Annotated in this window: 54 protein-coding genes and 2 pseudogenes (1 of these 56 running past the window's edge); 30 read left to right on the top strand and 26 right to left on the bottom strand. The window is 67.3% G+C overall.

Translation table 11 applies throughout. From position 1 onward, the window contains the following. Window positions 1–350 precede the first annotated feature (350 nt). Both NBW77_RS06135 and zapE read left to right on the top strand, forming a co-directional pair. Entirely contained in the window at window positions 351–542 is a 192-nt protein-coding gene (locus NBW77_RS06135; RefSeq protein WP_207386869.1) for a hypothetical protein, read from the top strand. Between the two features lie 12 nt (window positions 543–554). After that, a pseudogene (zapE, locus tag NBW77_RS06140) lies at window positions 555–1448 on the top strand (cell division protein ZapE); the annotation flags it as partial. A 133-nt stretch (window positions 1449–1581) separates the two neighbouring features. On the opposite strand, the gene NBW77_RS06145 reads toward zapE, so the two are convergent. Next, on the bottom strand, window positions 1582–2712 hold the full coding sequence (locus NBW77_RS06145) for an HsdM family class I SAM-dependent methyltransferase (RefSeq protein WP_207386870.1): 1131 nt from the start codon (window positions 2710–2712) through the stop codon (window positions 1582–1584). A gap of 72 nt (window positions 2713–2784) precedes the next feature. After that, a complete protein-coding gene (locus NBW77_RS22725; RefSeq protein ID WP_207386871.1) occupies window positions 2785–2976 on the bottom strand; it encodes a hypothetical protein in 192 nt (63 codons plus the stop codon). Between the two features lie 492 nt (window positions 2977–3468). On the opposite strand from NBW77_RS22725, the gene NBW77_RS06155 reads away from it, so the two are divergent. The 6 genes from NBW77_RS06155 to NBW77_RS06180 all read left to right on the top strand — a co-directional run bounded on the left by NBW77_RS06155 (window position 3469) and on the right by NBW77_RS06180 (window position 9697). Continuing rightward, window positions 3469–4617 carry a hypothetical protein gene (locus NBW77_RS06155; protein WP_165485877.1) on the top strand — a complete coding sequence of 383 codons (1149 nt, stop codon included), beginning with the start codon at window positions 3469–3471 and terminating at the stop codon, window positions 4615–4617. A gap of 7 nt (window positions 4618–4624) precedes the next feature. Then, window positions 4625–4912, top strand: coding sequence for a hypothetical protein (locus tag NBW77_RS06160; protein ID WP_131745771.1), 288 nt, complete (start codon window positions 4625–4627; stop codon window positions 4910–4912). After that, on the top strand, window positions 4909–5973 hold the full coding sequence (locus NBW77_RS06165) for a glycosyltransferase family protein (protein WP_250279400.1): 1065 nt from the start codon (window positions 4909–4911) through the stop codon (window positions 5971–5973). The genes NBW77_RS06160 and NBW77_RS06165 overlap by 4 nt, the downstream gene beginning before the upstream one ends. Before the next feature lie 167 nt (window positions 5974–6140). Continuing rightward, window positions 6141–7172, top strand: a complete 1032-nt coding sequence (locus NBW77_RS06170; protein ID WP_131745772.1) for a nucleotidyl transferase family protein — start codon at window positions 6141–6143, stop codon at window positions 7170–7172. Window positions 7173–7238: 66 nt separating this feature from the next. Next, window positions 7239–8636, top strand: a complete 1398-nt coding sequence (gene tyrS / locus NBW77_RS06175) for a tyrosine--tRNA ligase (protein WP_131745773.1) — start codon at window positions 7239–7241, stop codon at window positions 8634–8636. A gap of 98 nt (window positions 8637–8734) precedes the next feature. Further along, a complete protein-coding gene (locus NBW77_RS06180; RefSeq protein ID WP_165485879.1) occupies window positions 8735–9697 on the top strand; it encodes a zinc-dependent alcohol dehydrogenase in 963 nt (320 codons plus the stop codon). 246 nt (window positions 9698–9943) lie between these two features. On the opposite strand, the gene NBW77_RS22030 is transcribed toward NBW77_RS06180, so the two are convergent. Further along, window positions 9944–10078, bottom strand: a complete 135-nt coding sequence (locus NBW77_RS22030) for a hypothetical protein (protein ID WP_284346891.1) — start codon at window positions 10076–10078, stop codon at window positions 9944–9946. A gap of 72 nt (window positions 10079–10150) precedes the next feature. Then, window positions 10151–11395, bottom strand: a complete 1245-nt coding sequence (locus tag NBW77_RS06185) for an ATP-binding protein (RefSeq protein WP_131745775.1) — start codon at window positions 11393–11395, stop codon at window positions 10151–10153. A gap of 108 nt (window positions 11396–11503) precedes the next feature. On the opposite strand from NBW77_RS06185, the gene NBW77_RS22730 reads away from it, so the two are divergent. Then, a complete protein-coding gene (locus tag NBW77_RS22730) occupies window positions 11504–11857 on the top strand; it encodes a hypothetical protein (RefSeq protein ID WP_207386873.1) in 354 nt (117 codons plus the stop codon). 100 nt (window positions 11858–11957) lie between these two features. On the opposite strand, the gene NBW77_RS06195 is transcribed toward NBW77_RS22730, so the two are convergent. The 3 genes from NBW77_RS06195 to NBW77_RS06205 all read right to left on the bottom strand — a co-directional run bounded on the left by NBW77_RS06195 (window position 11958) and on the right by NBW77_RS06205 (window position 13922). After that, the gene (locus NBW77_RS06195; RefSeq protein ID WP_131745776.1) at window positions 11958–12176 is read right to left on the bottom strand and encodes a hypothetical protein; all 219 of its coding nucleotides are present in this window, start codon (window positions 12174–12176) and stop codon (window positions 11958–11960) included. Window positions 12177–12240: 64 nt separating this feature from the next. Further along, window positions 12241–13410: a thiolase family protein gene (locus tag NBW77_RS06200; RefSeq protein WP_250279401.1), complete on the bottom strand. Its 1170-nt coding sequence runs from the start codon at window positions 13408–13410 to the stop codon at window positions 12241–12243. 44 nt (window positions 13411–13454) lie between these two features. Beyond that, the gene (locus tag NBW77_RS06205) at window positions 13455–13922 is read right to left on the bottom strand and encodes a Zn-ribbon domain-containing OB-fold protein (protein WP_175324663.1); all 468 of its coding nucleotides are present in this window, start codon (window positions 13920–13922) and stop codon (window positions 13455–13457) included. Between the two features lie 189 nt (window positions 13923–14111). On the opposite strand from NBW77_RS06205, the gene NBW77_RS06210 reads away from it, so the two are divergent. Both NBW77_RS06210 and NBW77_RS06215 read left to right on the top strand, forming a co-directional pair. Further along, window positions 14112–15026 (top strand): alpha/beta fold hydrolase, encoded by a 915-nt coding sequence (locus NBW77_RS06210; RefSeq protein ID WP_131745779.1) that lies wholly within the window; start codon window positions 14112–14114, stop codon window positions 15024–15026. Between the two features lie 219 nt (window positions 15027–15245). Further along, window positions 15246–17669, top strand: a complete 2424-nt coding sequence (locus tag NBW77_RS06215) for a CaiB/BaiF CoA transferase family protein (RefSeq protein WP_250279403.1) — start codon at window positions 15246–15248, stop codon at window positions 17667–17669. Window positions 17670–17761: 92 nt separating this feature from the next. On the opposite strand, the gene NBW77_RS06220 is transcribed toward NBW77_RS06215, so the two are convergent. From NBW77_RS06220 to NBW77_RS06235, 4 genes are all read right to left on the bottom strand, one after another. Next, on the bottom strand, window positions 17762–18526 hold the full coding sequence (locus NBW77_RS06220; protein ID WP_131744927.1) for a nitroreductase family protein: 765 nt from the start codon (window positions 18524–18526) through the stop codon (window positions 17762–17764). Next, on the bottom strand, window positions 18519–19265 hold the full coding sequence (locus NBW77_RS06225; RefSeq protein ID WP_131744926.1) for an NUDIX hydrolase: 747 nt from the start codon (window positions 19263–19265) through the stop codon (window positions 18519–18521). The genes NBW77_RS06220 and NBW77_RS06225 overlap by 8 nt, the downstream gene beginning before the upstream one ends. Continuing rightward, entirely contained in the window at window positions 19262–20455 is a 1194-nt protein-coding gene (locus NBW77_RS06230; RefSeq protein WP_131744925.1) for an amidohydrolase family protein, read from the bottom strand. Before NBW77_RS06230 ends, NBW77_RS06225 begins: the two co-directional genes overlap by 4 nt. 95 nt (window positions 20456–20550) lie before the next feature. Further along, window positions 20551–21312 (bottom strand): enoyl-CoA hydratase-related protein, encoded by a 762-nt coding sequence (locus tag NBW77_RS06235; protein ID WP_131744924.1) that lies wholly within the window; start codon window positions 21310–21312, stop codon window positions 20551–20553. 163 nt (window positions 21313–21475) lie between these two features. On the opposite strand from NBW77_RS06235, the gene NBW77_RS06240 reads away from it, so the two are divergent. The 3 genes from NBW77_RS06240 (at window position 21476) to NBW77_RS06250 (ending at window position 24526) form a co-directional block, all read left to right on the top strand. Beyond that, a complete protein-coding gene (locus NBW77_RS06240; RefSeq protein ID WP_165485775.1) occupies window positions 21476–22618 on the top strand; it encodes an acyl-CoA dehydrogenase family protein in 1143 nt (380 codons plus the stop codon). A 106-nt stretch (window positions 22619–22724) separates the two neighbouring features. Continuing rightward, window positions 22725–24209 (top strand): class I adenylate-forming enzyme family protein, encoded by a 1485-nt coding sequence (locus NBW77_RS06245; protein WP_502799445.1) that lies wholly within the window; start codon window positions 22725–22727, stop codon window positions 24207–24209. Window positions 24210–24217: 8 nt separating this feature from the next. Then, the gene (locus NBW77_RS06250) at window positions 24218–24526 is read left to right on the top strand and encodes a hypothetical protein (protein ID WP_131744921.1); all 309 of its coding nucleotides are present in this window, start codon (window positions 24218–24220) and stop codon (window positions 24524–24526) included. 69 nt (window positions 24527–24595) lie between these two features. Here the strand turns inward: NBW77_RS06250 and NBW77_RS06255 are convergent, their stop codons facing one another. Both NBW77_RS06255 and NBW77_RS06260 read right to left on the bottom strand, forming a co-directional pair. Further along, window positions 24596–25468: a sugar phosphate isomerase/epimerase family protein gene (locus NBW77_RS06255; RefSeq protein ID WP_131744920.1), complete on the bottom strand. Its 873-nt coding sequence runs from the start codon at window positions 25466–25468 to the stop codon at window positions 24596–24598. Next, a complete protein-coding gene (locus NBW77_RS06260; RefSeq protein ID WP_131744919.1) occupies window positions 25465–26748 on the bottom strand; it encodes an acyl-CoA dehydrogenase family protein in 1284 nt (427 codons plus the stop codon). The genes NBW77_RS06255 and NBW77_RS06260 overlap by 4 nt, the downstream gene beginning before the upstream one ends. 246 nt (window positions 26749–26994) lie before the next feature. On the opposite strand from NBW77_RS06260, the gene NBW77_RS06265 reads away from it, so the two are divergent. Further along, entirely contained in the window at window positions 26995–27501 is a 507-nt protein-coding gene (locus NBW77_RS06265; RefSeq protein WP_131744918.1) for a PaaI family thioesterase, read from the top strand. Between the two features lie 747 nt (window positions 27502–28248). Next, a complete protein-coding gene (locus tag NBW77_RS06270; protein WP_250279404.1) occupies window positions 28249–29211 on the top strand; it encodes an expansin EXLX1 family cellulose-binding protein in 963 nt (320 codons plus the stop codon). Here NBW77_RS06270 and NBW77_RS06275 read toward each other — a convergent pair. Together NBW77_RS06275 and NBW77_RS06280 are read right to left on the bottom strand one after the other, a co-directional pair. Continuing rightward, a complete protein-coding gene (locus NBW77_RS06275) occupies window positions 29162–29908 on the bottom strand; it encodes a phosphoribosyltransferase (protein ID WP_242605508.1) in 747 nt (248 codons plus the stop codon). The genes NBW77_RS06270 and NBW77_RS06275 overlap by 50 nt on opposite strands. Window positions 29909–29920: 12 nt before the next feature. Next, window positions 29921–30655 (bottom strand): DUF1918 domain-containing protein, encoded by a 735-nt coding sequence (locus NBW77_RS06280; RefSeq protein ID WP_131744917.1) that lies wholly within the window; start codon window positions 30653–30655, stop codon window positions 29921–29923. 751 nt (window positions 30656–31406) lie between these two features. Here NBW77_RS06280 and NBW77_RS06285 point away from each other — a divergent pair. Then, window positions 31407–31826: a DUF2795 domain-containing protein gene (locus NBW77_RS06285; protein ID WP_131744915.1), complete on the top strand. Its 420-nt coding sequence runs from the start codon at window positions 31407–31409 to the stop codon at window positions 31824–31826. A gap of 70 nt (window positions 31827–31896) precedes the next feature. Here the strand turns inward: NBW77_RS06285 and NBW77_RS06290 are convergent, their stop codons facing one another. After that, the gene (locus tag NBW77_RS06290) at window positions 31897–32139 is read right to left on the bottom strand and encodes an acyl carrier protein (RefSeq protein ID WP_131744914.1); all 243 of its coding nucleotides are present in this window, start codon (window positions 32137–32139) and stop codon (window positions 31897–31899) included. A gap of 316 nt (window positions 32140–32455) precedes the next feature. Here NBW77_RS06290 and NBW77_RS06295 point away from each other — a divergent pair, with 316 nt between their 5' ends. The 4 genes from NBW77_RS06295 to NBW77_RS06310 all read left to right on the top strand — a co-directional run bounded on the left by NBW77_RS06295 (window position 32456) and on the right by NBW77_RS06310 (window position 37103). Beyond that, window positions 32456–33172, top strand: a complete 717-nt coding sequence (locus tag NBW77_RS06295; protein WP_131744913.1) for a peroxiredoxin-like family protein — start codon at window positions 32456–32458, stop codon at window positions 33170–33172. A 253-nt stretch (window positions 33173–33425) separates the two neighbouring features. Next, window positions 33426–34430 (top strand): beta/alpha barrel domain-containing protein, encoded by a 1005-nt coding sequence (locus NBW77_RS06300; RefSeq protein ID WP_131744912.1) that lies wholly within the window; start codon window positions 33426–33428, stop codon window positions 34428–34430. A 159-nt stretch (window positions 34431–34589) separates the two neighbouring features. Beyond that, on the top strand, window positions 34590–36374 hold the full coding sequence (locus tag NBW77_RS06305) for an NAD-binding protein (RefSeq protein ID WP_131744911.1): 1785 nt from the start codon (window positions 34590–34592) through the stop codon (window positions 36372–36374). A 213-nt stretch (window positions 36375–36587) separates the two neighbouring features. Beyond that, window positions 36588–37103 (top strand): hypothetical protein, encoded by a 516-nt coding sequence (locus tag NBW77_RS06310; RefSeq protein ID WP_131744910.1) that lies wholly within the window; start codon window positions 36588–36590, stop codon window positions 37101–37103. On the opposite strand, the gene NBW77_RS06315 is transcribed toward NBW77_RS06310, so the two are convergent. From NBW77_RS06315 to NBW77_RS06335, 5 genes are all read right to left on the bottom strand, one after another. Continuing rightward, entirely contained in the window at window positions 37088–37936 is an 849-nt protein-coding gene (locus NBW77_RS06315; protein WP_165485774.1) for a peptidoglycan recognition protein family protein, read from the bottom strand. The genes NBW77_RS06310 and NBW77_RS06315 overlap by 16 nt on opposite strands. A 129-nt stretch (window positions 37937–38065) precedes the next feature. Then, a complete protein-coding gene (locus NBW77_RS06320; RefSeq protein ID WP_131744908.1) occupies window positions 38066–39538 on the bottom strand; it encodes an aldehyde dehydrogenase family protein in 1473 nt (490 codons plus the stop codon). An 84-nt stretch (window positions 39539–39622) separates the two neighbouring features. Further along, window positions 39623–42064, bottom strand: a complete 2442-nt coding sequence (locus NBW77_RS06325; protein WP_131744907.1) for a CaiB/BaiF CoA transferase family protein — start codon at window positions 42062–42064, stop codon at window positions 39623–39625. Window positions 42065–42423: 359 nt separating this feature from the next. Further along, window positions 42424–43347, bottom strand: coding sequence for an HpcH/HpaI aldolase/citrate lyase family protein (locus NBW77_RS06330; RefSeq protein WP_131744906.1), 924 nt, complete (start codon window positions 43345–43347; stop codon window positions 42424–42426). After that, window positions 43344–44420 carry an HpcH/HpaI aldolase/citrate lyase family protein gene (locus NBW77_RS06335; RefSeq protein WP_131744905.1) on the bottom strand — a complete coding sequence of 359 codons (1077 nt, stop codon included), beginning with the start codon at window positions 44418–44420 and terminating at the stop codon, window positions 43344–43346. Before NBW77_RS06335 ends, NBW77_RS06330 begins: the two co-directional genes overlap by 4 nt. A 225-nt stretch (window positions 44421–44645) precedes the next feature. On the opposite strand from NBW77_RS06335, the gene NBW77_RS06340 reads away from it, so the two are divergent. From NBW77_RS06340 to NBW77_RS06355, 4 genes and pseudogenes are all read left to right on the top strand, one after another. After that, window positions 44646–45611 carry an ABC transporter ATP-binding protein gene (locus tag NBW77_RS06340; RefSeq protein ID WP_250279405.1) on the top strand — a complete coding sequence of 322 codons (966 nt, stop codon included), beginning with the start codon at window positions 44646–44648 and terminating at the stop codon, window positions 45609–45611. Then, complete coding sequence (locus NBW77_RS06345; RefSeq protein ID WP_131744904.1) at window positions 45608–46438, top strand: ABC transporter permease; 831 nt, start codon at window positions 45608–45610, stop codon at window positions 46436–46438. The genes NBW77_RS06340 and NBW77_RS06345 overlap by 4 nt, the downstream gene beginning before the upstream one ends. A 193-nt stretch (window positions 46439–46631) precedes the next feature. Further along, window positions 46632–46730: pseudogene (locus NBW77_RS06350) on the top strand (AMP-binding enzyme); the annotation flags it as partial. Between the two features lie 238 nt (window positions 46731–46968). Beyond that, window positions 46969–47211, top strand: a complete 243-nt coding sequence (locus NBW77_RS06355; protein WP_131744903.1) for a WhiB family transcriptional regulator — start codon at window positions 46969–46971, stop codon at window positions 47209–47211. An 86-nt stretch (window positions 47212–47297) separates the two neighbouring features. Here NBW77_RS06355 and NBW77_RS06360 read toward each other — a convergent pair whose 3' ends face one another. From NBW77_RS06360 to NBW77_RS06380, 5 genes are all read right to left on the bottom strand, one after another. After that, entirely contained in the window at window positions 47298–47699 is a 402-nt protein-coding gene (locus NBW77_RS06360) for a type II toxin-antitoxin system VapC family toxin (RefSeq protein WP_131744902.1), read from the bottom strand. Then, window positions 47696–47917, bottom strand: coding sequence for a hypothetical protein (locus tag NBW77_RS06365; RefSeq protein WP_250279406.1), 222 nt, complete (start codon window positions 47915–47917; stop codon window positions 47696–47698). The genes NBW77_RS06360 and NBW77_RS06365 overlap by 4 nt, the downstream gene beginning before the upstream one ends. A 428-nt stretch (window positions 47918–48345) precedes the next feature. After that, window positions 48346–49209, bottom strand: coding sequence for an enoyl-CoA hydratase-related protein (locus tag NBW77_RS06370; RefSeq protein ID WP_207386779.1), 864 nt, complete (start codon window positions 49207–49209; stop codon window positions 48346–48348). A 46-nt stretch (window positions 49210–49255) separates the two neighbouring features. Continuing rightward, the gene (locus NBW77_RS06375; RefSeq protein ID WP_250279407.1) at window positions 49256–49468 is read right to left on the bottom strand and encodes a hypothetical protein; all 213 of its coding nucleotides are present in this window, start codon (window positions 49466–49468) and stop codon (window positions 49256–49258) included. 93 nt (window positions 49469–49561) lie between these two features. Further along, complete coding sequence (locus tag NBW77_RS06380) at window positions 49562–50812, bottom strand: acyl-CoA dehydrogenase family protein (RefSeq protein WP_250279409.1); 1251 nt, start codon at window positions 50810–50812, stop codon at window positions 49562–49564. A gap of 196 nt (window positions 50813–51008) precedes the next feature. On the opposite strand from NBW77_RS06380, the gene NBW77_RS06385 reads away from it, so the two are divergent. From NBW77_RS06385 to NBW77_RS06405, 5 genes are all read left to right on the top strand, one after another. Then, window positions 51009–51929 carry an acyl-CoA thioesterase gene (locus NBW77_RS06385; protein ID WP_250279411.1) on the top strand — a complete coding sequence of 307 codons (921 nt, stop codon included), beginning with the start codon at window positions 51009–51011 and terminating at the stop codon, window positions 51927–51929. Between the two features lie 123 nt (window positions 51930–52052). Beyond that, entirely contained in the window at window positions 52053–53261 is a 1209-nt protein-coding gene (locus tag NBW77_RS06390) for an amidohydrolase family protein (RefSeq protein ID WP_131744901.1), read from the top strand. A gap of 54 nt (window positions 53262–53315) precedes the next feature. Beyond that, entirely contained in the window at window positions 53316–55034 is a 1719-nt protein-coding gene (locus NBW77_RS06395; protein WP_131744900.1) for an N-acyl-D-amino-acid deacylase family protein, read from the top strand. Window positions 55035–55131: 97 nt separating this feature from the next. Continuing rightward, window positions 55132–56244 carry a Zn-dependent alcohol dehydrogenase gene (locus tag NBW77_RS06400; RefSeq protein WP_131744899.1) on the top strand — a complete coding sequence of 371 codons (1113 nt, stop codon included), beginning with the start codon at window positions 55132–55134 and terminating at the stop codon, window positions 56242–56244. Continuing rightward, window positions 56244–57671: the 5' portion of an aldehyde dehydrogenase family protein gene (locus NBW77_RS06405; protein WP_131744898.1), read on the top strand. 39 nt of this gene lie beyond the right edge of the window; the window shows 1428 of its 1467 coding nt (coding positions 1–1428); its start codon is at window positions 56244–56246; the stop codon falls past the right edge of the window. The genes NBW77_RS06400 and NBW77_RS06405 overlap by 1 nt, the downstream gene beginning before the upstream one ends.

Consider the following 57671-nt stretch of genomic DNA (forward strand, 5'->3'; position numbering starts at 1 on the left):
ACAGAGCCGACCGACTTGGGGCCGGTCGGGTCGGGGCCGGCAAGCCCATCGAGCAATTCGAACATATGTTCATTTTAGCCGTCCAACACGACACTGTCCACGGGGTACCCGCACCGCCCTGGACCCGTGAGGATGCTCGGGTTCCGGCATAAAAGACCCTCGGGTTCCGGCATAAGAGATGCTCGTGGATGAGTTCCGGCGCAGCCTACGGCTGGGCTGGGTCCACGGCGCGACGGGCAGGGCAGCCCGGTGCAGGGCAGGGCAGCCCGGTGCGGGAAACAATGTGCCCCACCTCTCACGACTCTGCCCCGACGAGATCGAGCAAATGCGCGCTGTTAGCGTCGTGGCGGATGAGGAAGGTCCGGCTACGCCAGCAGGAGATACGTCGCGCTTTTGACCTGGCAGCCCACGAGCGGGGCTTCGTCCTCGACGAGGCGCAGGACCGGGCTGTCGAACGGCTGTCCCGGCTGGGGGCCGAGGTCGGCATCGGCGGCATCGGCATCGGCGTCTTGCGGCCGTCGCCGCGCGGCCTTTACCTGTGAGGACCGGTTGGGCGAGGGAAGAGCTGGCTGGTCGACATCTTCTTCGACGCCGTCCCGACGGGGGCGAAACGCCGGGTGCACTTCCACGACTTCTTCCGCCAGCTGCACGAAGCGGTCCACCGCCACCGGGACACACCCAGCGCCATCAACAGTGCGGTGTCGCAGCTGCTGGCGGATTGCGCGCTGCTGTGTTTCGACGAGTTCCACGCCCATGACATCGGTGACGCCATGCTGGTCACCCGCCTGTTCCGGGATCTGTTCGCCCGCCGTACCGTCCTTGTCACCACCTCCAACTACCCGCCGGACGGACTGCTACCCAACCCGATCTACCACCATCTCTTCCTCCCCGCGATTGAAATGATCAAAAGGGAGATGGATGTGGTGGAGGTCGCCGGTCCGACCGACTACCGCGCCGTCGCCCATCCCACGCAGAGCGAGGCCGGTTTCCGCCGTGGCGCGTACCTCTGGCCGGGACGGGACGATCAGCTTGCCGGGGCCGGCCTGGTCAGGCCCGGGACGCAGGAGAAGACGGTCGTCGGTGTCGCGGGTCGTGACCTGCCGGCCCTGGCCGTCCGGGACGACCATGTCTGGTTCGATTTCGTCGACCTGTGCGAACGTCCCACTTCGGCGTTGGACGTGCTCGCGCTGACGGACCGTTTCACCGTCTGGGTTGTAGAGGGGCTGCGCCGGCTGGCGGAGTGCTCACCGGACGCCCGGCAGCGTTTCGTCCACCTCGTGGATGTTCTCTGCGACAGGGATGTCGTGCTGTTCCTCATCGGAGACGTCCCGCTGGCAGACGTCCTGCGCGGCAAGGACCTACGTGGTGACGACCTACGTGGTGACAAGCTGCCGGCCGACATCAGCCGTACGGCCAGCCGTCTGTCGCTGCTGCGGCAGATCTGCTGACGCAGACACGCCCGCGCCGATGGCGCCACCGCTGGTCAGAGCACTGATCGTGTGGGAGGTAGGCGTCAGGGTATGCATCGGCTGCCGGTGCCAGCTCCCGCGCAGCCGAGGTCAGGAGGCGGTCGGGGTGGGGTCACCGCCGACTGAGGGGATCTCCCGCGCAGCCGAGCGGGTGGCGAGGGAGTCGGCGATGGCGGCGAACTCGGCGAGCGCGGCCTGAAGGTCCTCGACGATCTCCCGGGCGATCACCTCCGGTGGCAGCAGACTGTCTGCGTCGTCGAGGCTCGGGTCCTTCAGCCAGGTGATGTCGAGATTGGCCTTGTCCCGGGCGACCAGCTCGTCGTAGCCGAACGGGCGGAACCGTTCGGTCTCCACCCCGGTCCGCACAGGGTTCACCAGGCCGGTAGCAGGCGACGAAATCATCAAGATGATCGCGGCGCAGCGGATTCTGCTTGAGCGTGAAATGCTCCCCGGTCCGGAAGTCGTACACCCACAGCTTCGACGTCCACGGCTTACCCGGCCGGGCCTCCCGCTTGTCGAAGAACAGCACGTTCGCCTTCACCCCACCGGCGTAGAAGATGCCGGTCGGCAACCGCAGCAGCGTGTGGACATCGAACTGGGTCAGCAGCCGGCGCCGCACGGTCTCCCCGGCGCCGCCTTCGAACAGCACGTTGTCGGGGACGACGACCGCCGCCCGCCCGTTCATGCCCAGCGCGGTCGCGATGTGCTGGACGAAGTTGAGCTGCTTGTTGGTGGTCGTGACCCAGAAGTCCTTCCGGTTGTAGGAGATGTCATCCCGTCCGGCGCGCCCGTCATCGGCGATCACGGTGATGGACGATTTCTTGCCGAACGGCGGATTCGCCAGGATCACGCTCGGGTGCAGCCCGGACGGCCGGGCAAGCGCGTCGGCCACCTCGATCGGGGACGGCCCGTTCGGCTGGCCGATGCCGTGCAGCAGCATGTTCATCGCGGCGAGCCGGGCCGTGCCGTCGACGAGTTCGATGCCGGTGATGGCGGTGCGCCCGAGCGCCCGGCGCTGCTCCGGGGTGAGTTCGGCAGCGTGATGCGCCTGAATGCGCTCATAGGCCGCGAGGAGGAAGCCGCCGGTGCCGCAGGCCGGGTCGTGCACGGTGTCGGCCGGCCCGGGTTGCAGGCAGTCGACCATCGCTGTGATCAGTGACCGTGGGGTGAAGTACTGGCCGGCGCCGGATTTGATGTCCTCCGCACTCTTGGCCAGCAGCTCCTCGTAGGCGTCGCCCTTCACGTCGACCCCGGCGGCCGACCATTTCTCCTTACCGATGAGGTCGACGACCAGCTTCTTCAGCTTCGCCGGATCCTAGATCTTGTTCTGCGCCTTGCGGAAGATGACGCCGAGGGTGCCGCTCTCCCGGGACAGCTCGTCCAGGGTGGTGCGGTAGACCTTCTCCAGCGTGTCACCCTCGTAGTTGAGCAGGGCCTGCCACCGGTTCGCGACGTGCGCGAGCGCCATGTCGGGGTTCAGCGGACGGTTCGCCCGCTCGTGCGCCATCTTCAGGAACAGCAGATAGGTCAGCTGCTACACGTAGTCGATGGTGGACACGCCGTCATCCCGCAGGACGTCACAGTAGTTCCACAGCTTGGCGACCAGCCGCCGCGACTCAGCACTCACGAGGCCACGTCCTGACCGGTCGCCCCGGCGGCCCGCCGCTCAGCCCCGCGGAACATGCCCGCCACGGCGGCGGCGTGGACCAGGACTGATCGACCCGTGACGGGCGTTTCCACGCCGGACCATCCCGTCCCCGTCGTAGTCGATCGCAGAGCCAGACAACGTGAAGTACTGGCCCGACAGGGCTCCTTTGTCGACCGGGAACTCCTTGGTGCTGTCGGGGTATCTCCTGTACCTGGGGTTACCCGTGGACTCCCATTATCACCTCACGCATTCAACATCAGTAATAGGCTCCCGACAATGACGGGACCAACACAACAGGTAACATTCGATCAAGGCGAGAGCGGGGACAGCGCTCGCGGATCAGCCGGCCAGATGGACACGCCGTGGGGAAAGCCCGTGTCCTCGATGCTGGCGTACCAGCCGGCTGCCGGTCGGCAGACGGCGTCGCCGCCCCGCAGCGATGACTTGCCTGCCACCGTTCGTGCGGTGCTGACGCGGATCGCCGTAGGCGATCATGTTGCCTCCGATGCCTTCGCTGATGCCTTCCAAGCCAGCGTGGATCTGCCCGCGCCGACGCGGGACGTGGTACTCGGGTCGCTGATGACGGCCGTGATGGCGCGCGGCCCGGCGGTTGATGACGTGGAGGCGCTGTTGCGAAGTGCACTGGCGGTGGACGGCCGGGAACCCGCCGAAATGATCAGCGGTGGTGACCGCCCGATGCTGATGTTGGCAGGCAGCGGTAAGAAGGGCTTGCGGACGTTGAACGTGTCCACACCAGCCGCGCTCGTGGCAGCCGCCGCAGGGGCGCGTGTGATCAAAGTCGGTTCGGCCGCTACCTCGTCGGCGCTGGGCTCTCGTGACCTGGTGCGTGCCCTCGGGCTGCGCGAGCACCGAACCGCCGACGGCGTGCGCGCTGACTTGGCCGTGTCTGGTTTCGCTTTCGTGGCGATCGAACCGGAGATTCCGGTCCTGGACAGGCTGTACGGCGGCCGGTTCCACGCGCCGAACCCGTTCTCCTTCGGGCTGGCCCCGCTGGCGAGCCCGGTGCGCGGCGATGTCACAATTTTTGGCTTGTCGCACCCGTGCGTGGACGTGGCCGCGCGGGTCCTGAGCCGTTTCGGCATGAATCACGTGGACGTGTTGAGCACACGCTTACCCGGTGGTCACTACCTGGATGAGATCGGTCCGGCGGGTGAGCTGCGCTGGTGTCGGGTGCGGGATGGGGAAGTCAGTCCAGTTGATGTTGAGCCAGCCGAAGGCTGGACTGCGATCGGCCTGCCTGGCGAGCTGCCGACGCCGCACGGGCCGGAGGAGGCGATCGAGCGGACTGGCGAGTTGCTGACTGGACGCGGGTTGGAAAGCCACCGTGCCCTCGTCGCGCTCAATGCCGCCCATCTGCTCGTGCTCAGCGGTCTCGCCGCGTCGTTGCCCCAGGGCAGGAACCTGGCCGAGGACATCCTGCGCAGCGGTACGGCGCTCGCCCGTGTCCCGGCTGCACGCTCGGCCGACAGGAGTGCCTGAGCGCATCATGGGCTTCGACCCGGACCTTCATTATCTCGACATCATCGGTGTCGGCTTCGGCCCCAACATCGACTGGTGCCGAGAGCGCCTGCCGATCGGGCGGTGGTTAGACGCGGATCTGAGGCCGTCGTTCAACCCGTTGCATGTTCGGGAGTGGACACAAGGCGAGGTTCTGGTCTTCATGGAGATCTTTCTGGTGGCGATCGAACGGTTCGAACTGACCCGCACCGACAACCGCTGGGGCGGGTTGACGACCCAACTTGTCGTCATGGCGCGGCCCGAGGAGCGGCGGTGACGGCAATCCGTGTGGTCCATATCCCTGGCCGGACCCCCTACGCGCGCAAGCTGCACGACGAAGGTATCCAGGTCCTCAACGGCACGACCGTGGATGGGCTCGCGGTGCCGCGAGACGCCACGCTCGCCTGGCTGCTGGAGCACCGACCGTGGGACTGGCTGGACGTGGTGCACCTGCACCATCCGGACTTCGAGCCGATTCCGTGGTTGCGCACCGTGCTCGCGGAGTGCTGCCGGTTTGGGAAACGGGTGGTGTTCACCGCGCACGACGTGAGCCCGGTCTTCGGGGGCCAGACGGAGCACCACCGTAGGCTGCGTGTGCTCGCCGAGCACAGTGTGCCGTTCGTCTGTCTCACGCCTGCCACCGAGGCCGAGGTGCGCTGGCGGTTCGGTGCCCGCACGGCCATGGTGCCGCATGGCTACGTGGCTCCGCCGGGAACGCTGACGCGCCCGGTGCCACGCAATCCCGGCCCTACGCGGTTTCTGCTCTATGGCTCGCTGCGGCGCAACCGGGACGTGAAGCTGGTGCTGGCCTGCTGGCGCTTCGCTCGCCATCTGGCCGAGACCACACTGCGCCTGCTTCTGCGTGCTCCGTCCCGCGCCAGTCTGGCCGAGGATGCCGAGGTATGGCGGGCTATTCGGGAACACGCCGCCGATCCGCGGCTGCGGGTGGAGGTGCTTCCGTTCCCGACTGACGACGAGGTAAACGAGGCGGTGGCGGGCGCCGACTGCCTGCTGCTGCCCTACCGGTGGGCCAGCCACTCCGGGCAGCTCGAACACGCCCTCGACCGTGGCGCGCTGCCTGCGACGACGCGAACCGGATTTCTGCCGGATCAGGTGGCGCTACACCGCAGGCTGGTGGGCGAGCCGGTGTGGTTCGACTGGTCGGACCACACACCGTTCGAGCACGGCGCACGGCTGTTGGAGGCGATGCAGACTGTGCACTCGGCGATCCAGAACGGCTGGCAGCCCCACGATGCCGAAAAATTCGCCGACCACCGCCGTCGTGAGCACGCGGAGATCATGGCCGCGTACCGCGTGCTGTATGGGGGCGGGCAATGATGCCACCGACGCGACAGCCAGTGACGCCACCCTTGGTGTCGATCGTGGTTGAACCAGCTCGCCGGCCTGGTGGCCCGATGCCGAGACCAGGCCGCCGAGCACCGTGACGACGCCCACCACCAGCGCAAGCGGGCAGCGTTCAGTGTCGCGCGGGAAGGACCCTCCGCGTGACCGAGGCCGTGCTGTTTTCCGAGCCCTACTACCGGCAGGTGCTCGCCGAGTTCGGCTACACCCCGTTTGACCTGCGGCAGTTCGACTTTACCCTGGCCGGGCTGGACTCCGTCACCCTCAACGCCCGCTACCTGTGCCACCACCACGGCGAGCAGTACCTGCACGTCGCCCCACAGCGACGGATCGTCACCACCGGGTTTGGCATGTCCGGCGTGCCACACCTGGCCACGGTGTCCCACATCCTCAAGATGATCGAACTCCAGCGCGGCGGTGAACACTGCCAGATCGTGCTCGGCGACCTCGACGCCTACAACGGCAAGGCCAAGCCCTACACCGAGGTGCGCGAGCTGGCCGAGCGATTTCGGGAGTACATTCTGCGGCTGGGTTTCGACGATGTGACCGGAATCCTGCGTTCCCAGGAGGGCTATCGGCCCGCGTTGGAGGCGATGTACCTGCTCGGCCGCTATGTCGAGCAGGTCGACTTCGACATAGCCGAGGAAGACAACCACGGCTACTACGCCGACCGTGGACTGGTCGATGCGACCATGACCTTCCGCCGCGCCCTGTCACTGTCACTGATGGCCGCCGACTTCTTCGCGCTGGGCCAGGACCACGACGCCGTACTGGTGATGCTCGGCGTGGACGAACACCGCTATGTGCGCTTCGCCCAGCAGGCGTGGGGACGCCTGGACGAGCACGTGCCGCTGCGGTCGGACTTCGCGCTGACCGCCGCCTACACCCGTATGGTCCAGGGGTTCGGCGGTCATCCCAAGTTCAGCAAGAGCATTCCCGGCTCGGCCCTGGACGTCACTACGCCGCCGGAGGAGGTGCACCGCCTGCTCGCCGCCGAGCCGCCCATCCCCGAGGAGTCCGCTACCTACCAGCTCATGTGCCAGGTACCCCGCTACGACGCTGGCATCCTGCTCGACCTGCACACGCACTGCTTACACGCCGGCCCGGCCTGGCAGCGGGCGGTGGGCGAGTTCGCCGACTACATGATCGATATGATCAGCCTCTGGCCTCGTTGACCAGGGGAAATCGGCTCGCGACGGTCCGATAGCATAAATGGCCGTCCAGTTTCCAGGAGAGGTTCGATGACCCGCCTGAACCAGTCCGTCGACCGCGTGACCGCCCTGCTCGCGGGTGCGGACCTCACCGCCGACGCCACCGTGCGCGAGCTGCTGGAAGAGACGACGCAGCGCCGCGGTCTGGACCTGTCGGACCTGTCCCCGGCCGAGCAGGCCGCCATGATCGCCGACCGCTCCCAGGAACTCCAACCCTCCACTGACGCGCTGGCCGCCCGGATCATCGAGGCGGACCAGAAAGGCCGCAGGTTCATCGCGAAGTTCGGCATCGATCCCACCGGGGCCGAGGTGCACCTGGGGCACGCGGTACCGATGCTCCTCCTCAGCCGGTTCCAGCGCATGGGCCACCAGGTGGTGTTCATCGTCGGGGACATGACCGCCAGGATCGGCGACCCCTCGGGCCGGTCCGACGAGCGGCCGGTCCTGACCGACGAGGACATCGCCCGCAACCTCGCCACCTACCGTGAGCAGGTCACCCCGTTCTTCGACTTCGACCGGGCGCAGTTCCGCCGCAACGGCGACTGGCTACGCCAGGTCACCCTGTCGAAGATGATCGAGATCGCCGCGCAGATCCCGGTGTCCATGCCGCTACAACGCGAGGACTTCCGTAACCGGCTGGAGGCCGGTCAGGGTCTGTCGCTGGCCGAGCTGCTCTACTCGGTGGTGATGGGGCTGGACTCGGTGGAGACCAACTGCGACCTGGAGGTCGGCGGGATCGACCAGTTCCTCAACATGCAGATGTGCCGCAAGGTCATGGACATCTGCGGCCAGACCCCCGAGCTGGTCGTCGCCACCTCGCTGATCGAGGGCACGGACGGCACCGGCGCCAAGATGTCGAAGTCGAAGAGCAACTACGTGCCCCTCACCGCCCCGCCCGGCGAGATCTTCGGTAAGATCATGTCTGTGCCCGACCGGCTCGTCGAGCCGTACTTCCGCGCGCTGTCCGAGTGGCGTGACCCCGAGCTCGCCATCACCGGTGAGCGGGTGACGGCCGGGTCGCTGCACCCGATGGACCTGAAGAAGATTCTGGCCGGGGAGGTCACCGCCGCCGTCCACGGCGTCGACGCCGCGATGAAGGCCCGGGAGGAGTTCGTGGCCCGCTTCTCCCGGCGTACCTTCAGCGAAGTCGAAGACCTGCCCACCGTCTCCGACCTCGGCCAGTCGGTCACCGAGGTGATCAAAGCTCTCGGTTTCGTCAGGAGCAACGGCGATGTCCGCCGCGTCGCCCAGCAGAACGGCTTGCGCCTGGTGGTCGAGTCCGAAAGCGGCCAGCATCAGGTGACGCTGAACGCCAACGATGTCCACGAACCGTTGTCCGCCGTGGTCAAGAACAGGCTCGACGGCCGGACCGGCGACCTCTACCTCAAGGTCGGCCGCAAACTCGCCCGTATCGTGGCCACCGACTGATCCCGGGCATAGAAAGCTGTGGTGCTCGACCTGTTCGGCACCCTCGTCGCCGCGGAGCACGTGCCCGCCTACCTCGCGCTGAGATGAAAGCGTGGGAGATGCGCAAGGGCACGCTGGGCTTGCACGACGTGGAGGCACCCCGCCTGAAGGACGGGCACATCCTGATCCAGGTCAGCCACGTAGGCCTCTGCGGTAGCGATGCACCCAAGCTGCTGCGCGCAGGCGACTTCGCCCTGCCCGAGCCATGGCGGCCCGGCCATGAGATCGTCGGCACCGACTCCGCAGGCCGTCCGGTCGCCGTCGATCCCCTTGTGCCGTGCGGGGACTGCACCCGCTGCACCGATGGGAGCACCCATCTCTGCTCCGGTCTGCGGCGGCTCGGCTGGGACCTTCCGGGTGGATTCGCGGAGCAGGTGGTAGCGCCCACCGCCAACACACACCCGCTGTTGGATGGACTTGATCCCCTGACGGCCGTTCTCGCCGACCCGACCGCCGTCGCTGTCCACGGCCTACGCTGCACCCCGGTCGGATCACCCAGACGATTGGCTGTCATCGGCGCGGGCACGGTCGGCCTGCTCACCGCGCTCTACGCCCACAGGCAAGGCTGGGAAGTCGCCGTCGTACACCGCGTCGGTCGCGCACCCCACCCAAGCGTGACCGAGGCCGTGCCCGCCACGTTCCATTCGCCTGCTGCTCTGCCTATGGACGAGACCTTCAACGTGGTGGTGGATGCGGCCACCGGAACCGATCCAGCGCCGCTTGACCTCGCTCTGCGGCTCGTGAACGACGGCGGCACCGTCGTCGTCCAGAACGCCTACCATCCCGGCGTCCACCTTCCGACGCAGCTGCGCGACCTGTTTCGCCGGTCAATCCGCCTGATCGGCTCGTTCTCCTACTGCCGGCGCCACCAGCAGGATGACTTCACCATCGCACTCGGCTTGCTCGGTGAGCACGTTGACTCGATGAGGCACCTTGTAACCGAGGGTGGCGACCTTGCCGACCTTCTCTCTGTTCTCGATCACAGATCGTCGCAGACGGTACGACAGGTTCTCACCATCTGAGGATGGAGATAGGCGGCCCATCCGTCGGCAAGCTTGCCGCTGGCAGCCTCTCAGAACGCGGTCAGCATGGCTCAGCCGGTTCATGTGCGTGTCAGGGTGACGTGGTGGGGGCGCCGGTGTCGAGGTCGCGGACCAGCACGACCAGCCGCCGCGACTCAGCACTCACGAGGCCACATCCTGACCGGTCGCCCCGGCGGCCCGCCGCTCAGCCCCGCGGAACATGCCCGCCGACCTCGGCATCCTCACTTATGACACGAACTTCCAGATAGCACTCTCCGGAAGCTGTGGCAGCGAGGGCAGGTCCTCTTCGGCCCAGGCCTCGAAGAGGAGATCGGTTGCCCGGGCCAGGGGCACCGTCTCGCTGCGGTACAGCCTCAGCACCGATTCCTCGTATCGTCTGACGAGCGAGGGCGCGGCGAGCTCCTCGTGGACGTTTCCGCGGCACCGGCGTCCTCAGCGGGAGGACCAGAGGCTTGCTGCGGGGACGGCGAGGATGCGCTCTGTGAGCTGGAAGACCCGTGGGCCCGTGTGTACGAGGAGTCCGAGGGTGAACCGTGGACCGATCTCCGCCGCAAGCCATTCCAGGTGTCGTGCGTCGGTGTGGGAGGGGGCCGCGGATGCCTTGACCTCGATGGCGATGACCTGGCCGTCTCGGGCTTCGAGGAGCAGGTCGATCTCACGGCGGCCGTTGGCGTCGCGCAGGTGGTACAGGTCGGCGCCGACGACGCTCAGCGCGCACTCGGCGCGGAACTGGGCGGCGACGAGGGTGTCGATGATGCGTCCGAGCAGGTCGCCGTCGCGGAGCGCGCGGCGGTGGTCGATACGGAGCAACGGGGCGAGGAGGCCGGGGTCGGTGAGGTATCGCTTGGGTAGCCGGACCGCGCGGTTCGTGCGGTTGTCCGCCCAGGCAGGGACCCGCTGAGTGATCATAAGGGTGTCGAGGAGGTCGTCGTAGGCCACGGCGGCCTCGCGTCTGATGCCCGCCGAGTCGTAGAGCAGCTTGTGGGTCGGCACACCGGCGGTGTTGGCGGCGATCGCCTGGAGATATCTGCGCAGTCGCAGGGGGTCTCGTGCGACGCCGAGCGCCGGGGCTTCCCGGGTCGCGAGGTGGTCGACGTAGCCGGTGAGCCAGCGGTCGCGTGCTCGGTCGGCCTCGGTTCGCAGCGCCTCCGGCCAGCCGCTGGTGAGTGCCTCGGTCACGTAGGCGTGCAGGTCCCAGCCGGTGGAGGGATCCGCGAACGCGTCCGTGCCGCCGTCGAGGATCCGGTCGATCAGTGAGGGCGCGGTGGGGTCGCCGTGGCGTTCCCGGCCGACGAGGGGATACATCGTCAGCCGGACGATTCTGCCGGTCGCAGGCCAGCCCGAGGCGGTGAGGTCGGCCTGCGAGGATCCGGTGAGCACGAACCTCCCCGGGCGCGGGTCGTCGTCGACGGCCCGCTTCACCGCTCCGAGTACGTCGGGCACGACCTGCCACTCGTCGATCAGGACGGGCTCCTCGAGCCCGCGCAGCGCCGCGTCGGCGTCGGCCCGTACGACCGCGGCCTGCGCCGGGACGTCCAGGCGCAGGATCGACTGGCAGACACGCCGGGTCGTGGTCGTCTTGCCGCACGCCCGAGGGCCGACGACGAGGACGGCTGGGTGGGAGGCGACGACATCCCGCAGCTCCGTGTCGAGCAGACGAGGAACGTAGGCGCGCACGAATATCCGATCATGGAATTGACACATATTTGACCATGAAAATTACACGTAGATCATCGATAATTTAACACGCGTTCGGACCGCGATCCAGCGCACCCCGACCGTGCCGTGCGGCTGCTCGACGCGCTCGCGGCCTACCGGCCAGGTGGGCGGCGGGCGTTCCTGGCGGCCCTCGGGCTGCCCGAGCCCTATGAGGACACCGCACGCCGGAAGATCGTGCCCGAGACATTGGAGCGGCGTGTCTTGGCCGCCTTCGACGCCACCACGCCGTTGTTCCGCAAGACCTCATGCGCCGTGGCCTACGCGCACGGTCTTCCCAACTACAACGGCTGCTACGGCCACTACGGCATCCGGGAGCTGTGTGACATCTGCCCGCTGAGTCAGCTCGGACGAGCCGATCAAGCACTTCGCCACCCGCATCCACGGGCTGACCAACAAGGACGTGGCCGACGCACACGTTGATGTCGGTGTTCTTCAGCGCAAACTCGGTGACTGGCAGTGCCCCGAGGTCTTCGACACGCTCACACTCTCACGCTGCACCGCTCCACCTGTGACGCACTGGTCACGGCCCGGCTGTTCGTCCACCTCGCCCAACCTGCCGGGGCAGGTCCGCTGTCGCTGGGAGCAGAAAGCCGAAGTTCGCCGACCTGCGTGCCAGCTCCTCGACACGCGCGTCCATGACCATCAGCCCCGCCCCCGTGGAGATCCCTGATGCCGCCGGGCGCACGGAGAGAAAGATGATCGCGCGCCCTTTGGCCAGCTGGTGACCGTGCGAACCCACAATGTAGTCCAGGTCCGGATTTCGCCGGACACGGTCCCATCGTCAGCCAGACCCACGGCCGGGCTTACTCCGTCCGGAGGACGAGTCCGTGTGCGTTGAAGAAGAATCCGCCGGGAGTGAGAACGGCTGTACGGGCGTCGGGAACCTGACGGTCGCCGGCCTCACCCTGTAGTTGCAGAACGGCCTCACGAATATGGCCGGCGCCCTGCGTCCCGCCTTCGGACAAGCTGCCGCCATGGGTGTTGACGGGAATCCTCCCGTTGATTAACAGGCTGTTCGTCTTGTCGTCCCAGTTGTCCCGGATGAAAGCGCCGGCCTCACCCGGGCCGCACCAACCGATGGCCTCCAGCCAGGAAAGGGTGATGAAGGAGAAACCATCGTAGGGATAATACACGTCGATGTCGTCGAGCCACAGGTCGCTGCGGGCCCGCAGCGTCTCGACGCTCACCCGCTGGCCGTGGTTGCGCAGCCCCGGGGTCTGATCCTCCTCGTTGCGGCCGATGACACCCGCCGTCGCCGCATGGATGAGGACGGGTCGCCGCGGCAGATCGCGGGCCCGCTCGGCGGTGGTGATGACAAAGGCGATGGCACCGTCGATGGGAATGTCCATGTCGAGCAGCGACAGGGGCCAGCGGATCATGCGGGCGGCCAGGTAGTCGTCCATGGTGATCGGGGTCTGCAGGACGGCATGCGGATTACGCCCGGCATTTGACCGAGAGTTGATGGCGACCAGCCCGAAATCCTCCCGGGAGGCACCGTACTCGTGCAGGTATCGACTCGCCCATGCGGTGTATCCGACGGAACCCCACACGTTCTCGGGCGCGTCCGAAATACCCCCGGCGATCGACAGCATCCTGCGGAACGGGTCCTTGGCCGCGGCCCTCGACGCCCAGGGCAGCCGGTAGAATGTGTGATAGACGAGCGCGGTGGTGCAGGCGCCGGAATACACGGCGTTCATGGCCTCCAGGATCACCTGGACGAAGGAACCCTCCTGCGGTGGGCTCGTCCACCAGGTGGTCTCGGGAATACCGACCGTGGACTGGACCTTGTAGGCGATCGGAATCGCCCCGGCGATGCCATCGATGTCGGCCGCGGTCAGGCCCGCGTCCCTGATTGCCCGCGTGCACGCCTCGGCGCACAGAGAAAGCTGTGACCGTCCGCCCGAGTCACGGGAGAACGCACTGGCGCCCGTGCCGGCAAAGGCCACCTTGTCCTTGACGGGGTACCGCGTCATCGTCCAGGTCTCCTGGTCAATCGTCGGATGTGCCAGCGCCGGCACTACACACTGGCGGGTGAGGCGGGTGAGGCGGGTGAGGCGGGTGAGAAGGCTGGGAAGGGGTTGCCGTCACGTTCGAGCCAGGTGAGCGTCACGGGCAGTCCGATGCGCAGGGTCTGTGGATCGGCGTTGACGATGGTGGTGGAGAAGCGGAGGCCTTCCTGCTCCTCAAGTTCGACCACGGCGACCGGGTACGGCGTCGAGTAGTCGACGCCCGGAGCGGGCGGGCCCTGGTGGAGGAAGATCAGCAGGTGGATGACGGCCCGGCCGGACACCTCCACCGGCTCGATGTCCGTGGACCAGCAGTCCGAACAGATCGGTCGCGGCGGCTGGCGCCAACTGCCGCAGGCACGGCACCTGTTCACCAGGAGCTTCCGCTCGAGCAGGCCTTTGTAGTAGTGCTTGTTGTCATGGTCGATCGCGGTCCGGGGGAAGCGCGCCAGCACTTCCTCGTCGCTGATCGCACTCATCACGGTCTCCTTCACGCCGTCGCACGGCAGGTCCGCGGTACGGGCAGGTCCGGACCGTACATGATATAGGTTTATGTTGTAACTATATTGAGGGCGTTCCACCAGTCCCCTACCGCGGACGCCGGTCCCAGCATCCGGTCACCTCACGGATGGCCGTTCAAGGAATAGATCACTCCCGGAGGCCCGCGCATGGCAGAGGGTGTGGAACTACCCGAGTACGACGAGTTCGGGCACTTCGCGGACAACGCCCGGGAGGCCGGCTTGGCCTGGAGCGGCGCACCGGTCGTGAGACGCGAGGACGTCGTCGTCGAGGGCGAACGGATCAGCGCGCTCGTCTGGGGTGAAGGGTCCCCCGAACTGGTGCTGCTGCACGGCGGGGCGCAGAACGCGCACACCTGGGACAGCGTCGCGCTGGCCCTGGGCCGTCCCCTGGTTGCGGTCGACCTTCCCGGGCACGGCCACTCGGGCTGGCGTTCGGACGGCGACTACTGGCCGGTGCGCAACGCCGACATCCTGGCAAAGGTCATCGCCGAACTCGCACCGGACGCTGCCGGGGTTGTCGGTATGTCGCTGGGCGGGCTCACCAGCATCCGCCTCGCGTCGAGGTACCCACATCTCGTCCCTCGGCTCGTGGTCGTCGACGTGACCCCGGGTGTGACCCTGGAGAAGAGCGCCCCGATCGTCGCGTTCGTCAACGGCCCGGTGTCCTTCCCCTCGTTTGACGAACTGCTGGAACGGACCATCACGCACAACCCGACCCGGTCGGTCAGTTCGCTGCGCCGCGGTCTGCTGCACAACGCCCGCCCGCTCCCGGACGGCGGCTGGACCTGGCGGTACGACCGGTTGACCCCTCCGGGCGGCATGCTGGACTTCCTTCCCCTGTGGGAGGACGTCTCCACGCTTTCGGCGCCCGCCATGCTCGTGCTGGGATCGACCTCCGGTGTCGTCACCGCGGATGACGTGGCCGAGTTCCGCCGCCGCCAACCCGCGAGCCGCGTCGAGACCGTCGACGGCGCCGGCCATTCCGTCCAGGGCGACCGACCGGTGGAGCTCGCCGAGCTCATCACCGATTTCGTCTTCGGTGTCGACGAAGCGGGCCGGTAGCCCTCGCTCCAGCGCGCAGACCTGCACATCTACCAACGTGCCTCGCCGCCGGACGCATCCGGCGCCACCTATTGGAGCAGCCCTCAACCTGTTAGATTGTTCACCTGATTAAGAGTGCGTCCGCAGCGAAACGCCTCGCCCTCCTGCTCCGGATGGGAGCCAGGACGGCTTGAGGGGTTCTCGTGTCGGCGTGACCCGCGGCGTTGGAAAGCGGTATCGATGATCCTCGACGGTTTGACAGTGCTCGAGCTGGGTGCGGGCAGCATTGCCGGATCCCTGGCGGGAATGATCCTCGCGGACAACGGTGCCCGGGTCATCAAGATTGAATCACCCGAGGGTGACCGCCTACGCACGCAGTTGCCACCGGGCTTCCTGGTCTGGAACCGAGGCAAGGAAAGCCTGACCGCCGATCTGCGTACTCCCGCCGGCCAGGCCGAGGTCGGTGAACTCGCCAGGCACACGGACGTCCTGATCGAAAGCTTCGAACCCGGGGTCGCGCACGGCTGGGGCCTAGGCTACGAGACGCTGCGCACGGTCAACCCGGCGCTGGTCCACTGCTCGATCAACGGCTTCGGCTCAACCGGCAGGTATGCACGCCTCAAGGGCTACGAAGGCGTGGTCGCCGCGAAGGCAGGGGCGTTCGCCCGGGGTCAGTTCGGCTTCCGGCCGGGCCCGATCTTCACCGCCGCGTCACTGGGAAGCAGCGGCGCCGCGCACATGGCTCTCGGCGGCATCCTCGCAGCGCTCATCGTTCGCGAGCGGACCGGACGCGGCCAACGTGTCGAGGCCACCCTGGTGCAGGGCATCAACCCGGTCGACTACTTCGGGACGATGCACTGGCAGTACGCGATGAACACCGGCAAGGAGCCGCAGGTCATCATCAATCCCCGCGGCGGGGCGCTGGCGGCCACCCGGTACAGCCTCACGATGGCCACCGCCGACGGCCGCTTCATCATCACCAATCCGCAGCTTCCCCACCAGGCGCAGGCCCTCACCCGGGTTCTCGGTCTCGCACACACCATCGCCGACCCCGTGTTCGAGAACATGCCTCAGTTCAAGACTCCCGAGGACGCCCAGCGGTGGGAGGACCTGCTCAGCGAGACCGTCCGGAAGAGGACGCGCGCCGAGTGGGTGCCGCTGCTGGAGGCGAATTCGGACGTCGCCTTCGAGGTCGCCGCGACCTGCGAGGAAGGTCTCGACCACCCGCAGATCGTCCACAACGGGAACTCGATCGGAATCAACGATCCCGAACACGGCGTGATCCGTCAGATCGGGCCGGTCGCCACGTTCGGCAGGTCGCCGTCCCGGATCGAACGGTCCGCCCCCACGCTCGGCGTCAACCACGGCCCGTCGACCGGGCCCTCGGCCCCCACCGCCCCCGCCGGTCCTACCCCGCGCCATCCGCTGGACGGGGTGACGATCGTCGAGTTCGGCTACTTCTACGCCATGCCCTTCGGTGTCACTCTGGCCGCGGCGATGGGAGCGCGGGTCATCAAGGTCGAGGCCCTCGCAGGAGACCCGATGCGCAACTCCTTCGGCGTCAGGGAGACCAGCGGCGTACGGACGATGGCGGGCAAGGAGAGCATCGCCGTCGACATGTCCACAGATGAGGGAAAGAAGATCATAAAGGATCTGATCGCAAAGGCGGACGTCTTCGCCCTGGGCTTCCGGCCTGGAGTCGCCGAACGTCTCGACCTCAGCTACGAGACGCTGTCAGCGATCAATCCGAAGCTGGTGTACCTGCACGCCACCGGCTATGGCATCAGCGGGCCGTACAGCCCGCGCCCGTTGTACGCGGACTCGGCGAGCGCCGTGGCCGGCAGCATCCACAAGCAGGCCGCCTACTGGACCGACCCGGACCTGGTCGGCAGCCTGGACCTGATGGAGCTGCAGGCCATCGTGCAGCCGCGGCTGCGCGGCCTCACCGACGGGGACTCCAACGCCGCGCTCGTGGTCTTCTCCAGCCTCATGCTGGCGCTGGCCCACCAACGGCGGACCGGAGAAGGACAGTTCGTTTCCACAACCATGATCAACGGGAATGCCTACACCTACTCCGACGATCTCAACGCCTACGAGGGCAAGCCGGTGGCACCCGCCCTGGATCCAGAACAGCACGGTTTCAACGCGCTCTACCGCCTCTACCAGACATCGTCCGGCTGGGTCTTCCTGGCGGCCCCGACGCAGAAGGAGTGGGAGACCCTGATCGGCGGGATCAAGCGTCCGGAACTACTGGACGACGCCCGCTTCGCCACGGTGGAAAGCCGCCTCGACAACGACGACGACCTCGCCGTCATCCTGGAGGATGTGTTCACCACGAACACCGCGCAGGGGTGGGAGGACCTGTTCGTCCCCGAAGGGCTCGCCTGCGTGACCGTCTACGAGGGCGGCATCTCCGCGTTCACCTGCACCGACGAGACCATGCTGGAGACCGGCCTGGTCGTGGAGGTGGACCACCCGCTCTTCGGGCGGATCCGCGTGCACGGCCTGCCCGCGGCGCTGTCGGAGACACCCGGGCGGATCGGCCGCAGCTGCCTGCTCGGTGAGCAGACCGAGGCGCTTCTCACCGAGCTCGGGTACGGCGCGGATGCCATCGCCGCGCTCAAGGAGGCCAAAATCGTCGCGGGCCAGGAAGTACCCGCATAGCGGAGGACAGACCTCGGGATGGCGGGGTCGGTCCGCCCGAACCGACCCCGGCCGTTCCTCCGCCTCGATGATGCGCGGTCAGCGTCGGACGGTCATCCGTTGGACGGCCATCCGTCGGCGGTGGGAGGACCCGCGGCGGTATACCGCGTGCCCGGCGGATCGAGCGCCCAGGCCGCCGGTTCGTCCCAGCCGTCCTCGAAGACCATCTCGCGCAGGGGGCGACGGCGTACCGGCCCGTGCCGTCCCTCCGGACGGCCAAGCGCGATCGTCGCGGCGATGAACACCCCGTCGGGGATCTCCAGGAGGCGGCGGAGCTCAGGTTCCACGACCCGGTGCCAGCCGGTCAGCACTCCCCCGTAGCCGAGTGCCCTGGCGGCCAGCAGCAGGTTCTGGCAGGCCGGGTAGACCGACGCCCCATCCGACGGGTTGGGCTCGCGGTAGCGGACCAGGCACGGCAGGACGACGACCGGAACGTCCTCGAAGGTCTCGACAAAACGCGCCATCGTGGCGGCGATCCTGGCCTTCGGCGTGTCCACGTCGACGCCGCTGCCACGCTCGTAGCCATCCGACACGACCTTGTTGGCCCACTGCTCCCGGGCGGCGCGCCCGATCAGGGAGCGGGCGGCTCGAGCCCGCGGACCGTCACGCAGGACGAGGAAACGGAACGGCTGACGGTTGGAGCCGCTGGGCGCCCGGGACGCGGCGAACAGCATCGTCGCGAGCGCGTTCTCCCCGATCGGCTCCGGACGGAACCGGCGGATGGCCCGGGTCGTGACGATTCCCTCGAGCAGGCCCACGACGTCGTCGGGCCACGGGTTGTCCCGCGGTCGGTCACCGGCCGGCGGTTCGTCAGGCACCGGTCACGGCCTCAAGGAGTTCGAGCAGCATCAGGGCGGTGACCCCCCAGGCGCTGCCATGCGGAAGTTCGAAGAACGGAACCGTGAACGAGGAGTCCGCGGCGTTCCAGCGCTCCTGGCGGTACACGCCGTCCACCATCAGCCCCGCGAGTGAGATGTCGAAGGCCTGCTGGACCTCGCTGTTGTTGATGCGCAGCGCCGGCCGGGCCTGGAGAACACCCACGACCGGGGTGATCTGATAGTTCGTCAGGACGGCCTCCTGACGGCCCAGCTCACCGATCAGTTCGACGGAGGCGGGATCCAGACCGATCTCCTCCCACGCCTCCCGCAAGGCGGCCGGGCCGGATGCCTCGCCGACGTCGCGTTCCCCGCCGGGAAAGGCGACCTCGCCCTGGTGGGTGCTGACGGTCACGGAACGCTTGATCAGGAAGAGCCGGGTCTCGCCGGCTTCCTCGAACAAGGCCACGAGGACCGCCGCCTTGCGTACACCCGGCCGGCTCGGGGCATCCGGAGATTTTTTCCGTCGCTCGAAAGCGCGCCGGGCCGCGTCGACGCGGATTCCTCTGCGCGCTGCCGCGGGCAGGCCGGCCCACGGCGGCGGCAGGTCCAGGCGGGTCCTGGTACCCGAAAACCTGTCCCAGTACGGGATGGGCTCGTCACCCGGACCGTCCAGGTCCGCAGTGTCGGCTCCCGTCGCGACGAACGGGTTGTCGGGCCCGTGGGCACCCGCCGCTCTCACGCTTTCTCGAACAGCTTCTCCGCGTTACCACGCAGGATCTTGTGCTGCTGCTCCGGCGACAGCGACGTGAGTAGTTGAGAGAAGTCGGCCGGGGAGGCCAGACCCTCGGCGTGCGGGAAGTCCGAGCCCATGACCAGGCAGTCGACGTCGGGCAGGTCGCGGACGATCTTCGCGACGTTGTCCTCCGGGTACGGCGCGACCCGGATGTGACGCTGGAAGATCGCGCTGGGGCGCTCGGTGAGACGACCACCGCGCCACGGGCCGTTACGCCCCATGCCCCGGCTCTTGTCCATGTGCTCGAGGAAGTGCGGAATCCACGAGGCTCCGAACTCGGCGACCAGCACCATCAGGTTCGGGAACCGTCCGAAGACGTTGTCGTAGATGAGCGCCGACAGGGTGTCCTCGATGGGACGCTCGCCGTACAGGTTGTTCCACTGCCACGCGGACATGTGCCACGCCGCGGGGAATGCCTCGTAGCCCCACGCCGGCCCGATGTTCTCGTTGTACCAGTTCTCCATGATATGGAAGGCAACGGTCACATTGGCCTCGTTGAGGCGGGCCCAGATCGGGTCGAAGTAGGGGTCGCCGGGCGAGCGCCCGTTCACCGGACCGGTCGGCAGCAGCACGACCCGGGCCCCACGGGCAAGGAGGTCGTCCAGCTCGGCGACGGCTAGGTCGAGGTCACGCAGGGAGAGCAGCGCGGGCGCGTAGATGCGGTCCTGATAAGCGAAACCCCAGGTCTCCTCGAACCAGCGGTTGAACGAGTGCACGTTGGCGTAGGCGGCGGGCACGTTCTTCACGTAGTTCTCGACCGACAGCGCCATCGCGGACGGGAAGACGACGGCCCGGTCGACCCCCTGGACGTCCATCAGCTTCAGGCGGACGTCCCGGTCGTGGTACTCCGGCCGCATGGGCTCCGGCTCGTAGGTCTCGTCCGGGTTGCCCGACGCCATCTGGCGGAGCATCTCCTTGAGCGACCCGGGTCGGTACGCCAGATCGAACCCGAGGCCCTGCTCGGAGTTGAAGGTCGCGACCCGGTCAGCGGCCATGATCTTTTCCAGGCCGCCCTCGAACTTGATCGGCCGGACAGCGTATTCGGACCACTCCGCCGGAAGGTACTTCGTGAAGGCGTCCCTGGTCTCGTAGCAGTGCGTGTCGCAGTCGAACAGTCCGAAGCCGAGCTCTGTCATCGGAGCCTCCTCACATTTATCTTCGCGACCCTGCGAGCCTCGCGACCCTACGAGCCATTCCGTAAAATTAGCATACTAGTAGTGCTGATCGTAGGCTAGCGGCCGGACCACCGCGGGGCCCGCTTCTCGACAAAGGCCGCCGCGCCCTCACGCGCGTCGTCGGTGTCCTGTAGCGCGGCTGCCCCGGCCTGCGCCGCACGCCAACCGGCCGCGTCATACGAACCGGCCGCATCGTGCATCCGGCGCTTGGTCGCAGCCAGCGCCAGCGGTGCGTTCGCGGCCACCTGCCGGGCGAGCGTCAGGGCCTCCTCCAGGACCCGACCCGCCGGCATCACCCGGTTGACGAGGCCGAGCTCCAGTGCCCGACGCGCGCCGATCGGCTCGCCGGTAAGCCCCAGCTCGAGCGCGACCGCCAGGGGCAGGCGCTGCGCCAGCCGGGTACTGCCGCCGACCGAGGCGAGCCCCCGGCGAACCTCGGGGAGCCCGAAGACGGCGTGCTCAGCCGCGACGATCAGATCACACGACAGCGCGAGGTCCAGCCCGCCGGCGACCGCCGCGCCGTTCACAGCCGCGACCAGGGGCTTTTCGTAACGATCACGCAGAACGATCTCGATGCCAGGTCCCGCGCTCACGGCCGGTCGGGCACCGCGGGCGAACGCCCGCAGGTCCATGCCGGAGCAGAAGACGCGGTCACCCGCACCGGTGAGGACGACGACGGCGACCTCGGGGTCCGCGCCCAGGGTGGTGAGCGCGTCTCCGACCGCGGCAGAGGTTGCCGGATCGATCGCGTTGCCCGCTTCGGGACGACACAGGGTGACCACGGCGACGGCTCCGTCCCGACGCACCTCAACGGCCATCGGACGACCTCCAACCCGACGTCTCGCCCAACGTCGTGACACAGTTCGAACCTTGCACTAGCATGCGCTAACTAGGTTATACGTTTATCGGGTTGGCACGGTCGCGATGGCTGGCCGCACCGTCAACTGGGCCGGACGACCGCGTACGCCTCCGGAGGCGACCTTGCGACGCACGATCTTCACTCCCGACCACCAACTGTTCCGGGAGAGCGCCCACGCCTTCTTCGAGAAGGAATGCGCCCCGCACACCGAGGAGTGGGAGCGCGACGGCATGACGTCCACGGACGTCTGGAGGCGCGCCGGCAGCGCCGGACTGTTGGGCTGGGAGGTGCCGGAGCAGTTCGGCGGCTCCGGGGTCAAGGACTTCCGGTTCAACGCGATCCTTGCGGAGGAGATCGTCGCCACCGGCACGGTCGGTGTCGGTTTCGCCGTGAACAACGACATCATCATGCCCTACCTGCTCGATCTCACGACCGCCGAGCAGAAACAGCGGTGGCTGCCGGGTCTTGTCACCGGCGAGTCCATCTGGGCAATCGCGATCTCCGAACCCGGCGCGGGCTCCGACATCAGGAGCATCGCGACGACCGCCCGCCGGGACGGCGACGACTACATCGTCAACGGGTCGAAGACGTTCATCAGCAACGGGCAGATCGCCAACCACATCCTGGTCGTGGCGAAGACCGATCCGGCCGCCGGTCACCGCGGCATGAGCCTGCTGGTCGTCGAGACCGGCATGCCCGGCTTCGTCCGCGGGAAGAAGCTCGACAAGATCGGCATCAAGGCGGCGGACACGTCCGAGCTGTTCTTCGACGACGTCCGCGTCCCCGCCGCCAACCTCCTGGGAACCGAAGGCCGCGGCTTCCACAACCTGATGCGCAACCTGCCGACGGAACGCCTCGGTATCGCCGTTACCGCGGCCGCGCGGGCGCAGCGGGCCTTCGACATCACCCTGGAATACACCCGGACCCGCAAGGTCTTCGGTCAGCCGATCGCGGACTTCCAGGCCAGCCGGTTCTCCCTGGCCGAGATCAAGGCCAAGGTGGACGTACTGTGGATCTACCTGGACCGGTGCATAACCGCCCTGATCGACGAGGAACTGACCGCCGAGGAGGCGGCCGAGGCCAAGTGGTGGACGACCGAGACCGAGTGGGAGGTCCTCGACCGCTGCCTCCAGCTGCACGGCGGGTATGGCTACGTCAACGAATACGAGATCGCTCGGCTGTGGCGGGACTCGCGCGTCCAACGGCTCTACGGCGGCACCACCGAGATCATGAAAGAGATCGTCGGTCGCTCACTCGGCGGGTAAACGCGAGTTGACCCCTAAATTGCAATAGAATATTTTGCTTTTGGGGATTATTTAGGGCATTGACGATCCAGGGGCAGGGTGTATGAGTATCGGGATGTTGCTCGATATGACCGCGAGTGCTTTCGGCGACCGGGTGGCGCTGGGTCGGCATGACAGCGGCATTACCTTCGAGCATCTCGTTCGTGTGTCAACCGGAGGTGCCACGCTCCTGAAGTCCTCCGGCGCGGACCGCGTCGCCTACCTCGGTGCGAACAGCGCGGCCTTTCCCGCTGCGCTGTTCGCCGCAGCGGCGGCCGGGATGCCCTTCGTGCCCCTGAACTACCGCCTCAGCGAGGATCAACTCGACGCACTGCTCGGCGAGTTACACGGCCCCGTCGTCATCTGCGACGACGCCTACCGCAATGTCGTCGCCCGCACCGGCCTCACCGTGTACCGGTCCGAGGACTGGCTCGCCACCGCCGCGCTCGCGGAACCTTCGGACCCCGTCGACGTGGATGACGACTCCCCGGCGGTCCTGCTCTTCACCAGTGGGACGACGTCCAAACCGAAAGCCGTTGTGCTCCGCCACTCCAACCTCGTCTCCTACGTCCTGCAGACCGTCGAGTTCGGCGCCGCCGACGAGGACGAGGCCGCGCTGACCAGCGTCCCGCCCTATCACATCGCCGGGGTCGGCACGGTGCTGACGAACACCTATGCCGGCCGCCGGTTCGTCTACCTACCGAACTTCTCCGCGGACGCCTGGCTGCGCCTCGTGGCGGAGGAGAAGGTGACCAGCGCGATGGTCGTCCCGACGATGCTCGCTCGCATCGTCGAGACTCTCGACGGGGCACAGGCGCAGGCCCCGACGCTGCGGTCGATCGCCTACGGCGGCGCGCGCATGCCCCGTCCGGTCCTGGAGAAGGCACTCGAGGCCTTTCCCGGCACCGGCTTCGTCAACGCCTACGGGCTCACCGAGACCAGCTCGACGATCGCCGTCCTCGGGCCGGACGACCACCGTGAGGCGCTCGCGTCGCAGGACCCGTCGGTGCAGGCCCGCCTCGCCTCCGCCGGCCGTTTCGTGCCCGGGGTGGAAGGGCAGATCCGCGACCCCGCCGGACGGGTGACCGACCCCGGAGAAATCGGCGAACTGTGGGTGCGCGGCAGTCAGATCTCCGGCGAGTACCTGGGTCTCGCCTCCGTCCTCGACCCCGACGGCTGGTTCCCCACCAGGGACCGGGCCTTCCTCGACGCCGACGGCTACCTGTTCGTCGAGGGAAGAGCGGACGACACCATCATCCGCGGGGGCGAGAACATCGCGCCGGCTGAGATCGAGGACGTCCTCATCCACCATCCCGCGGTGAAGGAGGTCGCCGTCATCGGCCTCCCCGACGTCGAATGGGGCGAACGGCTGACCGCCGTCGTCGTGCCGGAACCACAGACCTCACCGGAAGCGGACGATCTGCGTGCGTGGGTCCGCGCCAGGCTTCGCGGCTCCCGCACCCCGGACGAGGTCGTCTTCCGCGACGAGCTTCCCTACACACCCACCGGCAAGCTGCTACGCCGCCAGCTGGTCGCCGAAATCGGCAGTTCCGCGACATTCGAGAGGGCGTGAGCCACAGCATGCGACTGAAGACAGGCACGCGACTGCGCAGCCAGGTCTGCTCCACAGAGGTGATCGTGGTGCGTCCCGGATCCGGTGATATCGATCTGACCGTCGGTGGCCATCCGGTGATCGGGTCCAAGGAGACCCCCGCCGACGGCCTGGACCTCAAGCCGGAGCTCGCCGGCGGGACCCTGCTCGGCAAGCGGTACACCAACGAGGCGAACGAGATCGAGCTCCTCATCACCAAGGCGGGCGTGGGCACGCTGGCCATCGGGCTGACCCCGCTGGTGCTCAAGGAGGCCAAGCCCCTGCCATCGAGCGACTGACACCAGGCTCTTACGAACGGTTCGGCCACGAACGGTGGGGACAGGCCCTGGAGCCTGTCCCCACCGTTGTCATGCCCGCTCGGTCGCCCGCGCGTGGTCGAGCGTGGTGCGTAACGCGTCCATCAGGATCCGGCCGGCCCCGGCCGGGCCATGGGCGAGGATCTTCGCGTCGAGGACCTCCACTCCGATCGGTGCCCGCACCCCGCCCTCGTCGAGGACCTGCACAACGCCGGACAGATCCAGATCGCCTTCACCGGGCAGCCTCCGGTGGAAGACGTCCTCGAGCGGCGGACCGACCGGTGTCGCTGTGGCGTCGCTGAGCTGAACCGAGAGAATCCGATCGCTGGGAACGCCACGCAGGATGTCGTTGTCACCGGCGCCGGGGCCCCGGTTGTGGTGCCATACGTCCACGAGGATCCCGGCGTTGGGCCGGCCGGCCCGGCTCGCGATCTCCCCAGCCGTCCCGATGTCGGAGATCGTTGCCCAGGCGACCGCTTCCAGGGCAACGTCCAGGCCGTACTCGGTGGCGCGGTCACACAGGCCCGCGAACTTCTCCGCTGCCTGATCGACGTCGACCGAATCCCCGAAGTGCGTCGCCACCAGCGTCCTCGCGCCCAGCGACCGGCCCGCTTCGAGATATTCGGTCTCGGTCAGTACCTGGTCCATGAAGGCGGGCTGGTCCGCGGGAGACGGCGTGAGCCAGTCACCCACCGCCTCGATCTCGGTGAGGACGAGGCCGTTGTCGTCCAGCAGTGCCCTGATGTCGGAGTCGGACAGGCCCTCACGGGTCCGGGCACGCCGCAGGGACCGCCCCAGGATCGAGATGCCGTCGAAGCCCGCCGAGGACGCCGCTGTGATGACGTCACGCAAGCCCAACGACGCCACCGAGACATTGCACAGGATGAGGGGGGCAACCGCGCCGCCCTCGCGCTCCCCCGTCACAGGTCGGCCAGGACATCAGCGTAACGCCGCCTTGCCTGCTCCTCAAGGGCGACAAGGTGGCTGGTCGGGAAAAGCCCGTCGGTCGCCTTGTGCTGCTTGAGCACCTCACGCGCGAGCGTGACCTTGTGGACTTCGGTCGGGCCGTCGGCGAGACCGACGGTGTAGCCCGCGACAAGCATGTCGAAGAACGGCATTTCCTTGGTCAGCCCGAGGGAGCCGTGCAACTGCAGCGCCCGGGAGGTGACGTCGAGCATCACCTTCGGCATGACCGCCTTGATCGCCGCGATGTCGCCGCGGACCTGCCGGTAGTCCTGGCGTTCGTCGATCAGCCAGGCGGTCCGCAGGACGAGCAGCCGGAACTGCTCGATCTGGATCCACGTGTCCGCGATCGCCTCCTGCACCAGTTGCTTGCGCGCGAGCACCTCACCCTGGGTGAACCGGGACAGCGCACGCTCGCACATCATGTCGAAGGCCCACTTCACCAGGCCGACCGTGCGCATGGCGTGGTGGATGCGACCGCCGCCGAGGCGGACCTGGGCGACCGCGAAACCGCCGCCCTGCTCGCCGAGGAGGTTGGCGCGTGGCACGCGCACGTTCTCATACGAGATGTACCCCTCGGTTCCCCCGCCGACCTCCTCGTCGATGAGTTCGACATGCCGGATGAAACGGATTCCGGGCGTGTCCGTGGGGACGATGAACATGGACTGCTGCCGGTAGGGCGGCGCGTCCGGATCGGTCACCGCGACGACGATCAGGAAGGAGGCGAAACGGGCATTCGAGGAGAACCACTTCTCACCGTTGATCACCCATTCGTCGCCGTCCAGCACCGCTCGGGTCTTGAAGACCTTCGGGTCGGCGCCACCTTGCGGCTCGGTCATGGAGAAACACGAAACAATCTCATTTCGCAACAGCGGCTCGAGATATTTCGCCTTGTGTTCCTCGGTGCCGAAGTGCGCGAGGATCTCGCTGTTGCCGGAGTCGGGCGCCTGGCAGCCGAAAACCGTCGGAGCGCAGCGTGAGCGGCCGAGAATCTCGTTGAGGAGCGCGAGCTTCAGCTGGCCGTACCCCGGGCCGCCGAGCTCCGGGCCGAGGTGGCAGGCCCACAGGCCCTGCGCGCGGGCCTTCTCCTGAAGCGGTGGGATGAGCGCGGCACGGACCGGGTCAGCAAGATCGTACGGCTGCCGGACCAGCCGGTCGACGGGTTCGACCTCTGTACGGACGAACTCCTCCGCCCAGTCCAGGAGCTTCTGGTACTCGGGATCCGTCTGAAAGCCCCACATCGGTGACTCCTGTCACTGTCTGTTTATACACTTGGTGACATCATGACTCTGCCGCGGATGGGATACGTGGCGAACACAGCCGCTTCGGGTCCTCCCTCGCAACCTCTGACCAGTGTGACGGGCAGGTGAAGCGGACCGCGCCGAACTACTTCTAATCGTTATATGTTTATACTTATATTGAGACATTCCCGCAACCAGGCCCGCCGTCGTTAGCAGTATGCGATCAGAAGAGGTGACACCCATCCCATGAGTGACAACGAACCACGCTGGGCGGGCTCGGACTTCCAGATGCCGCCCGGGTTCAACGGTGCGGTGGCACTGTGTGGAAGTTGCTCACGGAAGGGGCACTGCCGGCTGGGGATGGTCCACGAACGTCTCGACGACGACAACGTTCTGCGGGCGAATGTGACCTGCTCGGCGGACCACGAAGGTGGCCCCGACGTCGCCCACGGCGGATGGACCGCCGGGATCATGGACGAGGTACTGGGCCACCTTCCCATGCACCTAGGTATCCTGGCGGTCACCGGCACCCTGGAGATCAAGTTCATCCGACCGGTACCCCTGGAACGTGAGCTGCTGGCGTCAGCATGGCTCGAACGCCGCGAGGGCCAACGCCTGTACGTGTCCGGAGAACTGCGCCTGGCGACCACGAACGCGGAGCTCGCCACTGCCAAGGGCATCTTCGTGGCACGCGACCGCACGCATTTCGACCGTCAGCAGGCCTGGCTCGCCCAGCAGGACGCGGCCCAGTAAGAGCGCCCGAGGACAGTGCCCGGCCCAGCGGGATGACGAGCCGTTCGCAAGGCCCGGAAATGTTGTTCCCTTCAGGGACCCGGTTCGGATGGCACGGCCGGCAAGAAGCGGCCTACACCATCTGAACCCGGATATCAAGGTGGCAGCCGACAGCATGGCAGGACACCACATCCACCGAACTCGGTGGGCACGTTGGATACTGCTTTTCCTCGGGCTCATGCTGCTGTGCGACGGCATCGCGCTCGATAACCTGCTCGCAGTTCTCGGCGGGACGTTCGAGGCCTTTTGTGGCCTCCTACTGTGGCGAACTCACCATGAGGCGAAGCGAATTCTGACCTCGAGACCGCACCCACTCGTCCCCGCACCCTCGTCCTCGTCCTCGTCCTCGTCCGTTCAACCGCACCCTTGGACGGCCGGTCTCACGGCAGGAGAGCCGGACATCATCGAACACTGAACCCGCCCGGTACCACCAACCGAGCCGCGCACCAGCCCGTCCCGCCGCCGGTCCCGGTGCTTCGTCAACGTCGCCGGCCACATAGAACCACGATCAAACAACAGATCATCTACAAATGATCGCCACTTACCCAAAGGGTACAAAGTTCCTGGACCATGCCGAATCACCCTCGCTAGGGTTCATGACGTTGGGTGGGGACCGGAGAGGCGGGATGTCACAGTCCCGTCCTTGGCAACGGAGCAGTCTTGACCCGCTCACCATCCGCCCGCACATCAACGCGACGCCATCACCAGGTGGGTTCATTCCTGCACGGTCGGCTCTACCGTTATCCGGTCACCGTTCTGATCGGCGCAGGTGTGGTCCTCAGCATTATCGGCGGCTGCCAGCTGACCGGGCTGACCAATCAGTCATCACCCTCCCCGGTAACGCCCGCGACAACAGCCGCGGTGCCGGCCACCACGCAGCCCGTGGCACCAGGCATCCAGCCCGGCCCGCCGCCATCCCCGACAGCTTCGGCCACAACCGCGACCGCACCCGTATCGGTGACGACTCCCGCCCACACCCAGGCGGCAAAACCGAACGCGACAACGCGGCCTGCGACACAGTCGACCGCGCAGGGGACCGCTCCCAAGGACAACGGTCGGATCCGGCCGGGAGTCACCTATACCGGCCAGGGCACCTTCTACTCGCTGGGCGGCGGCCTGGGGAACTGCCTGTACGAGGGTGCCGGTCTGGAGGCATCCCACGCGTATGCGGCCCTCAACGACGCCGACTTCGAAAACGCGCGGATGTGTGGCGCCTACATCCAGGCCACCGGCCCGCGCGGCACCATTGTGGTGAAAATTGTCGATCGCTGCCCCGAGTGCAAGCCGGGCGATGTCGACTTCAGTCAGGAGGCGTTCGCCGCGATCGCCGACCCGGTGGCCGGCAGGGTCGCCATCTCCTGGAACCTCGTCAGCCCGGGCGACATCGGCAATGTGCAGTACCGGATCAAGGATGGCTCGTCCGCCTACTGGCTCGCTGTTCAACCGCGTAACCACCGCAATCCGGTGGTCTCGCTCGAGATCAGCGTCAACGGAACCTGGCTGGCACTGCCGCGAGAGGACTACAACTACTTCCTCGCCCCGAACGGCCTCGGCGCCGGGCCCTTCACGGTCAGGCTGACCGACATCTACGGCCAGCAGCTGGTGAACTCCGGGATCATGCTCAGCCCGACCGTGATCCAGTCGACCTCATCGCAGTTCGCCCGGCATTAGGCCCAGCTGCAAGCAGCTCACGGACCTCATCATCGGATGTCTGGGAGAAGTCGGTGTAGTACTGGCCCACCGCGAAGAACGTCGACGGCGTGGCGACGCACACGACGCCGTCGGCCACCAGTCGCATCTCCCGGCATGCCCGTTCGGACGCCACCGGCACCGCTACGACCACCTGAGCGGGCCCGCGCCCGCGAAGCCCATCGACGGCGGCGCGCATCGTCGCACCGGTTGCCATCCCATCGTCCACCAGGAGGACCACACGACCGGTGACGTCCAATGGCGCCCGGTCGCCGCGGTAGGCGCCTTCCCGACGTTCAAGCTCGCGGCGCTCCGCATCCGCCACCTGGCGGATCGTCTCCTCCGAGACGCCCAGCGCGTAAATCACCTGGTCATTACGGACCAATATGCCGCCGCTGGCCAGCGCGCCCATCGCAAGCTCGGCGTGACCGGGGACGCCGAGCTTGCGAACGACGAAGACATCCAAGTCGGCGTGCAACCGTCGCGCAACCTCGAAAGCGACCGGCATACCTCCCCGAGGCAGGGCAAGGACGACGACGTCCCCATGGTCGGCAAATTCGGTCAGGCGCTCGGCCAGAGCCCGACCTGCCGACGGCCGGTCAGTGAACAGATCCCGCACGGTCACCTCCTGCACTGCCTCACCCGCGGACATCACCTGCTGCCAGCACGGACCGCGCATCCACGGCCGGTCTCATCTGCTTCTGCTGCCGTTGCCTGTCCGGCTGCCGGTCGCGGTGGTCTCCTGCTCGCGCGGGCGTACTTCGGCGTCCGGTCCCGGATAGGTGAAGGTGACATGGCCGGAGTCGGACCAGCTGACCAGGAACGGCGGATCACCGGACGGGGACTGCACCTCAAGGATCTCGCCGTGCCGGTCCGGCCGGCCCAACGTCCGCCCGTGGATGATCAGCGTATCGCCGGGATGTGCCCGGACCAGTCGGCGATGCACGCCGATCCCACCGTCACCGGCATGACCTGGCTCGCCGAGGCCCCCCACCGGGGTCCTGCGATGGCGGGCGATGACTTCCTGGGCAAGCGGCCGGACAAGATCTTCAATGCGTCGCGCATCACGAATAAGGAGATCGTCAACAGACAGAACTCCGATGATCTGGTCGCCGTCGAGTACCGGCAGCCGACGCAACGCATGATCACGGAAAACCTCGTAGGCGCGGGCAAGCTCCACGCCGACCGCCAGCGTGAGGACATCCGTGGTCATCAGCTGACCGATGGAAGTCTCCATGGGAACGTCACGGGCTAGACCACGTAGCACGATGTCACGATCGGTGATAATTCCGACAAGACGACCCTGATCGGTGACGAGTAGCGCACCGACCCCGTGCCGGTCCATCTCCTGTGCCGCTTCCCGAATCGTGCTGGTCCGCTCCACCGTTACCGGCGGAGCGCTGACAACGCTGAGTACGTCAGTCATCGACGCTCACCTCCCGGGCCTGGATCTCGTGGTCAGCGTCCCGCGCGTGGGCATCTCGGGAGCTCCGCGACAAGCCCTCCATGTTGTGGCTGAAGGTTGTTACCGGAGGCCGTTGTCACGCGAACCCGACCTCCTCACCTCCCTCCTTCCCCATTCGCTGTTCCCGGAACACCCGCGAGTGCGGCCTTTCCACCGAGACCGCTCCGCCCGGCGGCCAAGATCGTCGCCATCGGGGTACCGGACCCCGGCAGGACGATTCGAAACCCCGTGTCCGTGGAAGGTGGCAGGAGTCGACCGACGCAGACGACCCGGACCTGCGACCCACCCACGGTCGCCGCCCGTAAGGAGGAGAACTGTGATCACGGTTGTGGCCTGCAGGCCGAAGGCTCCGTCGTCCGTCCCTCCGTCGTCCGTCCCTCCGTCGTCCGTCCCATCGCCCAGCCCGCCGTCCCACCCGTCCCTCGACACGACGCCGGGACCCGGCCCAGACGTCCCGAAGCCCGGCCCCGACCCGGATCCGCCCCTGCCCGGGCCTGACGTTCCCGCGCCCGCACCCGACGTCCCTGACCCGGTGCCAGGACCGGACATTCCCAGCCCCGGCCCAGGACCTGACCTGCCCCCGCCCATTCCCGGTCTCTTTCCGGCGGAACCGCGGCCTCCGACATAGGCCTATCTCGGGATCTCTCGCCCCAGTGGACCGGTCGAACGGTCTTCGACCGTGGACCGGCCAGAACCGAGGAGGAGCACCACGATGCCGATGCAGCGCCAGAGCACCAAACACGGCCCTGTCATGGACAACAACCTTGCGCACGAGGTCGACGGGCTGGTCCGGGCGGGACGGGACACCCGGACCGAGGAATGGCGTTCCGCGGAACCTCCGGGTGAGGACCAGCCGCAGGTCTCCCTCATGCCGGACCTGCCCGCTGTCGACCGCGGCGGCGGTGCAACCACTGCGGCGGTCGAGGCTCGTTCCGAACTCGCCCGCTGGTTCGACCGGCATGACTTCCCGGCTCGCCCAGCCCAGCTCGTCCACGGACTTCGTAACCGCAACGCCCCGGACCAGCTCGTCGAGACGCTGCTCGCCCTCCCCAAGCGCGAGCAGTACAACACCGTAGGCGATCTTTGGCGGGCGCTGCACGGAGGCGAGGACGTCGAAACCGTCCGCTTCTGACGATTGCGATAAGCCCTGACAACGGGAGGATCCGCTGATCCGCTGATCCGGTCAGCCGGGAAAGCCCGGGTCAGCGAACGGCGGAACCGGCTGCGGGTGTACCCGAAAGGTGTGCCAGATAGCGGTGGCAGGTTGCCGCCCGTTGCGCGTCCTGCCGCATGACTTCGCGGAAGAAATCGGCGATTTCATGCTGGCCGCCGTCCTCCGCATCCTGAATATACTGCCCATATTCACGACAGTCCTTGAGGGCATGATACTGCACCGAGATCAGGTCATGGACGACGTCACTGAATCCGGTTTCCTCTGTTGCCATCGTTAATCCTCTCCTTTTCGTCTTCTTTTTCTTCTCCGTCGGCGGTCCGCGGCTACCACCACACCGACGCGTGTCCGACCCTGTGTTCATCGACGGTCACCGGAGAACTAAACGTGGGCCGGTCGTCAATTCCTGGTCACGTCGGGCAGACGCGGCACAGCGCAACCGTAATCCCCGCCGGGCACGACGGACCGCGACGGATGGTCACCCACAGACAAAGAATCATCACTAAACGAAACCATCTAGGAACGTTTCTCTACCGACTTAGTCGGGAATCGGCTACCGTCTCCTCCAGGCCAACCGACAGGAGACACCGATGACCCAGACCGGCCTAACGACCCAGACCGGCTCCACGAACCAGGACGGCGGGACGCACGTGACCGTGCAGGGGCTGCTCGACTCACTGCAGGCCACCCGGGACGCGGAATGGCCACCGGAGCAGCTACATGCTTCCGCAACCCTGCGCCGGTCGCTGGAGGCCAATGCCGATCGCGCGCGTTTCGTCAAGCCCGGTGACCTCGTGCAACCGTTCGCACTGCCGGAGGTGGACGGGGGGCAGGTCGTCCTCACCGACCTGCTCGCGGACGGACCCGTGGTTCTGCTCTTCTTCCGGTTCGCGGACTGCCCTGCCTGCAACACAGCTCTGTCTGGCTACCAGGTCGCCCTCGAACCCGCGTTGCGGGAGCTGGGTGCTCGGCTTGTGGCAATCAGCCCGCAGGTTCCCGAGAAACTGGTCGCGATCAAAAAGCGTCACCACTTCGACTTCCTGGTGGCCTCGGACCACGAGTACACACTGATCGACACTTTCGGTATCGGATTCGATCCGGACGAGGAATCGAAGCGGAAGTACCTCCAGGGCGGCCATGACTTCAGCGTCATCCTCGGAACCGGACGGTGGACGCTGCCGTACCCCACGGTGGTCGTCATCGACCGCGACCGTGTGGTGCGCTTCGCCGACGTCCATCCCAACTGGATGATCCGTACCGAGGCGACAACCGTGCTCGACGCGGTCCGGTCGCCCGGCCAAAGGTAGCGCGATCATTTTCTTCGCGCTACCGGAGGCCCCCAACAGCCACCCGACCAAAGGTAGCGCGATCATTTTCTTCGCGCTACCGGAGGCCCCCAACAGCCACCCGACCAAAGGTAGCGCGATCATTCGATCGCCTAAAGTTTCGATCATCTAGAGTAAGGGGCGTAACGACGACGATGTCGCGGGGTGCGATCAGTTCAATGCCGCCAGCGATGATCGACCGGAGAGGTTGAGCGCCCAGGGAAAGACGGTGGTCATGACCACGCTTTGCGGAGTCGAGCTCGAGCATCCGCTGATGAACGCCGCGGGCACCTGTAAGAACCTTGACGAGGTGGATGCTCTCGCCCGCAGCGCCGTCTCGGCGGTTGTCATCGGGTCGATCACCCAGGAAGCCCGGGGTGGCAACGCGGGCAACGTCTACCATGCCGGGGACATCTTCTCACTCAACGCGCTCGGTCTTCCCAATCCCGGACTCGACTACTACCGGAAGCACCTCCCGGAAATGGTCTCCCTCACACAAGCCGTCGATAAACCACTGATCGTCAGCATCGCGGGATTCACCGGTGCCGAATATGCCGCCGTGGCCCATGACGTGGCGCTCGCCGGCGTCGACTTCATTGAGCTCAACCTCGCCTGCCCGAATGTGTGGGACGGCGGTGCGCAGAAACGCATCGCATGCTTCGACAATGGCCAGACCGAAGCCATCTGCATTCAGGTCGGCGAGGCGCTCGCCACCGCGGGTGCCGCTCGGGGAAACCAGCCTCCGCCGACCTTCGGCATCAAGATATCGCCGTTTTCGGACCCGGCTGGACTAGCTGAACTGGCTACTCTCGTACGAGCACTGGCCGGGGCGCCGCACGGCCCACGGTTCGTCTGCGCGGTCAACACCTTTCCCAATGCCTTCGCCCTGACCGAGGCGAACCGTCCGGTGATCGATGTCGAACTCGCCGGGCTCGGCGGCGCCGCCCTCAAACCCGTGGCACTCGGTCAGGTGCGGCAGCTGCGACTCATGTTGCCCGAGACAGTAGAGATCATCGGTGTCGGCGGGGTGACCTGCGGGCGGGACGTCCTCGACTTCCTTCGGGCCGGAGCCGGCGCGGTGCAGGCGGCCACGGCTTTCTGGAACCGTCAGGGCGACGCAGGCGTATTCGGCGACATTCTCGCCGGCTATGCCGACCACATCGAGACCGACCACATCGAGACCGACCGCCCGGGTTCCTCGGGACCTCCGGCGGGCCGGAGCCCGGCTTTTCAGGATTGACCTCCGGTCCGCGTACCCGTGTCCGTGTCCGTGTCCGTGTCCGCAAGGAACACGATCCGACTCGCTACCGTGTAGGGGACGGAGAACATACCGACGGATGCCCGACCGGGCAGGCACGGCGGGCGGCCACGGCAGCCCGCCGTGGGACGGGAAAACGGCATGGGGACAATGCCAGCGGAACAGGTCAGAGCCAGTCGTCCCCTGTGGCTGGTGTTCTTTGTGCTTTTCCTGGTCGCAGCTGGTCTGGGCGCCTGGGGCCTGGCGGAGCTGACGAGGCCCGCCGATCAGTGTCCTCCGCCGGCCGCCCAGCCCTGCGGCTACACCCCGACCGACATCGTCTACTTCGACGCACAGCTTTTTCTGCTCGGTTCCGAACCGTTGCAGAATGGCGGGCCCTTTCCGCTGCCACTCGAGGTCGCCCGGTTCCTGGCTCCGGTCGCGACCGCGTACGGCGTGGCCGCCTCGGTCTGGGACACACTCGCCGACCGGCATCGTCGGCGCGCGGCACGCCGGGCGCGGGGCCACGCCATCATCATCGGTGACGACCCGTTCGCGGTGACGCTGGCACATAACCTGAGATCCGCCGGAACCCCGACGGTTCTCGTCACCGCCGACCGTGACGCGGACCGGACGGCAGGGCTTGTTGTCGTCGGTGACGTGCGGGATCCGGCGGTACTGCGCGCCGCCGGCCTACCCCAGGCGGCAACCGTGTACGCCTGTCTGGCGGACAGCGCCGCGAACGCGGCGGTAGTGGCAGCCGTCGCCACGCTGACCGGACAGGCGCAGACCGCACCGACGGATGCCCACGACCATCCCGAACCGTTGGTGTGCTATGCGCGAATAGCCGACAGCGAGCTTGCGCTCGCGCTCAAGGCACGCAGGGTCGGGCTGTCCACGGCTTCGGAGTTCCGCCTGGACTTCTTCACCCCGGAGGAGATCGCCGCACGTAAACTCGCCGCCCGGATCCTGGAACCCCATCTGGGTTCCCATGATGGGGTACCGTCGGTGGCGATTGTCGGACTCGGTCCTTTCGGACGCGCGCTCGTGGTCGAACTGGCCCGGCTGTGGCGGGTCCGAAGCGGCGGCCCCCCGCTGCCGCTGCTTCTTGTCGAGATGGACGCGTCCTCGCAACTCACCGACCTTCGCCGGCGCTACCGGCTGATCGACGAAAAATGTGTCCCCCGCGCGAGGGACGAGTCCTCGGCGACCGTCGATCTCGGAACGATCCCGAACGGGTTCGAACCGGCAGCCGCGCCGGGCGCGCGACATCTTGTGCTCTGCGACCAGAGCGAGGAGACGGGGCTGCGCCGCGCGTTGAACACGACCCGCAGCGCCGCGGACGTAGGTCAGACCGTGACCGTGTGCCTGGGGCAGCGAACAGCCCTGGGTGACCTACTCCATCCCCGGCTGCTCGACCCGGGACCAGGCCAGGTACGGATATTCGCGATCGTCAACGAGGCGGCGGAACCGGACGAACTACGCAATGACACGCTTACGGTACTGGCCCGCGCCATTCACGGCCAGTACCTCATCGCCGAACAGGAAAAAGGAACCGCCATCGGCAGCAGTGAATCGATGGAACTCTGGGATGGTCTTCCTGAGGACCTACGGACAGCAAACTACCGGCAAGCCACCGGAATCGGCGCGAAACTGAACGAGATCAACGCGGTTGTCGTCCCGATGACCTACCCGACAACGGGATTCACCTTCCACCCGGACGAGATCGACCTGCTGGCCCGGATCGAGCACGAACGTTGGTGTGCCGAACGACGCAGCCAGGGCTGGACGTTCGCCCCGATCAGGGACAACGCCCGCAAACGCCACAACCTGCTGGTCAACTGGACGGAGCTGCCTTCCGAGCACCGGGCCAAGGACACCGCGACCATCCGCAACCTGCCGGATCTACTGGCAGACCACGGCCTGCAGATCCTGCGCCTGCACTGATCTGCGGACGGCTTTCGAAACACGCCCCAGGCTCCACCCGGGGATTGACCGCCACGTCGACCGGAGGGACCGTAGGTGAATGGCACACGTGGGCGAGCCGGTACGGATCGTGGAAGATGAACCGATCACCTGGCCGGCGGAGGAACCGATCATGGTTCCCGAGCCGGCCGTACCGGTACCGGTACCGGTACCGGTACCGGTACCGGTACACAGGTGAGCGTGATCGGCTGGCGCCAGTGGGCGGTGGACGGCTCCGGCCGGCTACGTCCCGCATGGACGCCGTGGTCGCCGTTCCCGGACGGCATGCTGATGTGGCGCCCAGACGGTCTCACCAAGGCTCTGTGCCTGCGGGTACAACGTGACGATCTCAGCAGTCGGATGCTGGGCACGCCGCTGCCCGCGCATAGCCGGACGCCGAGCGAGAGTTGTGTCTGCGGGTTGTACGCCTGGCTGTCACCGCAGGCGCTTGCCGCCGCCACCGCCCCGACGTGGACGTCACGGCCCATCGTCGTCGGCGCGGCGCGGCTCGGTGGCCGCCTGGTCATCACCGAACGCGGGTACCGGGCGGAGCTCGGATATCCGGTGGCTGTTCTCGACCCGGCCGGTGTCGTGTCCACCGCCTACCCGGTGGCCCGCTACCGTTCATGGGACGCTCTCGTCGCCGAATGGGAACAGCCGGACGACGCCTCCCCGTCTGATTGGCGGGTTGGGCCCTATGGGGTGAAGTAGGTGTTGCGGGCCATGGTGAAGGCCCGGTCGGTGGCCGCCCCCCAGACCCCGTCGACGCCCACACCGAGGACGGACTGGATCGCCTTCACCGTCACGACGTAGGCCGCCTGCGACTGCGGGCCCCAGACGCCATCCGCGCTCGTTCCGACCGCGGCCTGCTCGGCGCGGGTGTGACGGTTCTCCCGGACCGCCTGCAGTGCAGCATCCGTTGCCGGCCCCCAGATACCGTCCGCGGCAACGTGTACCGCCTGCTGTAGCGCCTGGGCCTGGGCCTGGGCCTGGGCCTGGGAGCCTCCGCCGGTACCACCGCCGATGGTTCCCCCGCGCGCGGGTACCATCCGCCTCACGATCGCCGTCGCCCTGGCGATGATCGTGCCGCAGGCAGCCGCACGCAGCACACCCGGGCAGTCTGGATGACTACCCCACGCGGCACCGCCGTCCGAGTGCAGGATGAGCCCGGAGCTGCCAGGGGTGTGGGTAACGACCAGCGCCCAGCCAAAGGTCCGAACGCCGTCCGCGTAGGCCTGCGCGACGGTCTCGATCTGCGCGTCGGTCAGCGGCTCGGTGTTGAAACCCTCGGTCTCGATCGAGTCGTAGCTGGCGTTTCCAGCTACCTGCGCCCATGCCCGCACGTCCGAGGGAACGTACTGCTCGCGTTCCCCCGACCTGCCCGCCCACAGTGTCGAGGACACCTGCGATGACGGGTTGTTGAACCAGCCGAACAGGTTCCCGTTGCCCTGCTGGACGTGCAGGACCAGACCGATCGGACGGATGGCGTCGCCGTCGGTGTTGCCGACTGGCCGGTAGGTGAATCCCGGAACGATATGCGTCACCAGGGCATCTTCCATCTTCCGGTCATGACGGTGTGCACGGGACAGGTCGTACACCCGGCCTGCCCCGCGAAGGGGCAGGCCGGTGGGATCGGGCGGTGTCGTTCGGTCCGCGGTCGGACGCGGCGAGCCTCAGGACGCAGGGCTCGCGATCGTCTTGGCCTGCAGGTACTCACGGAAGCCGTCGACACCGTGCTCACGACCGACGCCACTGATCCCGTAGCCGCCGAACGGGGTGTCGGGCGAGAGGTAGAAACTCATCCCGATGTTCACCGTGCCCGCCTTGAGGCGTTCGGAGATCCACAGCGCGCGCTCGGGGTCCGCTGTCTGGATGTATGCCGACAGTCCGTAGCGGGAGTTGTTGGCCACCCGCACCGCCTCGCTGTCGTCCCCGTCGTAACGCACGACCGTGAGCACCGGGCCGAAGACCTCGGTCTGCGCGAGCTCTGCGTTCTCGTCCACGTCGGCGACGACGGTCGGCAGGTACCAGAACCCCTTGTCGGCCTCGCCGCGCCGGCCACCGACGAGGACGCGCGCACCCGCGGCGCGTGCCCGGTCCACCAGTCCCTCCATGCGGGCGAGCTGGCTGGCGTTGATGATCGGACCAACGACATTCTGTGGATCGCGGGGGTCGCCCCAGGGCAGCGCCCCGACGATCGCCTCGAGGCGGCCGAGCACCTCGTCGTACCGGGAGGCGTGGACGACGAGCCGGGTGGCCAGCGCGCAGCCCTGACCCGAGTTGCTCATGCACATCCCGACGCTGAAAGGCAGGGCGTAGTCGAGGTTGGCGTCGTCGAGGATGAGGTTCGCCGACTTGCCCCCGAGTTCCAGGCAGGCCTTGCGGATCCCGGCCGCGGCACGCTCGGCGATCCGCTGGCCGACCGGCGGCGAGCCCGTGAAGTGGTACATGTCCACCCGCGGGTCACCGGTGAGTGCCTCGCCTGCGACCGCCTTGTCCCGTGAGCTGAGCACGTTGAGGACACCCGGCGGCAGGTCCGTGTGCTCCTGCGCGACCCGGGCGATGAACGCGCCGGTAAGCGGGGTGTCGGGCGCCGTCTTGAGTACGACGGTGTTGCCCGTGGCCAGGGCGTGGTTGATCTTCCAGATGTCGGTCATGAACGGCGCGTTCCACGGTGTGATCGCGCCCACGACACCGTACGGTTCATAACGCACCCGCCGCAGGCTGCGCAGCCCCATCAGATCGTAGGCGGGAAAGTTGGTCTCCCACTCGAACGTACCGATCAGGTCGATGAAGAAGGACATGTCCTCCGTCATCGCGTCGATGTGGGTAGCGGTGTTCGAGACGCAGATGCCGGCTTCGGCGATCTGGAGCGCCCGCGCGGTCTCGGCCTCCTTGCGCAGCCCCTCCTGTAACTGACGCAGGCACCGTTGGCGCAGTGTCCGGTCCGTCGCCCAGTTCGACTCGTCGGCCGCCCGGCGCGCGGCCGTGACGGCGTCCGCGACATCCTCGGCAGCGGCGTCCGCCGCAGTACCCAGCACCGACTCGTCCGCCGGGTTGACTACATCGAAGCGTTTTCCGGTGAGTGCCTCCCGGAACTCCCCGTCAATGAACAGCCGGCCTTCCGGCTGCGCTGCCACGGCCATGGTCTCTCCTCGTTACTGTGCGGATCGCCTCTGTCGGCGTTCCGCCCGTTCGTCGGGTAAGGGTTGAGGACGATTGTTACCGCGTCAGTCCGTCGCGGTCGGTGCGGGTAGCGGGTCGGGGGGGAACACTATTTTGCCGGCCACGAGTTCGGCGATCCGCTCCGGCGCGTAGCCGAGTTCGCCGAGGACGGCGGTGTTGTGCTCACCGCGCAGGCAGCTCGGTGCGATACGTCCGGGGGTCTCGGAGAACTGGGCAGGAAGGCCGTGCCGCAGGATCCGGCCGAAAACCTTGTGCTCCACCTCCACCACAAGGTCGGTCTCGCGCAGTACCTCGTCGGTGCAGGTGAACGCCGACTGCCCATCCTCGAATACCCGGACGCAGGCGACGTCCCGCGAGGCGAGGAATGTCTCCCACTCGTGGGCATCCCGTTCCTTGAAGGCAACGCTCAGCTCGTCGACAAGAGCGTCGTCGTTTCCGGCCCGATCCTTCGGAGTGGCGAACCGGGGGTCGGCGACCAGCTCGTCTCGTCCCAGTGCCGTCGCGAAGATCTGCCATTCCGCCTGGGTCGGAACGGCGAGGAAGACCCAACCGGAACGAGCCTGATAAATGCGGTACAGGGCGTTGAAACCGAACTGGTCGGGATCCGCCTCCGGGAACGGAGGCTTTCCCTCATAGCTGTTGAAGTCGTCGGAGTAGGCATAGGAATTGCCCGTGAGCATGGATGTCGAGACGAACTGGCCTTCTCCGGTACGGCGCTGGTGGGCGAGCGCGAACATCAACGCCGAGAGCACCATGACCGCGGCGTTCGAGTCACCGTCGACAATTCCCCGAAGCCGGGGAATGATGACCGCCTGGATCTCGGCGATGTTCCAGTCCTCGACCAACTCCGGGTCGAGCCAGTGCGCGGCCTGCCGGTGGACGTTACCCGCGGGCGCGCCCGCGGTCTGTGCATACATGGGCCGCATGGCATACGGCCCGTCGATACCGTAACCGCCCGCGTACAGATAGACCAGACGAGGGTTGATCTTGGCGAGGGTCTCATGGTCAAGACCCAGCCGTCCGGGTACATCAGGCCGGAAACTGGTCACGAACGCGTCCGCTTTCGCAATCAGATCATGGACGATTTTCCGGCCCTCGGGGGTGGTGACATCGACCGAGAGGCTTTCCTTGCCCTCCATCGTCCTGATCGCGCCGCTCTCCTTGGCCCCGAAGGAGACGCGCATCGGATCCCCCCCGCCGTCCTCGATCTTGATGACGCGCGCGCCGAGCATCGCGGCGAGCGAAAGACCGAAAGGCATCGCGAAGAAGTAGCCGAACTCAACAATCGTCACCCCGGCCAACGGATGTTCCGGGCTCGGGCCGGTGGCGCTGATCCGCAGCGGGCCCGTCAGGTCACCGCGGGACTCTCCGATCGCCGGCGCCGACCGCCCGATGACCGACGGTGCCCTCCCGAAGGATGCGACCGGCCCGACCTGGCGGACGGGTCCATGCACCGGGTCATGCACAGTCAGCGACTGTCCGAGATGGACGATCTGGGGATGGTCCAGCCCCTCCTCGGTCGTCCGGACGATCTCAAAGGGGATGTCCGTATCAGCTTCGAGAACGGGCAGCCACTCCTCCAGCGTCCTGCCACGGAACGCCTCGGCGATCATGTCCTCCCAGGCCTGCGCATCCTCGGGTGTGGGGAACATGCTCATGGTCGTGTAGCGGGGATCGTCGATGAGGTGACCCAGCCCCAACGCGCGGGTCAGCGCCCGCGCCTGATGCGCCAGCATCGGCATGGTGATGATGTAACGACCGTCCCTGGTGACGCTCGTCAGCAGGTAGCGGGTCGCGGCCAGGACGCCCGTCGGCGCGAGGACCACGTGCGGCTTGCCACCCGTCCGCTTCGCGTACTGCCAGTGCATCGTTCCGAAGAAGTCTGTCGCCGACACGCCCTGCACCATCGTCGCCTCGACCCGCTGCCCCCGACCGGTATTTTCCCGTACCATCAGGGCGGCCAGGGTCGCGGAAACCCCGATCTGCGCGGCGCCATGACTGGCCAGCCCGACACCGGAAAAGATCGGCCCGGGTCGGAATCCCCAGTCGCCGCGCGCGAACAGACCGCACTTCGCCATCACAATGCCGTCGTATGCTTTCAGCTTCGCATATGCGCCTTGCCGGCCGAAGCCTTTCACCGAGCAGTACACCAACGCGGGGTTGAGCGCGCTGAGCTCGTCGAAGCCGAGCCCCCACGCCTCGACGACACCCGCGCCGAAACCCTCCACGATCACGTCAACGTGTTGTGCCAGCTCACGCGCTTCGGAACGACCCGCGGGCGTGCGTAAGTCCAGGAGCCGGCTTTCTTTACCACGGTTCCACACCAGAAACCCCGATGGCGCCGACACCCGGAGGCGGTCGCCCTCCGGGGGCTCGATTTTGACAACCCGCGCACCGTTGTCCGCCAACATCATACCGATCATCGAGGCCGGGATGCTCCCCGCCCCGTATTCCAGAACAGTCAGACCCTGACAGATACCGCTCAACCCGACTCCTCGAATTATCCTACAGCTACCCGACCATCACCCTTGGTGATGATTGGGGAGAAGGTCGCCGGACGAGACCGACACCGCAACGCCCACGGCACCGCCACAGGTCGTGCTCGCACATCGCCTCCAAAGGCACAAAACCGGCGGGCGTGCGCATGGACCCGGACAGTGCATCCACACCGGGCCGGGCCGGGCCGGGCACGAGACCGCCGACCGACTCGAAGCGTTGCACCCTCACTTCACGGATGCAAGGGTCTTTGAACTCAACTATCTATCTGATATGACAACACGGTCGATCATGATTCGGGCTGCCGGGACGGCACCCGCCCGCCCGGGGCAACTACCGCCCGGGGCAACTACCGGTCGGCGGTCCGCGCAGCCGTCTCCCGGTCCAGCGCCGTAATGGCCTCGCTGACCGCGAGGATGCGCCGGGCGTTGTCCACATGCAGGTTCTCGATCATGCGGCCGTTCACCGTGGCGACACCGCGACCCGAGGCCAACGCCTCCTCCCAGACCATGACGATGTTCCTGGACTCCTCGACCTGGGCCTCGGTCGGCGCGAAGACCCGGTTGCAGGGCTCGACCTGACCCGGATGGATCAACGTCTTGCCGTCGAAGCCGAGCTGCCGTCCCTGGAGGCACTCCGCCTCGAAGCCGTCCAGGTCCCGGATGTCGTTGAAGACCCCGTCCAGGATGGCGACGCCGGCGGCCCGAGCCGCGAGCAGGCAGAGCCCGAGCCCGGGCAGCAGCGGTGCCCGGCCGCGCACATGCTCGGCGTGCAACTCGTTGGCAAGGTCATTGGTGCCCATCACCAGGACGCCGAGCCGCTGCGACGCCCGCGCGATCTCCTCGGCGTGCAGCATGGCGACCGGGGTCTCGACCATCGCCCAGATCCTGGTGTGGTCGGGTGCGCCCGCCGCCTCCAGGCTCTTCTCGACGGCGTGCACGTCCTGCGCGCAGGAGATCTTCGGTACGACCACCGCGTCCGGGCCGGCCGCCGCCGCCGCGCGCAGGTCGTCGGCGTGCCAGCGGGTGTCCAGAGCGTTGACGCGGATGGTCACCTCCCGCCCGCCGTAGACCCGGTCCGTGACCTTCGCGCAGGCCCGTTCCCGGGCGGCGTCCTTGGCATCCGGGGCGACCGCGTCCTCCAGGTCGAGGATCAGCGCGTCGGCCGGGATTCCCTTCGCCTTCTCCAGCGCCCGCTCGTTCGCGGCGGGCATGTACAGGACGGAGCGGCGCGGCCGGTAGGCGGGCACCTGGATGTTCGGTGGGACGCTCATCGGGCGGCCTGCCCGGCTGCGTCGGCGAAGCCGTACGCCTCGGCGAGGTGCGGGTCCCGGGCGGCCAGAGTCCTCGCGAGGTCCAGGACGACCTTGCACTGCTTCACCGACGCGTCGTCCTGCATCTTGCCGTCCACCATCACTGCTCCGGTTCCGTCGCCCATCGTCTCGATGACATGTCGGGCCCAGGCGACATCGGCGGGTTCGGGGCTGAAGACCCGCTTCGCGATGTCGATCTGCACCGGGTGCAGGCTCCACGCCCCGACGCAGCCGAGCAGGAACGCGTTGCGGAACTGGTCCTCACAGGCCACCACGTCGGAGATGTCACCGAACGGGCCGTAGTACGGCAGGATCCCGTTCGCTACGCAGGCGTCCACCATGCGGGCGAGGGTGTAGTGCCACAGATCCTGCTGGTAGGTGGCGCGTGGCGCATCCGGGTCGGCCGCGGACGGGTCCTGTCGGACGAGGTACCCGGGGTGGCCGCCACCGACGCGGGTGGTCTTCATCCGCCGGTCCGCGGCAAGATCCGCAGGCCCCAGGGACAGGCCCTGCATCCGCGGGCTCGCCCCGGCGATCTCCTCGACGTTGGCGACTCCGCGCGCGGTCTCGAGAATCGCGTGGACGAGCAGCGGCCGGGTCAGGCCCGCCTTCGCCTCAAGCTGGGCGAGCAGGCGGTCGACGTAGTGGATGTCCTCCGGCCCCTCGACCTTCGGCACCATGATCACATCCAGCTTGTGGCCGATCGCCGGGACGAGGCTCAGCAGGTCGTCGAGGCCCCACGGCGAATCGAGGCTGTTCACCCGCGTCCACAGCTGGGTGTCGCCGAACTCGGTCGCCGCCGCGAGCTTCGCCAACCCCTCCCGCGCCGCGATCTTGGCGTCGGCACGGACACCGTCCTCAAGGTTGCCCAGCACCACGTCGAGACGGGGCAGGATGTCCGGGACCTTCGACGCCATCTTCTCGTTGCTCGGGTCGAAAAAGTGGATCACACGGGATGGCCTCTGCGGGAGCTCCCGCAGGGGCGCGGGTGCGCCCACCGCGAGCGGAGCGAAGAAGTCCTTCGGGTTACGCATGGGAGAACTCCTGTCGGCGTCCGTCTAGTCTAGGTTTCTCAGAGCCGCCGGCAACACGGGAAGAGCCGTGATCGCATCACCTTCGGCCGACCAGGTGCAGCTGGAAGATCCTCACGCTGGTTTCGTGCCAGCCGCCGGGTCAGTATCCAACCCGGGACCACCACGGGCATCCGATCGGCGGGAAAACCGGATGAGAGACAGCCGTGCCCGACCTACTGTCGCTCTATGCCACGCTCCGAACCGGCGACCTCAACCGCGATCGGGCAGGCCCCCGACCGGTCCGACACCATCCCCGCGATCTCGATGCAGGGTGTGATGAAACGATACGGGGAAGTAACCGCGGTGGACGGGCTCGACCTCGACGTTCCCACCGGTGCCTGCCTCGGCCTACTCGGGCCGAACGGTGCCGGCAAATCCACCACGATGCGGATGCTGACCGCCCAGTCCATCGCCGACGCAGGCCGGATCAGCGTCCTCGGGTATGAAGTGCCACGCGCGTCCAAGCAGGCCAGGGCCTCGATGGGCGTGGTCCCGCAGGAGGACAACCTCGACATCGAGCTGACCGCCCGGCAGAACCTCGCCGTGTTCGCCCGGCTGTACCGGGTACCCGCCCGTGAGCGCCGGGCCGCCATCGAGCGGGCACTCGCGGTCGCGCAACTGGACGGCCGTGCCGACACGGCGACCCAGAACCTCTCCGGCGGGATGCGGCGACGGCTGCTGATCGCCCGCGCGCTCGTGCACCGCCCGCGCCTCGTCCTGCTCGACGAGCCCACGGTGGGGCTCGACCCGCAGGTCCGCCAGGAGTTGTGGAGTCTGATCGCCGGGCTGCGCGCGGACGGGGTGACCGTACTGATGTCGACGCACTACATCGAGGAGGCGGAGCGACTCGCTGACGACGTCGCCATCATGTCGCGCGGCCGGGTGATCGCGCGGGACACCCCGACGAGGCTCCTCGACACGCACGCCGGGCGGACCGCGGCGGAGTACTACGGCCCACCGCGGCGGCTCGCCGAGGTGACGGCACTGGCCTGCGCGGCGGGTTTCACCACCCGCCCGACCGGGCCGTCGGTGTCGGTGCTGCGAGCCGAGAACCTGCCCCCGGGGCTGGACGAACAGCTCGGGGTCGGGGTCCGGCGCCCCGCAACCCTGGAGGACGTGTTCGTGGCCCTGACCGGGGATCGGATCGAATGAGCAGCGGCGGCGAAAGGATCGGGCCAGGAACAACAGCCGGGCCGGGCGGGACACGGTCGCTGCGGCGGATCGAGCCGGCCGCGCTGGCCGGGGTGATCACGCATGACCTCACCCTGTTCCGGCGGTACTGGCTGTCGACCACCTTCTCGGCCGTGGTGGAACCGACGATCTACCTGTTGGCCTTCGGGTGGGGGTTCGGCTCGCTGGTGTCGGTGGTCGCCGGCTACCGGTACGTGGACTTCCTCGGCACCGGCGTGGTCGCGACCGCGGTGCTGTTCGCCTCGGCCTTCGCCGGCATGTTCCAGACCTTCATCCGGCGGACCTATCAGAAGATCTACGGAGCTGTCCTGGCCGCCCCCGTGGACGTGCCGGAGATCGTTCTCGGTGAGGCGCTGTGGATCGCGGCGAGGGCCGGGGTGTACGGATGCGCGCCCCTGCTCGTCGCGATCGCGTTCGGCCTCGATCCGGTTCCCGGCCTGCTCGTGGTTCCGCTGGTCGGTTTCCTCACCGGCCTCGGGTTCGGCCTGTTCGGAATCTGGACGTCGGCGCTGGTACCGTCCATGGACAGCTTCGGCTACATCATCTCCGGCGTGATGACACCGCTCTTCCTGGTCGCCGGCACGTTCTTCCCGGTGGACGGGCTTCCGCACTGGGCACGTACGCTCGCCCAGGTCAACCCGCTCTACCACTGCGTGCAGTTGGTACGTGATGCGGCGTTCGGCTTCGCGCCCCTCGCCGACCTCGGACACATCGGTGCGCTGGCCGCCTTCGCGGGGCTCATGTGGCTGCTCGCCGTCCGCCATATGCGCCGCCGCCTGATCGACTGATTTTTTGATTGCCCTTTCCCGAAACGCGTCTGTCTGGCCGTGGAGCGATGACGACAAATGGCGAGAAAACTTCCACTGAACTCTTTACCGGAAAGGCTTTCGCCGTGGAAGTCGCCACAATAAGGGAAACCTCGGACGCTTTGCCGAAAGTCGAATTTCTTTCGCTTGACGGTGGCGCCGATGGATTCGTCTTCTAATAAAAAGTGGTGAATACCGGATCGGCGCGGATGAGATCGAAAACGTGCTTCTCGCCCATCCGGCGGTCCGCGAGGCAACGGTCGTCGGCCAACCCGGTTGAGGCGGGGGCGACCGTGGTGGACCCACATGAATACGTTCAGTGACAGGTGGCTTGTCGCCTTCCCCGATCGTCCGACCACGGCCGTCGTTGCCGGCGACAACAGAGCACCCCTGCACTGTTGTCGATAATTGAGAGCATGTTGTGATTATCTGGCAGGCTTCCGCGCCTACTCTCATTCGGGCCTACCATCATCCGAGCGCGACGCCTTGCAAAAAAAAGGGGGGGTAAGAAAATGGACTGGCGCTACCGGGCTTTCTGCCGAGGTACGGATCCCGAGATCTTCTTTCCGGTCGGGAGAACCGGGCCGGCCGAAACCCAGATCAACGCCGCAAAAGCCGTGTGCCGGCGGTGCGCGGTTACCACTGAGTGCCTGACCTGGGCGCTGGACACCGGTCAGGACACCGGCGTCTGGGGAGGGCTCAACGAGAACGAACGGCGCGAGCTCAGACGGCGCACGGTTCATCTGCCGGTATGAGGGGTTCCGGCCGTCAGGGAGGGATCCAGGCTCAGATCCCGGCGAACAGGCGACGGGTCTACGCCACCTGCATCGCCGACCGAACGCTATCCGATCAGGTCGATAGCGCAACCGATTCCGCAGGCCGCAGCCAGCTTGGCGTCACAGGTGATTACCGCGGCATCGAGTTCTTCGGCGAGCGCGATGTAAGCGGCGTCGTAGGAGGTGACGTTCTCGCGTAGCTGCCACATGCGTTCCAGTAATGGCGCGAGCGGCATGCGGCGGATCGGGAAACTCGCCAGGTGGCGCAGGGCGCGGGGGACCGCATCGTGCAGGCGCTGGTTGCCTCGGGCCATGCCACGCAGCGCGGAGGTCACCTCGACATCCAGGTGCGCCGGCGCAAAAACAGCCTGACCGGCGGAAAGCCGTGCCGTGACCTGCGGTCGCCGGGGATCCTGAACCGCGTAGAAGGCGGCGAGGACCGATGCGTCGACCACCGCCAGGCTCACGAGGCGTCCCGCGCCTCGCGCACCGCGGCGACCGCGGCATCAAGGGTAACGCCGGTCCCCTGCGGGGGTTCGTACGACGCGACATAGTCGGCCAACCTGATGACGCGGGCAACCTCAGCGAGCCGTTCCACCACGAAGGCGTTCAGTGACTGGTGGCTCGCCACCGCCCCCTCGACGAGGACGGTGTAGATCTCGTCCGGCACGTCACGCAGGTTCATCCGCTTTATGGCACCATTATGGCACCATCATCGTCAGGTTGCCCTCGGTGCCAGGACGAGGGTCCGGCCCCAGTCGGCCCCCAATTGGGCCTTGACCGCGGCCATGGCAACCGGGGAACAGCTGGCCACCGGGTCGGCAGTCCGGGCCGGCCCGATCCTGCGGTAGACGTCTGCGACGTTGAGATGCAACGACGGATAGAAACCTCGTACAGCGAGGGACTCATGGTACGCCTGCGCCCGCTCGTCGGTGACCGAGTCCGCCGCCGCCAGAACGCGGAGATCCTATTTCGGTTCGTCATGGACGTCGTCCTGCGCTGACACGGCCCCTCCCGATGCCCGACCGGCAACTCCCCGGCCAGTGGACCATAGCCGCACCCACCGACAGAACCGCGCCAGCCGCCCAGGCTCGCGAGGCGTCCCGTAGCTGGTCAGCGGGGCGAGACGGGGCGGAAGTTCGGGGGGCGGCGCTCGACGAAGGCGGCAACGCCCTCACGGAAGTCGATGCGGCGGTCGGTGTCCCGGACCAGCGCTTCGGCCTCCTGCTGCGCCTCGGCGAGGGTGCGCCCCCAGTCGGCATCCAACTGGGCCTTGACCGCGGCCATGGCAACCGGGGAGCAGTTGGCCACCAGGTCGGCGGCGTAGGCGCGGGCAGCCACCACGAGCTCCTCACGAGGAAACACCCGGTCGACCAGACCGAGCGCGAGGGCCTCCTCGGCCACCACGACCCGGCTGGAGATCAGCAGGTCGGCGGCCCGGGCCGGCCCGATCATGCGAGTCAGTAGCCAGCTCGCACCGAACTCGGCAGGCAGCCCACGACGGGTGAAGGCGGGAGCGATCTTGATACCGCTCGCCGCGAAACGCAGATCGCACGACAGCGCCTGGATCAGGCCGATACCCGCGCAGGCACCGTTGATGACCGCGATCGTCGGTTTGCGCAGCGATCGGGCATGGGTCATGGGACGGGTGCGCCACGTGGGTTTCTCCGCAGCCGGGCCCTGCGAGACGCTGTCGAGGTGCCCCATGTCCATACCGGGGCAGAAGGTGTTCCCCGCTCCGGTGACGAGTACGACCCGGACATCGGGGTCATCGTCGCAGGCGTCGAGCAGGTCGAAGAAGGCCCGCTCCATCTCGTACGTCCAGGCGTTCTTCCGTTCCGGCCGGTGCAGCGTCAGCGTGGCGATGCCGCTGTCGACATCGCAGAGCACGACCTCGGACGCCGCGGCGGCGGATGCGGTAGAGCCGGGTCCCGAGACGGCGGATGCCGCAGCATCGGACGGTGCGGTGACTGTCACATGAATCAACCTATTCGCATCTCGAACAACCGAACATGACTACATGTCAACCAATAGCAACGGCGAGGTTCGGCCGGCGGGTGACAGCACCCGTCCTCCCGAGGCGACAGCGCTCATCGTGAGCAAGGGTCGCGTTCCAGTAGCCGTCCAGGTCCTGCCAGAGCTCGATGACACCCGGGCAGCAGGCGCTGGCATAGGCCGCCGCCGCTTCCACAAGCAGCTCCGGCGGCACAACGTCTCCCTCGACCTGCACCTTCACGACACGCCTCCGTGGTGGCTCGACAAGTGCGCTGTCCTGTACCTGCTACCGATCATCGGGCGTGGTGGCCAGACCACCACGCCCGGTATTTCATCAGTACTTCCTCGTGGCTGCCACCGGTTCCTTGGGCAGCCCGAGGACGTTTTCGCCGAGGATGTTGCGCTGGACCTGCGAGGAGCCCGCGTAAATTGTGCCCGCCACGGAGTTGTACAGGGTCCCGATCCAGGATGCGGTCGAATTCAGCGAACCCGGGTCATCGGTGCGGTAGGCACGCGGTGGCATCCGCCCCTCGACGACCATCCCCGCGGCGCCGAGGACGTCGAGGCCGAGCGCCGTGACCTGCTTGTGGTACTCGCTCCAGTACAGCTTGCTGACCGACGATTCGGGGCCGGGCGGGCGGCCCTGCAGGTAGCCGGTCAGGACCCGGTACCCGAGGAAGCGCATGACCTCCACACGGGCGTAGCAGTCGGCGAGCCGTTGCCGCACGAGCGGGTCGCCGTCGAGCCCGCGCTCGCGGACCAGGTCACGGAGCCGGTCGAGTTCGTTGCGGAACAGTACCGGATTGGTGGCCGCCTCCTCGCCGCGCTCGTAGCCCAGCAGCGTCATCGCGACCTGCCACCCGGAGTTGACCTCTCCGACGACGTTCACCGCGGCCGTGCGCGCGGCGGAGAAGAAGACCTCGTTGAACTCGCTGTCGCCGTTCATCGCCGGGATGGGCCGCACCTCGATCCCGGGCTGGTGCAGCGGAACCAGCAGGAAGGAGATGCCACGGTGGAGCGGGACGTCCGGGTTCGTCCGCGCCAACACGAAGATCCAGTCCGCCTCGTGGGCCATCGACGTCCAGATCTTCTGACCGTCGATCACCCACTCGTCGCCGTCAAGAACCGCACGGGTACGCAGGGAAGCCAGGTCGGAGCCGGCGCCGGGCTCGGAGTATCCCTGACACCATTTCTCCTCCCCTGAAAGGATCTTCGGGAGAAACCGGAGTTTCTGCTCTTCGGTTCCGGCTCGCAGCAGCGTGTTGCCAACCATCTTGATGCTGAACGTGTCGTTGCGGATACCCCACGGCACACGGGCGCGAGCGAGTTCCTCCATCAGGACAACCTGATGGAGCTTGGTCAGCCCCCCGCCGCCGTACTCCAGCGGCCAGGAGACGCCGAGCAGCCCCGCCCGGTAGAGCCGGTCGCGCCAGTCACGGGTGAAGGCGTCGGCCTCGGGAGCGGCAAGACTGCCGACCCCCTTCCAGTCATCGGGAAGGTTCGCAGCCAGGAACGCGCGCACCCGGGCCCGGAACTGCGCCGCCTCCGGCGGATACCCGAACTCCATCGCACCCCACTTCGTCACCGCAACAGAGGCCGCCGCAACAGGGACGACATTATTTATATCTTCTAACTAGATCGCCTCCGCGCGCAAGCACCGGGAGCACCAGCATGGACCCGGGGACGACGAGGTCGACGAGGTGCGCACCCCGATCGTCGACGATCACTCGACACAATCGCTACAAAATAGTATAAGTACAAAAATATAAAGGATGAAAGGTGTGATCGTGACGCACCCCGCTTCGACCGACAGCGCCGACGTCACCCTGAAGGTCCCACTGCGATCACTACTCGAGCTGGACGCCGCCCCGCAGGATGTCTTCCATGGACGTAGCCGCGCGGGTGCGTCCGCCAAGCCGTTCGGTGGGCTCTATGCCGGGCAGGCCACCGCCGCCGCGGGCCGCACGGTCGCCGGCGACCGGTTCCTGCACAGCCTGCACATCGTCTTCCTGCGCGCCGGAGCCGTCGGCGCGAGCACCGAGTACACCGTGGAGCGGCTACGCGACGGCCGGGGCTTCAGCTCGCGGCGAGTGGTCGCCTCCCAGGACGGAAAGCCGATCCTGCACGCCGACGCGTCCTTCCACACCGGCGAGGACGGCTACGAGCACACGCCGGAACCACCAGCGGTACCCGGCCCGGACGACCTGCCCCCGGCGAGGTCGTGGTTCACCGCCGCCGGCGGTGACCTCGACGCCTGGTACGACGTCTACATCGGAAGCCATCCCGTCGACATCCGCTTTGTGGGCGAGCCACCGCCGCTGTCGGCCCGGCACGGGCCGCTACCAGGCGGCCTTCAGGCCTGGATCCGTAGCGATGATCCGCTCGGTGCGGATCAGGCGGTCCAGACTGGCGCGTTGACCTACGCATCCGATCTGTTCCTGCTCGCGTCAGCCCTCGTCCCCCACGGTCAGACATTCGGGAACGGAAACGTGATCGGCGCCAGTCTCGACCACGGTGTGTGGTTCCACCGCCCGGTCGAGGCGGACGAGTGGCTGCTCTACGACAACAGCAGCCCCTGGGCCGGCTCGGGCCGGAGCCTCACCCGCGCATCCGTCTTCGACCGCTCGGGCCGGCTCGTGGCCTCCGTCGCCCAGGAGGGACTGCTGCGCCGCACCCGCCTGGCCACACCCCACCAGCGCTGATCGGAAAAATCGACCGGAACGTGGGGCAGGCGGTTCCGGTCGATTTTCGGACCAGGATCTGGCTACACTGCCCAACATGGCACACCTGCGTTAAATCTACGGGTGGCTGGAGGGAGGAGCCGGATGGACACACCGAAGATCATCTCTGTCGACGACCACGTCCTGGAACCGGGTGACCTGTGGCAGCGTTATCTGCCTACCCGGTTGCGGGAGGACGGTCCACGTCTGGTGCGGATGAAGGGACGTTTCGGAACGCACGCCCGCAGCAAGTGGCGTGAGGCCGAGGACGGGCTGTGGGCTGACATCTGGGTGTTCGGAGATGTCAAGATGGAGATCATCCCAGGCTTCGCGGCGGCCGGCAAGGACCAGGACTATCTCGGGCAGCACTGGGAGGCCATGACCTACGAGGACATGCGGCCAGGCTGTTACGACAGGACGGCACGGCTGGCCGACATGGATGCCAACCACACCGATGCCGGCCTGAGTTTCCCGACGTTTCCGCGTTTCTGCGGGCAGACGTTCCACGAGTGCGGCGACCGCGACCTCGGCCTGGCATGCGTGCGTGCCTACAACGACTGGATGATCGACGAGTGGTGCGCCGACGAGGCGTACGGCCGGCTGATCCCCTTGACCCTGATCCCGCTGTGGGACCCGGACCTCGCAGCGGCGGAGGTCCGCCGTTGCGCGGCCAAGGGGTCGCACGCGGTGTGCTTCTCGGAGAACCCGGCCCGGTTGAAGCTCCCGAGTATCCACACCGACCACTGGGACCCCCTGTTCGCCGCGTGCGAAGAAACCGACACCGTGCTCAATCTGCACATCGGCTCGTCATCCACGTTTCCGATGACCTCGGTCGACGCCCCGCGGGCGGTCTCGCTCGCCCTGACCTACCAGGGCGCGTCCCACGCGTTCGCGGACTGGCTCACCAGCGGCGTACTGGAGCGATTCCAGGATCTGCGAGTAGCGCTCAGCGAGGGCCAGGTCGGCTGGATGCCGTTCATCCTGGAACGGCTCGACAGCGTCTGGGAACAACGGCCGGTCTATGGCAACATGGAGGACAGGCTGTCGCGCCCGCCGAGCAGCTATATCCGCGGTCGGGTCTTCGGATGCGTGTTCGACGATGCCATCGGTCTCACCTTGCGTCACCGCATCGGCATGGAACAGATCATGTTCGAGACCGACTACCCGCACGGCGACTCGACGTGGCCGAACTCGAAAGCGGTCTTCGAGAAGATCGTGACCGAGGCGGGGCTCAGCGAGGACGAGGCATACCTACTCGCCCGTGGCAACGCGATCCGCTGCTACCGCCTCGACCGGTACGGGATCACCGCGTAAGCGTTCTCACCCGCACCCACAGCCGGACCGCATCGCGCTCTACCAGGAGGAACCGTGCACGACATCGTCATACGTGGGGGTCAGGTCGTCGACGGCACCGGAGCCCCCCGCCGGCAGGCGGACGTCGCGATCGACGGTGGACGTGTCGTGGCGATCGGTACCGTGCCGGACGCCGGACGCCGGACGATCGACGCGGACGGGCTCATCGTGAGCCCCGGTTTCGTCGACATCCACACCCATCTCGACGTCCAGGGCTTCTGGGACCCCACCCTCTCCCCATCGCCCCTGCACGGAGTCACCACCGTCCTGGGCGGTAACTGCGGGTTCACGGTCGCCCCCCTCGACGACACTGCCGGTGACTACCTCATGCGCATGCTGTCCCGGGTGGAGGGCATGCCCCTGGAGTCACTGCGGGCCGGCGTGCCCTGGGACTGGCGCACCACCGCCGAGTTCCTCGACCGCCTCGACGGCACCCTTGCCGTCAATGCCGGCTTCATGGTCGGGCACTCGGCCATCCGGCGGGTGGCCATGGGGCCGGCGGCCACCGAGCGTCCGGCGACCGAGGACGAGCTCGAGACGATGAAGCAGCTGCTGCGCGCCGGCATCGCCGCCGGCGGTCTCGGCTTCTCCTCCACCTGGTCACACAGTCACAGCGATGCCGACGGCCGACCGGTCCCGTCCCGCGCCGCCCCCGCCGAGGAACTGTTCGCCCTGGCCGCGGTGGCGGGCGAGTTCGAAGGCACCTCGCTGGAGTTCCTCCCCGTCCTCCCGCAGCGCGGTGGTTTCAGCCCGGAGATCACCGATGTCATGGTCGGGATGTCGGTGACGGCCCGGCGACCGCTCAACTGGAACATCCTGGCTGTCAACGCGAAGACCCTGCCCGATGCGCTCGCCAGGCTCGAGGTCGGAGACATCGCCCGGTCCCGCGGGGGAAAGGTCGTCGCGCTGACGATGCCGGACACCCCACCGGCCCGTTTCTCCTTCCGCGCCGGCTTCGTCCTCGACCAGGTCCCCGGACTGCATGACTTTCTCTTCCTGCCCTGGGAGGAGCGGCTGGCGATCCTGCGTGATCCCGACCGCCGACGTGAGTTGCGCCGCGGCGCGGAGGAGCCCTCCGCCTTCAGCCATCTCGTCGACTGGGGCTCGCGGCACATCATCGAGACGTTCAGCCCGCAAACCAAACAATATGCCGGGCGGGAGGTCCGCGAGATCGCCGCCGAAGAGGGTCGGGACCCGTTCGACGTCCTGATGGACATTGTCGTCGCCGACGAGCTGAAGACGACGTTCAGCAACCCGTATCGTGAGGCGCGGCCGGAGGACTGGCAGGCGCGCGCCCAGGTCTGGCGTGATCCCCGTGCCGTTGTGGGGGCCTCCGATGCCGGTGCCCACCTCGACATGGTGGAGTTCTTCGGCTACTCGACGATGCTGCTGCAACACGGAGTGCGCGAGCAGCAGGTCGTGACCCTCGAGGAGGCGGTCCGCCTCATCACCGACGTCCCGGCACGCCTCTACGGCCTACGTGACCGTGGCCGTCTGCGGGTCGGCGGCGCCGCCGATATTGTGATCTTCGATGCGGCGCGCATAGCCCGCCAGCCCACCGAGACGCGCTTCGACCTGCCCGCCGGCGCGGGCCGTCTCTACGGTGAGGCCGACGGCATCGAGCACGTCCTGGTCAACGGCGTCGAGATCGCCCATGACGGCAGGTTCACCGGGGACTTCCCCGGGGTGATCCTGCGCTCCGGCCGGGACACCGAGACCCCGTCCCTCAACTGACCCACCTCCGGGACCGATGGAGTCCGGTGAACCGATGGAGTCCGGTGAACCGGCCCTGCCCCTGAACCGACGGCCCGGAACACAGAAGGGTATGACGATGAAGACTCGCGCCGCGGTCCTGCACGGTAAAGGCCGGCCCTGGTCCGTGGAGGAGCTCTCGCTCGACAAGCCCAGGGATGGCGAGGTCCTGGTCGAAACCGTGTTCGCCGGGTTATGCCATTCCGATGACCATCTCGCAAAGGGCGCGGGCTTCCACTTCCCGCTGGTGGGCGGCCATGAAGGCGGTGGCGTGGTGCGGGAGGTCGGTTCCGGGGTCTCCCGGCTGCGGCCGGGCGACAAGGTGGTGACTTCCTTTCTTCCCGTGTGTGGTTACTGCCGCTGGTGCACGTCCGGTCAGTCCTATCTGTGCGACGCCGGCGCCACCACCCTCACCGGAGCCTTCGCGGACGGCAGTTACCGTTTCCATCTGGGTCAGAACGGCATCGGCGCCTTCTGTACCCTCGGGGCCTTCTCCGAATACTTCGTCGCACACCAGTATTCGCTGGTGAAAGTGCCGGACGACACTCCGCTGGACGTCGCCTGTCTTGTCGGTTGCGGCGTGCCCACCGGCTGGGGATCGGCGGTCCGCGCGGCGAACGTCCGGCCGGGCGATGTCGTCGTCGTCTACGGTATCGGAGGTATCGGCGCGGCCGCGGTGCAGGGCGCGCTGCTGGCCGGCGCGGCGACGGTGGTGACGGTGGATCCGGTGCCCTTCAAGAACGAGTTCGCCAAACAGCTCGGGGCACATGCGGGCTTCACAGAGCATTCCGAAGCCTTCGACCACATTCAGCAGCTCACCCGGGGCGTGCTGGCTGACAGCGTGATCCAGTGTGTCGGCGTGGTCACCCCGGATATCGTCCGCCAGTGCTACGAGATGACCCGCAAGGGCGGCACCCTCGTCCTCACCGGGATAGCGGACCGCTATGAGGAAATCACGGTCAGCCTGCCCGGGGGAATGCTCACGTCCTTCGCGAAGAAAGTCGTCGGATGCCTGTTCGGCTTCTGCAACCCGCACCAGGACATCCCGATGCTCCTGGAGCTCTACCGCAACGGTCAGCTGAAACTCGACGAGATGGTGACACGCCGCTACTCGCTGGACGAGATCAATGAGGGATATCAGGACATGATGGACGGGCGGAACATTCGCGGAGTGATCGAGTTGGGCCGCTGATGCACCCCGTCAGGCATGATGTGTTCTTCATCGGTGGAAGGTTCCGACCGGCGACCGGCGACCGGCGCTTCACGGTCGTCAACCCCGCTACCGAGGGTATCGTCGGCAGCGCGCCGTGCGGCGAATCGTCCGATCTCGACGCGGCTGTCGCAGCGGCCCGAAACGCCTTCGACACCGGCCCATGGCCCCGGATGACGCTCGAGGAGCGGGCCGATCATCTTGCCCGGTTCGCGGACGAACTCGCGGTGCGCCGCAAGGAGATGGGCGAACTCGTCCTCGACGAAATCGGGCTGCCACGGCGGGCGGCTTATTCCGAAGCCGCCAGCATGATCGCCCTTGTCCGTTATCATGTCGGACTGGCCGGGCAGATAACCATGCGTGAGCGCCGGACGGGCCTGTTCGGCACCTCGGCGGACGTCACCCGGGAACCCGTCGGTGTCGTCGCTGCCATTCCCGCCTGGAACAGCCCGCTCGTCCTGGCGGCCAACAAGTTCGCCCCCGCCATGCTCGCCGGATGCACGGTGGTCTGCAAACCCGCGCCGGAGACCTGCCTCGACACCTATCCGGTGGCCGAAGCCGCCCGTGCCGCCGGTATCCCCGACGGCGTGTTGAACCTGGTGGCGAGCGATGGCGTCGGCGGTGACCACCTCAGCCGGCATCCGGGAATCGACAAGATCGCATTCACCGGCAGCACCGCGACCGGTCGCGCGGTCGCCGCCGCCGCCGCCAGCCACCTGGCCCGGGTCAGCCTCGAACTGGGCGGCAAGTCCGCCGGCATCGTGTGCGACGACGCCCCGATCGACGAGGTCGTCGCCGCGGTCGTCGCCGCGGCCACCCTGGTCAACGGGCAGGCCTGTATCGCGCTGAGCCGCGTCCTCGTCAGCGAGCGGCGGCACGACGAACTCGTCGACGCACTGCGGGCCGGTTTCGAGGCCCTGGTCGTCGGTGACCCCCGTGATCCCGCCACCCAGGTAGGTCCGCTGGTCAGCCGGCGCCACCGGGACCGGGTGCTCGGCTACGTAGCCGACGCCGCGAACGAGGGTGGGCGGGTGGTCACGGGAGGTGGCCCACCGCCGCACACCAGGCAGGGTTGGTACGTCGCCCCCACGCTGGTCACAGGCGTGTCACCGACGTCGCGGATCGCCCAGGAGGAGATCTTCGGCCCGGTCCTCACCGTGCTCACCTACACCGACCTCGACGAGGCCATCGCCATCGCCAACGGCACCCCGTTCGGCCTGTCCGGCGCCGTCTTCTCCCGGGATCTCGGCCGGGCACGGCAACTCGCCGACCGCATCCGCAGCGGCAGCGTTGTCATCAACAAGGGTGCCGCGATCGATTTCGCACTACCCTTCGGCGGGTTCGGATCCTCCGGTTACGGACGCGAGTACGGCCCGGAAGGCGTGGACGAGTACCTCGAGCACAAAACG

Origin of the sequence: Frankia sp. Cppng1_Ct_nod (assembly GCF_920656135.1) — a bacterium.
Lineage (GTDB): Bacteria > Actinomycetota > Actinomycetes > Frankiales > Frankiaceae > Protofrankia > Protofrankia meridionalis.

Bases quoted from the DNA above. Each gene is read 5' to 3' on its own strand.
- NBW77_RS06135 (WP_207386869.1), top strand. From the start codon at position 351: ATGAGGAAGGTCCGGCTACGCCAGCAGGAGATACGTCGCGCTTTTGAC.
- NBW77_RS22725 (WP_207386871.1), bottom strand. From the start codon at position 2,976: ATGGCGCACGAGCGGGCGAACCGTCCGCTGAACCCCGACATGGCGCTC.
- NBW77_RS06155 (WP_165485877.1), top strand. From the start codon at position 3,469: ATGGACACGCCGTGGGGAAAGCCCGTGTCCTCGATGCTGGCGTACCAG.
- NBW77_RS06160 (WP_131745771.1), top strand. From the start codon at position 4,625: ATGGGCTTCGACCCGGACCTTCATTATCTCGACATCATCGGTGTCGGC.
- tyrS (WP_131745773.1), top strand. From the start codon at position 7,239: ATGACCCGCCTGAACCAGTCCGTCGACCGCGTGACCGCCCTGCTCGCG.
- NBW77_RS06180 (WP_165485879.1), top strand. From the start codon at position 8,735: ATGCGCAAGGGCACGCTGGGCTTGCACGACGTGGAGGCACCCCGCCTG.
- NBW77_RS06200 (WP_250279401.1), bottom strand. From the start codon at position 13,410: ATGACGCGGTACCCCGTCAAGGACAAGGTGGCCTTTGCCGGCACGGGC.
- NBW77_RS06205 (WP_175324663.1), bottom strand. From the start codon at position 13,922: ATGAGTGCGATCAGCGACGAGGAAGTGCTGGCGCGCTTCCCCCGGACC.
- NBW77_RS06210 (WP_131745779.1), top strand. From the start codon at position 14,112: ATGGCAGAGGGTGTGGAACTACCCGAGTACGACGAGTTCGGGCACTTC.
- NBW77_RS06215 (WP_250279403.1), top strand. From the start codon at position 15,246: ATGATCCTCGACGGTTTGACAGTGCTCGAGCTGGGTGCGGGCAGCATT.
- NBW77_RS06230 (WP_131744925.1), bottom strand. From the start codon at position 20,455: ATGACAGAGCTCGGCTTCGGACTGTTCGACTGCGACACGCACTGCTAC.
- NBW77_RS06235 (WP_131744924.1), bottom strand. From the start codon at position 21,312: ATGGCCGTTGAGGTGCGTCGGGACGGAGCCGTCGCCGTGGTCACCCTG.
- NBW77_RS06245 (WP_502799445.1), top strand. From the start codon at position 22,725: ATGACCGCGAGTGCTTTCGGCGACCGGGTGGCGCTGGGTCGGCATGAC.
- NBW77_RS06250 (WP_131744921.1), top strand. From the start codon at position 24,218: ATGCGACTGAAGACAGGCACGCGACTGCGCAGCCAGGTCTGCTCCACA.
- NBW77_RS06260 (WP_131744919.1), bottom strand. From the start codon at position 26,748: ATGTGGGGCTTTCAGACGGATCCCGAGTACCAGAAGCTCCTGGACTGG.
- NBW77_RS06265 (WP_131744918.1), top strand. From the start codon at position 26,995: ATGAGTGACAACGAACCACGCTGGGCGGGCTCGGACTTCCAGATGCCG.
- NBW77_RS06275 (WP_242605508.1), bottom strand. From the start codon at position 29,908: ATGCGCGGTCCGTGCTGGCAGCAGGTGATGTCCGCGGGTGAGGCAGTG.
- NBW77_RS06280 (WP_131744917.1), bottom strand. From the start codon at position 30,655: ATGACTGACGTACTCAGCGTTGTCAGCGCTCCGCCGGTAACGGTGGAG.
- NBW77_RS06285 (WP_131744915.1), top strand. From the start codon at position 31,407: ATGCCGATGCAGCGCCAGAGCACCAAACACGGCCCTGTCATGGACAAC.
- NBW77_RS06290 (WP_131744914.1), bottom strand. From the start codon at position 32,139: ATGGCAACAGAGGAAACCGGATTCAGTGACGTCGTCCATGACCTGATC.
- NBW77_RS06295 (WP_131744913.1), top strand. From the start codon at position 32,456: ATGACCCAGACCGGCCTAACGACCCAGACCGGCTCCACGAACCAGGAC.
- NBW77_RS06300 (WP_131744912.1), top strand. From the start codon at position 33,426: ATGACCACGCTTTGCGGAGTCGAGCTCGAGCATCCGCTGATGAACGCC.
- NBW77_RS06305 (WP_131744911.1), top strand. From the start codon at position 34,590: ATGGGGACAATGCCAGCGGAACAGGTCAGAGCCAGTCGTCCCCTGTGG.
- NBW77_RS06320 (WP_131744908.1), bottom strand. From the start codon at position 39,538: ATGGCCGTGGCAGCGCAGCCGGAAGGCCGGCTGTTCATTGACGGGGAG.
- NBW77_RS06330 (WP_131744906.1), bottom strand. From the start codon at position 43,347: ATGAGCGTCCCACCGAACATCCAGGTGCCCGCCTACCGGCCGCGCCGC.
- NBW77_RS06335 (WP_131744905.1), bottom strand. From the start codon at position 44,420: ATGCGTAACCCGAAGGACTTCTTCGCTCCGCTCGCGGTGGGCGCACCC.
- NBW77_RS06340 (WP_250279405.1), top strand. From the start codon at position 44,646: ATGCCACGCTCCGAACCGGCGACCTCAACCGCGATCGGGCAGGCCCCC.
- NBW77_RS06345 (WP_131744904.1), top strand. From the start codon at position 45,608: ATGAGCAGCGGCGGCGAAAGGATCGGGCCAGGAACAACAGCCGGGCCG.
- NBW77_RS06355 (WP_131744903.1), top strand. From the start codon at position 46,969: ATGGACTGGCGCTACCGGGCTTTCTGCCGAGGTACGGATCCCGAGATC.
- NBW77_RS06365 (WP_250279406.1), bottom strand. From the start codon at position 47,917: ATGAACCTGCGTGACGTGCCGGACGAGATCTACACCGTCCTCGTCGAG.
- NBW77_RS06390 (WP_131744901.1), top strand. From the start codon at position 52,053: ATGGACACACCGAAGATCATCTCTGTCGACGACCACGTCCTGGAACCG.
- NBW77_RS06400 (WP_131744899.1), top strand. From the start codon at position 55,132: ATGAAGACTCGCGCCGCGGTCCTGCACGGTAAAGGCCGGCCCTGGTCC.